The following is a 55736-nucleotide window of genomic DNA, read 5'->3' as shown; positions in this document are numbered from 1 at the left end:
TGGTCGGCGCGGCCGGACGATCCGGTGGACGGGCCGATCGTGCAGGACTCATCGCAACTGCTGGAGGTCGTCGCTTTCGGGCAGGCGGTCGCGCTCGTGCCGCAATCGATGGCCGAGCGCAACATCCGGCCGGATGTCGTCTACCGGCCGGTGGCCGACGTCGAGCCGTACCAGATGCTCGTGGTCTGGCCGGCCGGCAGTCGTTCCGCCGATCTCGCCAAGTTCGTCGAGGTGGCGGTCAGGCGGTCAGGCGGTCCCTAGTGCTGGGGGACTTCCGTGGTGGCGGCCCAGCTGGCGAGGAGTTTGAGGCTGTCGGCGGTCGGGCTGCCGGCGGGAGCGACGTACACCAAGAGAGTGAGCCCTGGGTGGGCAGGGAATTCCATCGCCTCGAAGGTGAGCTCGAGGTCACCGACGACCGGGTGGTGGAACTTCTTCAGGCCGGTGCGGTGGAAGCGGACGTTGTGAGCAGCCCAGCGGGTACGGAAGTCCTCGCTGCGAGTGGACAGCTCACCGATGAGTTCGATCAGCAACTTGTCGTGCGGATTGCGCCCGGCTTCGGAGCGCAGCATCGCGGCTATGTCGTCCGCCGCGCGTTCCCAGTCCTGGAAGAAGTCGTGTGAGGCCGGGTCGAGGTAGACGAAGCGAGCACTGTTCGCGGGGCGGCGCGGGTCCGCGAGCAGCGGAGCGTGGAGCGCGCGGGCCATCCGGTTCGCCGCGAGCATGTCGTGGCGGGCGTTGCGGACCCAGGCCGGTGCGTCGTTCACGGCGTCGAGCACGAGCTGGACACTGGCCGGCACGGTCGCGGGCGCGGTCTTGCGGCTGCGCGCGGGGGTCGGTTCGGCGGCGCGGGCGAGATCGAACAGGTGCGCACGCTCGGCGTCGTCCAGCTGCAGCGCCCGGGCAAGCCCCTCCAGGACGGTGTCGGAGGCCCCGGCCAGGTTCCCGCGCTCCAGCCGCACGTAGTAGTCGATGCTCATCCCCGCCAGCATGGCGACCTCTTCGCGGCGCAACCCCTTGACTCGGCGGTTGCCGCCGTACGCCGGAAGTCCCGCCTGCTCAGGGGTGATCCGCGCCCGCCTCGAGGCGAGGAACTCGCGGATCGCAGCTCGGTTGTCCATGCCTCCACCGTAGACGGGTACCCGGAACTGAAGGAGGTACTGACGTTACCTGGAACGACAGTGACTCCCGCGGGCACGCGGCAGCCCGTTCACTGGCACACATGGAGAAACTGACGAAACCCGCGACCGGGAAAGGACCGGGCGACTGGTTCGTGGGCGAGGTCTGGTTCGACCAGATCTACCGCGGTGAGGAGCCGTCTCGCGCGCGGGTGAACGCGGTGCACTTCCCACCCGGCGCTCACACCGCCTGGCATGTGCACGCCATGGGCCAGACCCTGCACGTCACCGAGGGCGTCGGCCTGGTCGGTACCCGGGACGGTCAGGTGATCGTGATGCGGCCCGGCGACACCGTGCACACCCCACCGGGGGAGTGGCACTGGCACGGCGCGACCGTCGATTGCTTCATGACCCACTTGGCCATCTGGGACGGCACCGGCGACCCCGACGTACCGGAGACGACCTGGGGCGAACACGTCACCGACACCGACTACGAGAAGGCACAGTCATGACCGAGCAAACCCCCGCCCAGCGGGCGATCGGGGACTTCGCGCCGAAGCTGGTCGAGCTCACCGACGAGGTGCTGTTCGGCGACATCTGGGCGCGCACCGAACTCAGCCCCCGGGACCGGAGCCTGATCACCTGCGCCGCGCTGATCACCAACGGCAGCACCGAACAACTGCGCAGCCACCTCGCCCGGGCCAAGACCAACGGCCTCACCGAGACCGAACTCAAAGAGGCGATCATCCACCTGGCCTTCTACGCCGGCTGGCCGCGCGCCATGTCGGCGATCACCGTCGCCAAGGACGTCTTCGGCGCCGCGGAGCCGGCGAAGTGAGCGGCTGGAGCGAGCAGGACCTGCAGCGGGTCGGACAGGCGACCGAGTTGCAGGTCAGCTCCCGGCGCACAGACGGGTCCCTTCGGCCGTTCGTGACCATCTGGGTGGTGCGTGCCGATGACGATCTCTACGTCCGGTCCGCCCACGGCACCGACAACCCGTGGTTCCGGCGCGCCACGATCAGAGGCCGCGGCCGGATCCGTGCCGGAGGCATCGAACGCGACGTCGTCTTCGAGGTCCCGGACAGCAAGGTCCACAGCGCGGTCGACAAGGCCTACCACACGAAGTACGACCGGTACGGCCCACGGATCGTCGGCAGCGTCGTCGGCCAGCTCGCCGCCGCCGGCACCCTCCGCCTCCTCCCTGACGACACCGAGAAGCAGTAACTACCGAAGGAAACTCATGCGAGCCACCTATATGTACGGCGCCGGCGACGTTCGCGTCGTCGATGCGCCCGACCCGATCATCAAGGAACCGACCGACGCGATCGTCCGTGTTGTGCGGGCTTGTGTCTGCGGGTCCGATCTGCACCCATACCACTCCCTGGCGGCGACGCCGGACGGCAAATCGATGGGCCACGAGTTCGTCGGTGTTGTCGAAGAGACCGGCAGCGACGTGACCACGGTCAAGGCCGGCGACTTCGTGATCGCGCCGTTCGCGTGGTCCGACGGCACCTGCGACTTCTGCCGCGAGGGCCTGCAGACCTCCTGCCGGCACGGCGGTTTCTGGAACGCCGGCGACGTCGCCGGCGGCCAGGCCGAGGCCGTCCGGGTCCCGCTCGCGGACGGCACCCTTGTCGCCGTACCGGTCGAAGAGACCTCACCGCTGATCCCGTCGCTGCTCACGCTGTCCGACGTGTACGGAACCGGCTACCACGCGGCGATCAAGGCGAACGTCAACCCGCGTACGAGCGTGACGGTGATCGGTGACGGAGCCGTCGGTCTGATGGCCGTCCTGTCGGCGAAGCGCCTCGGCGCCGAGCAGATCATCCTCATGGGCCGCCACACCGCGCGCACCGACCTCGGTCGCGAGTACGGCGCGACAGACGTCGTAGCCGAGCGCGGCGACGAGGGGATCGCCCGCGTACGGGACCTCACCGGCGGCGACGGTACGCACGTCGTACTCGAAGCTGTCGGTCATCGGCCCGCGTACGACCAGGCGATCGGAGTCGTCCGGGCCGGCGGCGTCATCAGCCGTGTCGGCGTACCGCAGTACACCGACGCCCCGATCGGGTTCGCCAGCCTCTTCTTGCCCAACATCACCCTCACCGGCGGTCCGGCGCCGGCCCGCGCCTACATCGAAACCCTGCTTCCCGACGTCCTCGCGGGCAACGTCGACCCAGGCAAGGTCTTCGACAGCGAGGTCGCCCTCGCCGACGTGGCCGACGGCTACCGCACGATGGACGACCGCACCGCCCTCAAGGTACTCGTCAGGCCTTAGGCACTCGCGCGGATGACCAGCGGCGCCGTGACGAGTCTGCCCGGCTCGTCCGGGTCGCCGCTGATCTCTCGCAGGGCGCGGTCGAACAGGAAGGCGGCGATGTCCCGCAGCGGGATCCGGGCGGTCGTGAGCGGTGTGTCGAGCATGCTCGCGAACGGGAAGTCGTTGAACCCGGTGACCGCAACGTCCTGACCGACGGCGATCCCGCGCCGCTGCAGCGTCCGCATCGCCACCACCGCGAACGCGTCGTTGTCCGCAACGAAAACGTCTGGCGGATCCAGCTCCTCGACGTACGCCGCGACTGCCTCGAGCGAACCGAACGATCGGTCTACCGTCGACGGGAACTCCCGGATGAACCCGTCCCGCCGCTGATGCACCCACGGCAGCGGGCTGTCCGTCGCCAGGTACACCGCCCGCTCCCGGCCGGTCGACCGCAGATGCGCGGCGACACCGGCCATCGACGACTCGTTGTCCACGTCGACCCAGCACTGCCGATGCTCCGGCCCCGTCCGCCCGAACGCCACGAACGGGAACCGCCGGCGGCTGAGGAACTCGATCCGCTCGTCGTGCGGCATCGTCTCCAGGACGACGATCGCGTCGACCTGCCGCGCCGCGATCAGCTTCTCGTACAGCACGATCTCGGCCGCGCTGTCGGCCGGGGTCTCGACAACATGGACGCCGTACCCCGAGACCGCGGCCGCCTTGACCAGACCGCCGAGCAGGCTGTGCAGGAACCCGCCCAGGCCCGGGTTCTCGTCGTCCACGAGGTCGTCCTCGAAGGACATCGGCAGGCCGATCACCTGGCTGCGTCCGGACGACAACGCGCGGGCAGCGTGGTTCGGGATGTACCCGAGTTCCTGGATCGCGGCGCGCACGGTCCGGACTGTCGGTGCCGCTACGCGGTGTGGCGCGTTGAGCACGTTCGACACCGTCATCGCCGACACCCCGGCCAATCGGGCGACGTCCGCGACAGTCGTACGCCGCGGTTTCTCGTCAGCCAACCGTTCCCCCTTAGTCGCACACGATCCGGGCTGATCCACCGACCGGAACGTCGATCGTCCACACCTCAGGCGGAGTCGTCGTCTCTCGGTGCACCTCGTGGCCCGAACAGTCAGACACTACGAGGTCGACAAGCCGGTCGCACGCACCTTCGACGTACAGTCGCCGCTCGGCGCCACCGTTCACCACGACGGTGCACGACTCCTGCACCCGCACGACAGGATTCGCGTACACGGCAACCACGGTTTCCGTCGCACCGACCGCGCGAACCTGCGTGTACCGCGCATCCGTTCGCGACGGCAGCAGTACGCCGTGCAGCAGCGCGTCGGCGTGATCGCGCAGGAATCCGAGCCAGTACCGGACCACCTGCTCATGCTCGGGCGGCAGCGCGTCCAACTCCATCGACACCTGCGCCGTACTGAACAAGGCACCGATGAAGTGCTGCGCGACGTTCTCCGCCGACGCCGACGGGTGCCACATCAGCATGTCGGAGTGCACCGCGCGGTCACCGGCCAGCAGTCGGCAGTCGATCGTGCGGACACGGTTCTCCACCGGGTCGAGCGCACAGTCGCCGGCCCGCAGGAACGTGCCGAACTGCCAGAGCCTCGGGTGCACGTAGTCCTGACGGAACTCGATCAGCACGTCGGGCCGCAGCTTCCGTAGCTCGTCGGTGACGGCCTGCAAGAACCGCTCCACGCCTTCGTCGACGGAGGAGCAGTCACCGCCCGGTCCTGGAGGGACGCTGCTCCGCGCCCAGGAATCGATGAAGTCGATCTTCAGGCCGTCGACGCCCCAGTCACGCACCGGACGAACGCAGCATTCCAGGAGGTGTTCGCGGACCTCGGGATAGCGGGGGTCGAGGACGGCGGTCACCTCGCCGTCGGCAAAGCCGAGTGTGAGGTCCTTCAGCTTGTCCCAGGCCTTCGAGTGCACACCGATCAGCGGCGGCGCGAGCCACAGTACGTACCGCTGGCCGAGCGCGTGCACGCGACGTACATGCTCGGCCATGTCGGGGAACTTGTGGCTGGTCGGCTCCCAATCGCCGCAGTACGCGTACCCGCGCCGCGTGTCGTCGGTCTGCCAGCCGTCGTCGACGATGACCGCCTCGGTGCCGTACGCCGCTCCCGCGCGGGCGTGCCGCTCGACGGACTCGGCCGAGACGTGCTGGTGGTCGCTGTACCAGGTCGAGTACATCGCCTGTCGCGCGACCGGCGGTACGTCGGCGATCCGGTCACCCAGCTCGGCCGCCCACTCCGCCGTCACGGCACGCAACGCCTCGGCGAAGTGCTGCGCCCGCAGATCGATCCGCAGAGCGAAGCCTTCGCCCTCGAGATCCGTCACGGTCAGCTCGATCAGCTGTTCCGCGGTCTCCTCGCTCACCCCGACGGCGAAGTCGCAGCCCCGGACGTTCGACGACAACGAGATGGTCACCAGGCTGCGGTCCTGCGGATCGACGAGCGTGGCGACGGGTGCGGAGCGGACGGAACGGAGGTCGCGGTGCGAGCCCCAGTCGGTCGGGAGGTTACGGCGTGATCCCTGGGCCGCCTTCCAGAGCGTCACCGCGTCCTCGGCCGGCCAGGTCCAGCGCAGCGTCACCGGACCGTCGGCAGCGACGTCGGCAACCACGTCGTACCGCAGGACACCGGGCTCGGCAGCCGCGCGCTCGGTCAGCGTGCCGGGGCCGGTCAGGCTTGCGCTGCGGACGGTACGACCATCGGCGGAGCGGATCTCAAATGTCGTCACGGGCTGGACTATAGCGGTAAAACTGAATGCTCCGAAGTGTTGACGGAATTGCCTGACGTCCCTAAGTTTTACCGCTAATATCCGCCTTCTTCGAGGAGCCGCCGGGCCGGCTCTCAGCTCCGACCTCGCCGGTGTGGCCGTCTGCCGAAAACCGAACCAAGAGAAGGAGAACTGTGATGCCGATTAATGAATTGCCCTTGGGGCGACCGATCACACGTCGTGGTTTCCTGGCCAGTGCGGCCATCGCCGGAGTGGGCTCGAGCGCGTTGCTCACGGCCTGCGCCGGCGGTAGCGCGGGGGGCACCTCGAGTGCCGCCGGCAAGGGCGGCGCCGGCGGTGCGGGCGGCGCGGGCGGCACCGTGACCTGGGCCTCGTGGGCGAACCCGGGCGAGGCCGAGCGGTTCCGGCAGATCTCGAAGGACTACGAGGCCGCGCACGGGACCAAGGTCACCTTCCAGGTGGTCGTCGGCGACTACGGCGCCAAGCTGCTCACCCAGCTCGCCGGCAGCAGCGCTCCGGACGTCTTCTACGTGCAGGACTCCGGCATGCAGCGGCTCATCCAGTCCAAGAAGGTCGCCGATTTCACCGAGTTCACGTCGAAGGCGGACGCGCCCGTCAAGATCGACGACCTGTATCCGAACCTGATGGGCTGGTGCAAACCTGCCGACGGCAGCCCGGGCACCTACGGACTGGTCGTCGACTGCAACCCGATCGTGTTCTGGTTCAACAAGGACATGTGCGCGGCCGCCGGCATCACCCAGAACCCCGCGCAACTGCACGAATCCGGCGGCTGGAACCGAGACGCCCTCGACGACTTCCTGACCAAGATCAAGGCCACCGGCAAGCGGGGCATGGTGCTGGAAGGCGGCTTCGGCCCCATGCTCAGCTGGATGACGGCGTTCGGAGGCAAGGTCGTCGACGGCGACAAGATGATCTTCAACGAGGACGCGAAGTCGATGGAGACCCTCGAGTGGCTCTGGGAGGGAATGGCCAACGGCAACATCACCTACGGCGGGTCGCTGCCGAAGGGGCAGGCCATCGACGCCTTGTTCTACAGTCAGCAGCTCGCCAGCTGCCAGGTGGGACGCTGGATCCTCCCGAACCTCAAGAAGCTGAAGTTCGGCTACGACATCGCGCCGTTCGCGTCCGCCGACGGGAAGACCGTACCGCCGGTGATCGTCTACACAGCGGCCATGGCCGTGAACGCCAAGGCCAAGGACCCCGAAGCCGCGATGTACTTCGCCACCCGGTTCGTCAGCAAGGACGGTCAGAAGGCCCGGCTCTCCGGCGGAGGCAACGCCGTGCCGGCCGTCGCGGGACTGGACGAGGTCGTGATGGAGAACAAGCTGCCCGAGCACTGTGCCTGGTTCACGGACACCGCCAAGTCGGGCTACGCCATCCCGTCGGCCATCGCGTCCAAGGCGGAGGTCGGAGCCAACCTCGGCACCGAGATGGACAAGTCGATCAAGGCCGGCGACAACGCGAAGGTGTGGGCCGACAAGATCTGCAAGTTCATCAACAACGGGAAGTGAGACATGGCGCTCGCATCCGATGTGAAGCGCAGACGGCGGACCGAAGCGCTGTGGGGGTACGCCTTTCTCACCCCGCAGCTCATCGGCCTGATCGCCTTCATGGTGGGTCCCCTGGTCTTCGCCATCGTGCTGTCGTTCTCGAGCTGGGACGGTTTGGGTTCGCGCACGTTCGTCGGGCTGCAGAACTTCATCGGTGTCTGGCAGAACGACCAGCTGCGGCAGTCCTGGCTGAACACCGCGTGGTTCACCGCCCTCCAGGTCCCCGGACTGCTGATCACCGGCTTCTTCTTCGCGTTCTTCATTCAGAAGGCGGGTCGATTGACGCCGTTCTACCGGATCTTCTTCTTCGCGCCGCAGGTCACGTCGACCGTCGCGGTGGGCGCGATCTGGCTCTGGCTGCTGAACCCCGAGATCAGTCCCATCAGCTCCCTGCTGAAGTCGCTCGGGGTGCCCAACCCACCTGACTGGCTGCAGGATCCGGGGACGGCGATCCCTGCGATCGTCCTGGTGTCGATCTGGCAGGGCCTCGGCTACATGATCGTGATGTTCGTCGCCGGTCTGCAGAGCATCTCGCCCACCCTGATGGAGGCCGCCGACATCGACGGCGCCTCGGAATGGCAGAAGCTGCGCAAGATCACCGTGCCGCTGCTCTCGCCGACCATCCTGTTCCTGTCGATCACCTCGATCATCGGGTCCTTCCAGGTGTTCGACTACATCTACTTCTTCTTCGACACCACAGCGCCGGCGAACGCCCACACGATCGTGTACGACATCGTGAACATCGCCTTCCGTGAGTTCAAGTTCGGGTTCGCCGCGGCCATCGCGGTGTACCTGTTCCTCGTCCTGCTGGCCCTGACCGGCCTCCAGTTTCTTGCTCAGAAGAGATGGGTGCATTACACCGAATGACTTCCTCATCAGGCGAGATCGACGCGCGGGGCCTCGAGTCGGCGCGTCGAAAGAATGCTTCTCATGGGCTGAGCGGGGGGCGGTTCAAGCCGTCCTGGATCCCGCTGCACCTGCTTCTGGTCGCGGGCTCGCTGGTGATGTTCGTGCCGTTCCTGTGGATGCTGTTCTCGGCGCTGAAGCCGCTGGACGAGATCTTCGCCCAGCCGCCGAAGCTGCTGCCGAAGGTCTGGCAGCCGCAGAACTTCGTCACCGCTTGGCAGGGCGCCGACTTCGCGCGCGCGTACCTCAACAGTGTCTATATCGCCGGCCTGGTCACGGTCCTCACCCTGATCACCTGCTCGATGGCCGCCTACGCCTTCGCGCGGATCCGTTTTCCGGGGCGGAAAGTGATCTTCGGCATCTTCCTGGCCACCATGATGGTTCCGTTCCAGCTGACCGTGATCCCGCTGTACGTCATCATGGGGCAGCTCCGCTGGATCGACACCCACCTGGCGCTGATCGTCCCGCCTGCGTTGTTCAACGCCTTCGGCGTCTTCCTCCTCCGCCAATATGTCCGCGGCATTCCGCTGGAGCTGGAGGAAGCTGCCTCGATCGACGGCGCGGGGCGGGTCCGGATCTTCACCACCATCATCCTGCCGCTGCTGCGTACCCCACTCGTGGCCCTCGGCATCTTTGTGTTCCTCGGACAGTGGAACTCGTTCTTCTCTCCGCTGATCTTCCTGAACAGCGATCGGAACTTCACGATTCCGCTCGTGGTCAACCAGTTCAAGGGCGCCTACTCCTCCGATTGGACGAGCCTGATGGCGGCCACGACCATGGCGGCGCTGCCGATGCTGCTGATATTCATCATCGCCCAGCGCCAGATCGTGCAAGGTATCGCTCTGTCCGGCTCGAAGACCTGACAGGTACCGCACGTCCGGCATCAGCCCAATCGGGTGATGCCGGACGTGCTGCGACCGGGTCAGGGCCCCGAGGCGATGCCCGGCCGGTACGACGGCAGCGCGTCGGCGAGGTTCGGGTAGTGGTCGAGCGGCCGGACGGTCCGGGTGGCCCGGAGCAGATCGCCCAGCCACTGGCCGGCGCCGGACGCACGGAGCCAGCCGCCGTGCTCGACGGCGAGGTCGTGCGCGTCGGCGAGAACGTCGAGCCCCGCCGCCTCCATCCGGGTGACCCGGCGAAGGTCGACGACCAGGCGCGGAAGTTTGGTGGTGATCACATGCTGGAGCTCATTGGCGAAGGTGGGCAGGGTGCCGACGTCGATCGCTCCGGCGACCCGGACCACGGCGCACGCACCGACCGCGCTCCAGCTGCACACGAACGGCCCGCTCACGTCCGCCGGCCGGCGGACGGAGCTGGCCACTTGAGGTTTTGGGGAGGGCTTCATCCCTCTCCCGTACCCCGCCGCTAACCGGTGACGCGGAGCTGGCCGGCCGGACCCCGCGGGACCCGGCCCGGCCAGCCGACGCGCTAGTTGACGATGATCTTGTCGACCTCGATCGTCACGCCCTTGACGAGTGGCGTCGAGGTCCCGGTCGTCACCGACCCGGTGCCCTTCTGCACACCCTTGATGTTCATCGAGTACGTCATCGAGCCACCCGGCGCTCCCGGCGTACTCGTGATCCGGTAGTCAGTCACCGGCGGACCGACGATCTGGCTCCCGGCCGTACCCTCGAAGTTCTCCGCACCCACCGTCAGGCCGTACCCCGCCGGCGGACTGCCGGGCAGGTTGCCCGGGTCGTAGGCGTAGGTGATGTCCTCGGCACCGTTGAGGCCGATCCACTGCTGGAACACCTTCATGCTGTTCGTGCCGAACAGGTTCACCCGCCACTCGAGGACGAGCCAATCGGACACCCCGTCGGTGAGCGTGCCGGCGAAGATGCCTGGCGTTCCGGTGCCGTCGAGATCGGTCCAGTACGACGCGAGCACGTTGTTCGGACGCGCCGGGTCCGGCAGGTTCTGCGGCAGGAACTGGACGTCGTCACTCGAGCTGGTGCCGCCGACGACCGTGTAGCCGTTGGACGTCACCCCGACCCGGGTGTACGTCTGCCCGGCGTACTGGAACGCCGGAACGTTGAAGTTCAGTGCCTGTTCGTCCCCGACCGGGATCGGGGCGATGCCGAACGCGTCGAGCGGGAGGTACCCGGCCAGCGATCCCGGCGAGATGACCGGGCTGTCGGGCTGGCGCCCGGCGAGCGTGGCCGTCTTGGTTGCGATCTGCGGGCCGACCTGGGTCGCGCCGGTGACGCTGTTCAGCCGCAGTTGCGAGCTCAGCGTGCTGACCGCCGTCACGTTCGTGGTCCGCAGGCTGTTGTTCTGCACGGTCACCGTGCAGGTCGACTGACCGGTGTTCCGCGCGATGGTGGACGGCGTACAGGTCTGGTCGATCGGGACGATGCCCTCCTGGCGGAAGAACGCCACCGGCAGGTGCAGGGCCCGGCTGCCGCCGACCTGCGTGAGGTTGACCTGGCCGAAGTACTGGCCGTCGGGTACGTCGGGTGCCGTGATCGCGATCGTCAGCTTCTGCGACTTACCCGGCTTCACCTGGAACGCGGGCGGGAGCACGGTGATGTTCGCGCCGTTGACCGTCGTACCGGTGGCCTTGAAGGTGAGTGTCTGGTTGGTGACGTTGGTGACCGTCCGCTTGGCGGTGATCAGGCCCGGCATGGTCGGTGCGTTCACCGACGGCAGGTTCAGATCGATCCGGTTCAGCGCGTCGGTGGCCGCGGACGCGTAGTTCGCCGCGGTCTCGTCCATGGTCAGACCGGGGTCGCCGGCCTTGGTGAGGTCGATCCGCCCGCCGCCGTAGTCGAACGGGTCGGCCTGGGTGGTGCGATCCGGCTTCTTGACGGTCGTCTTCGCGGTCGTCTCGAGCGCCGACTTGATCTGGCCGGGCGTCCAGGACGGGTGCAGGGCGAGGACCAGCGCGGCGGAGCCGGCCACGTGCGGCGACGACATCGATGTACCGGCGATCACCTGGTACAGGTTCCCGGGCGGGCCTTCGGCCGGGGACTCGGGTGTCGGCGTCTGTCCGGCCAGGATGTGCAGGCCGGGTGCGGTGACATCGGGTTTGAGGAAGTCGCCACCGGGGCCGCGTGACGAGAACGACGTCATCACGTCGCCCTGCCAGGTGGTCTTGGTGCCTTGTGTGAACGTTGCGGTGGTGGTCCCTGGGTGCGCTGTGAGGAAGGCCAGCAGCGCGTCGGCGTCGGGCTTCTCGAGCTGTACGGCCGGCAGCCAGTGGTTGTCGGTGAAGACGTCGGACGGAGCCGTTGAGTTGTACATCAGCATGCCGGCCGCGCCGCCCTGCTTGATGTTGAAGCCCTTCATCACCCGGCCGGGGGTGAATTGACAGGCGACGATCTTGCCGGTGAACACTCCTGCTGATGCCGGTGTGTTGCAGGTCGCGTCGGTGTACCCGGGGGTGGTCCCTGCGAGTACGACGGGCAGCGGCGAGCCGATGCCCGCGGTGATCGACGCGCCGGAGACCGTGGCGGTCGCACTACCAGCGGCCAGCGTGACCGTCGAGCGGAAGGTGCGGCTCTGGGTGGACGCCGCAACCGTGGTGACCCACGGGCTGCGGTGGTCGGTGGTGTTCGCACCCGGGCCGGAGTTGCCGGCCGAGGCGGAGACGAACACGCCCGCGGCGTACGCGTCCAGGAAGGCGAGTTCGACCGGGTCGCTGTACGGGTCGCTGCCGCCGGAGATCGAGAAGTTGATCACCCGGACGCCGTCGAGGATGGCCCGTGCGACGGCCGCGGCCGAGTCGCTCGGGAAGCAGCCCTCGGCGCCGCAGACCTTGTAGACCGACACGGCCGCCGCCGGTGCCATCCCGGCGATCGCGCCGCGGTCGATGCCCAGCGGGTTCGCGTGCGCGACCGCGGCACCGGCCGATGTCGAGGCGGTGTGCGTGCCGTGACCGTTGGAGTCACGCGCGCTGTCCGGGTAGGTGTCGCCGCCGATCACCGCGTTGTAGGTGTCGAGGAACGGCCGGCCGCCGATCAGCTTGTTGGTGCAGTTGAACACGTCGACCGCAGGTGTCAGCGGGTTGTCGCCGAAGTCGCACACGCGCGGTGTCGCATCGGCGGTCGGCGGTGGTGCGGGCAGACCGCCCGGGTCGGCGAAGGACGGGTGCTCCGGCCACGCGCCGGTGTCGAGGACGCCGACGATGACGCCCTTACCGGAGTTGGCCGAGCCACCGAGCTGGTTGTAGATCGTCGGAGCACCGATGAAGGCGCCGCTGGAATCGGTGAGCAACTGCTGCGGGTTGTCCTGCTGGACCGCGGCCACACCGGGCAGCTTCAGCAGGTCGCGGGCCTGGTTCGCCGGCACGCTGAGCGCGATTCCGCCGTACACGGTGCGAAGCCGCTGGCCGGCCCTCGCGCTCGGGACCTTCGACTGCATCGCGGTGAGGAAGTTGTTCTCCAGCGTGGCCACGTGCTTCAGGTACTTCGTGGCGTTCGCGCCCTTCACGTCGAGGCGCTTGCCGGTGACGGACGGGCTGGTGCCGGGCAGGCCTTTGATCCCGCCGCGGTACGCCGCCAGCGAGTCGTAGTCGAGCTTGACGACCACGCGGACCTGCTTGGGGGACGTGCTGTTCACCAGCGCAGGGTCGCTCTGCGCGAGCTGCCCGCTGGGTGACTTGGCGCCGTTGACCGTACTGGCGACGGTCAGGGGCGTAGCGGTCCAGGGCCGGCCGTTCGGCGCGGTGGGGGACGGATCTGCGGCTGACGCGGTCATCGCGGGCAGCAGCGCAGCGACCAGCAGACCGGCGGACACACCGGCCGTGACCCTTCGAGTGGTGGTACGACGATGACCTCGTCGGTGATGCGGTGACCTCATGCGCGGGCCTCCAGAGAGACGGAACGCCGTCGCGGAAGGAGGCAGCACGGAACGTCAGGAGACCCCCAGGTCGAAACGCAGTGAATCCCTCAGTCCTGTGACCGAATCCCCCCGGATACCGGCGTCGCGGCCGGCACCCCCGCGGCGCCTGCCTGAGCCGAGATTATGCCGAGAACCCGCGCCCGGCCAGACCTCGGAGTTCGTCAGTCGCGACCGAGAATTCCCTGCTCGTAGCCTTTGGCAACGGCTGCGGCACGGTCGGTGACGCCGAGTTTGGTGAAGACGTGGCTGAGATGCGTCTTCACCGTGGCCTCGCTGATGAACAGCTCGCGGGCGATGTCGCGGTTCGACGTACCCTTCGCGACCAGCTCCAGGACCTGCCGTTCGCGCGCGGCCAACGGACTCGGCGCCGGTGAGCGGACCGCCGACACCAGCCGCGAGGCGACCGCGGGGGAGAGCACCGTGCGGCCGGCCGCAGCCTGGCGGACGGCGTTGAACAACTCGTCCTGCGGCGCGTCCTTGAGCAGGTAGCCGGTGGCGCCCGCCTCGATCGCCGGCAGCGTGTCGGTGTCGGTGTCCCAGGTCGTCAGGACCAGCACCTTCGAACCGATGCCGCGGCGAGCCAGCTCGGTGATCGCGTCGAGCCCGCCGCCACCTGGCATCCGGAGGTCCATCAGGATCACGTCCGGGCTCAGGTCCGCGGCCAGCTCGACCGCCTCGACGCCGTTCGACGCCTCCGCGAGCACGGTGAACCCGGGCGTGGACTCGAACATGCCACGCAGCCCGTTGCGGACCACCGGGTGATCGTCGACGAGGAGCAATGAGATCTCAGCCATGGAGCACCAACGGTATGCGAGCCGACACCGCCGTACCGAGGCCAGGCTCGGACTCGACTGTCAGGGAACCGGCGATGCGTTCGGCGCGGGCCCGCATGCCGTCGAGGCCGAAGCCGCCGGTGCCGGTGCGGGCAGACAGAGCCAGCGGATCGAAGCCCTTGCCGTCGTCGCGAATATCCACCGTCACCTCGTCGTCCATGAAGCTGAGGGTCACGCCGACGCGGGTCGCGGCGGCGTGCTTCGACACGTTCGCCAGCGCCTCCTGCGTGATCCGCAGGACGGTCGCCGAGAACTCGCCGTGCAGGTGCTGCGCCGTCCCGGTCAGGGTGAACTCGGCGGGTACGCCGGTCCGCTCGGACCACTGGTTGACGGTCTTGCGGAGCGCCTCCGGGAGACCGTCGTACGACAGGCCCGCCGGAGCCAGGTTCTGCACCGAGCGGCGCGCCTCGCCGAGGCTGTGCCGGGCCAGATCGGTCGCGCGGCCGACGTGCTCCTTGACGGTTGCCGGGTCGGACGCGTTGGCAGCGTTGGCGGCGACCTGGAGCTGCGCGATGATGCCGGTCAGCCCCTGCGCGATGGTGTCGTGGATCTCCGCGGCCAGCCGGCGCCGCTCGTCCGCGATGCCCGCTTCCCTTGCCTGCACAAGGAGTTGGGCCTGCAGCGCGGCGTTCTCCTCGTGCGCCTGCTCGAGCTCGGTGATGGTGGCGGCCCGGGCCTGCGACCGCGCCTCCTGCTGCTCCGCGAAGTGCTTCACCACGGTCAGCAGCACGTTGTTCGCGATCAGGAGGCCGCCGAACACCAGCCAGCCGGCCCGGTCGCGGAACGGCATGCCGCCGGTCTGCGCACCGGCGATCGGGATCGAGCAGGCGAACAGCGCGAGCCGTTGCCGTTTCCGGCCGGGAATCAGTTCGTCGGCGTCGTAGTAGCCGGCCACCACGAAGAACGCGAAGAACCCGTTCAGGACCGTCAGCACGAACGCGATCGCCCAGCGCACCACGTAGTACGTCACCGACACGGCGTTCGGACCGCGGTGCAGGCGGCCGCTCCAGTCCCACCACACCAGCATCACCAGCGCGGTCGGCACCAGCACCAGTGCCACGAGCCGCTCGCCGGTGAACGGCATCAGCGTCCCTGAGGTGATCGACGCCAGGAAAGTGCCGAGGCCGAGCAGGAAGTACGGCGCCCAGCGCTGGAAGGCCGCCTGGCGCCGTTCGAGCTCGCTGTCGGCCGTCGTCACCTGCCCAGTCTGCACGAACGTCCTACTCCCACCGGAACCATCGTGCGGCCGCGGCCGTCAGGACCACCGCCCACGCGGTCAGCACGCCGAGATGGGACCAGGCCGGCCAGTGCCCGGCCGCGGCCTGCTCGAGTGCCTGGGAGGCGGCACCGAACGGCAGGAGTACGACGATCTCCCGCAGTGTGTGCGGCATCGACTGAACCGGAGCCCACAGACCGGCGGAGAACAGGCATGGGAAGAACACCACCATGCCGATGCCGGTCGCGAGCCGTGCGGTCGGAGCGAGCGCCGAGATCAGCGCGCCGAGTGCCAGCGCGGCGGTGACCGTGAGCAGGAACGCCAGCGCGTAGCCGACGGCCTGCTTCGGCAGCTGGACGTCGAACGCGAGGCGCCCGATCGTCAGGCAGACCAGCGCCGACAGCACGCCCGCGGCGCCGTTCAGCCCCATCTGGGCGGTGAGCAGCGCGGACGGCCGGACCGGCGTCAAGGACATCCGGCGCAGGATGCCGCGTTCGCGGTAGCCGGTGATCACCGGCGGCATCGCCTGCAGACCGGTGACGATCAGCGCGACCAGAACCAGGGTCGGCACGTACACGTCGATGACCCGCATCCCGAGCCCCGCGTCGAACTTCCGGAAACTCCGGATCGACCCGAGGATCACCAGCAGCAGCGGCGGGAAGCCGAGCATCCAGAACAGGGTGCCCGCCTCCCGGCGGAACAGTCGCGCCTCGGCCCGCAGTACGGCGGTCCGTGGCGAGGTACGGCGTACCGCCGCGATCGTGCTCATTGGGTGGCTCCCGTGAGGTCGAGGAAGGCGTCGTCGAGGGTGGCGTCGGTGACGCGGAGCTGGTGGGCGGTGATGCGGTGCCGGGCGAGCAGCGACAGCAGCGCCGTCACGGTCTCGTCGGATCCGCCGAGGGTGATCCGGCCGTCCTTGTTCTCGACGGACGCGAGCGCCGGCAGCGCGGCCACGTCCGCGTCGTCGAGCGGTGCCGACGGGGTGAACGAGATGATCGTCGAGCCCGCGGTCCGGCTGATCAGTCCCTGCGGAGTGTCGAGCGCGGTGATCCGGCCCTTGTCGATCAAGGCGATCCGGTCGCACAGGCGCTGCGCTTCCTCCATGAAGTGCGTGACCAGCAGGACGGTGACGCCGCGGTCGCGAACGTCCTCGACGATCTCCCAGGTGTCCCGGCGGGCGCGCGGGTCGAGACCGGTGGTCAGCTCGTCCAGTACGACGACGCGCGGGTTGCCGATCAGCGCGAGCGCGATGAACAGTCGTTGCTTCTGGCCACCACTGAGGACGCCGAACCGGGTGTTCAGGCGACCGGTCAGGCCGAGTCGCTCGGCGAGCGGCCGCCAGTCCGCCGGGTTCGGGTACAGGGCGGCGTACAGCTCGAGGGCTTCGCGGACCGTGAGCTTGGCCTGCAGTTCGCTCTCCTGCAGTTGCGCGCCGAGCACCTGCGTGACGGCGGCATGATCGGCGACCGGGTCGAGCCCGGCGACCCGGACCCGTCCGCCGTCGGGGACGCGCAGGCCCTCGACGCACTCGACGGTGGTGGTCTTACCGGCGCCGTTCGGCCCGAGGATCCCGAAGATCTCGCCCTCGTCGACACTGAACGACACCTCGTCGACAACGGTCCGCACGCCGTACGCCTTGCGCAGGTTGCTGACTTCGACGATGGGAGAAGTACTGGTCATACCCAAAGCCTCGCGGACGGCGTACGGCGCCCACATCGCCCGACGGGACAGTCCCGGCATCAGCCATTCGGGTGATGCCGGGCTACGACCTACCTACTTCGCGTACAGCGCCTCGACGTCGGTGCCGTGCTTCTCCATCACGATGTGCCGGCGCAGCGAGAGCTTCAGCGACAGCTCGCCGGTCTCCTGGGTCCAGTCGATCGGGAGGATCGAGAACTTCTTGATCGCCTCGGCGTGCGAGACCGAGGTGTTCGCGTCGTCGATCGCCTTCTGCACCTCGGCGATCAGGTCGGCGTCCCGGGTCAGCGCCGCCGGGTCGGTCGGCTTCCCGCGCTCGGTCGCCCACGGAACGATGTTCTCCGCGTCGATCGTGATCAGCGCCGCGATGAACGGCTTGCCGTCGCCGACGACCATGCACTGGCTGACCAGCGGGTGCAGCCGGATCTGGTCCTCGAGCATCGTCGGCGCGACGTTCTTCCCGCCTGCCGTCACCAGGATCTCCTTCTTCCGGCCGGTGATCTTGATGAACCCGTCGACGTCGAACTCGCCCAGGTCGCCGGTGTGGAACCAGCCGTCCGCGTCGATCGCGTTCGCGGTCGCCTCGTCGCTCTTCCAGTAGCCCTGCATCACCTGGCCGCCCTTGAACAGCAGCTCACGGTCGTCCGCGACACCGACCGTCACACCAGGAAGCGGCCGGCCCACGGTGCCGATGCGGATGTCGTCGGGCAGGTTCACCGACACCGCGGCGGTGGTCTCGGTCAGGCCGTAGCCCTCCAGGACCGGTACGCCGATCCCGCGGAAGAAGTGACCGAGCTTGTCGCCGAGGGGAGCGCCACCGGAGACGGCGTACTGCACCTGCCCGCCGAGCACCGCCCGCAGCTTGCCGAAGACGAGACGGTCGAAGAGCAGGTGCTTGGCCTTCAGCCCGAACGACGCGCCGCCCTTGTCCTGCGCCTGCGAGTACGCGATCGCGGTCTCCGCGGCGGCGTCGAAGATCTTGCCCTTGCCGTCGGCGTGCGCCTTCTGGCTGGCCGAGTTGAACACCTTCTCGAACACCCGCGGCACGCTCAGGATGAACGTCGGCCGGAACGCGCCGAGGTCCTCGACCAGGTTCTTCACGTCGGCGCTGTGCCCGACCTTGACCCGCTTCATCACGCAGCCGACCTGGATGATCCGGGCGAACACGTGCGCCAGCGGCAGGAACAGCAAGGTGCTCGCACCGGTGGTGTCGAAGAGGTCGTCGAGGATCTTCACCGCCGGACCGAGCTCGTCGAGGAAGTTCGAGTGGCTGATCTTGCAGCCCTTCGGGCGTCCCGTCGTGCCGGAGGTGTAGATGAGGGTCGCGAGGTCGGAAGGCGTGACCGCGGAGCGGCGTTTGTCGAACTCGGCGTCGGTGACGTCCTGGCCGAGTGCGGTCAGCTGGTCGACGGCGCCGGCCTCGATCTGCCAGATCTCCTGCAGCGCGGGCGCCTCGGCCCGGGAGGACTCGACGACCGCGCCGTGGGTCGCGTTCTCGACGACGGCGACGATCGCCTCGGAGTCGGTCAGGATCCACTGGATCTGCGAGGTCGAGGAGGTCTCGTAGATCGGCACGGTGACCGCGCCGATGCTCCAGATCGCGTAGTCGATCAGGGTCCACTCGTACCGTGTCGGGCTGAGCAAGGCGACCCGCTCACCGTGCTTCACACCGGCCGCGATCAGGCCCTTCGCGACGCCTGTCACCTGCTGCGCGAACTCCGCCGCGGTGACATCGGTCCATGCCGACCCCGTACGGCGGCTGAACACCGCGGTGTCAGGATGAGAGGACGCGTTCGCCCACACCGCGTCGCTCAGGCTCCCGGTGGGCGGTTCTGTCACAGCAGGAACGGTGTACTCACGCATCCGCGTCTCCTCAGTCGGTCCCGAATTGTCGACTTCCGGCGCACGCTACAGTCACCTACCCACAAGTAGCCAGGTTTATGTGACCGAAGGAACTAGGTTCTCGGCATGCCATTGCTCGACATCAGTTGCGACGACCTGGTCGTTGCTGATCCAGCCTACGTCGCCGAGCGACTCGGTTCGGACACCCTGTGGCGTGAGTGGTGGCCGGACCTCACGCTGACGCCGTCCGAGCGGCGCGGTCGCGAGGGGGTCCGGTGGGCGGTCACCGGCGCTGCGATCGGTACGGCGGAATGGTGGCTGGAGGCCGTCCGGGACGGGGTCGTCGTGCACTGGTACCTCCGGGTCGACCCTGCGAAGCCCGTCCGCGGCCGCGCGGTCGAGCGCCTGAAGGAGCGGTACGTCGCGGCGTACCGGGAGCGGCTGTGGGCGTTCAAGGACGAGGTCGAGGACGGACGCGCGGCGGGCGAACGCCGTACCGGATCCGATCCCGCGATAGTCTCCGGTGAGGACACGGATCCATCGGGGGGTCCGGTCGTCCCGCAGACCCCGGGCAAAGCGAAGAGGTGAATCGATGGCGGAACAGACCACCTCGACCATCCAGGTGAACGCGACCCCCAAAGAGATCATGGCGGTGATCGCGGACTTCGCGGCGTACCCGGAATGGGCCGACTCGATGCGGGAGACCGAGGTGCTGTCCACCGACGAGGCCGGCCGGCCGAACAAGGTGCGGTTCAAGGTGGACGCCGGGGCGATCTCCGACGAGTACACGCTGGCCTACGTCTGGTCCCGCAACGAGGTGACCTGGACGCTGGTCGAGGCGAAGATGGTGAAGGGGATGGACGGCGCGTACGTCCTGAAGGATCTGGGAGCTGAGGGGACCGAGGTGACGTACCGGCTGGCTGTGGATGTGGCGATCCCGATGATCGGCATGCTCAAGCGGAAGGCCGAGAAGGTCATCATCGACACGGCTCTCAAGGGCCTCAAGAAGCGCGTCGAGTCCTGATCCAGTGACCCGGGTACTGCTCTACACAGGTAAGGGCGGCGTAGGCAAGACGACCTCCGCTGCGGGGACGGCCACGCTCGCCGCACTGCGCGGGCTGCGGACGCTGGTGCTGTCGACGGACGCCGCGCACTCGCTGTCGGACGCGTTCGACTCCGAGGTCGGGCCGGAGCCGACCGAGATCGACGACCTGCTGTTCGTCCAGCAGATCGACGTCCAGCGCAAGTTCGAGCAGTCCTGGGGCGACATCCAGAACTATCTGCGGTCGGTGCTGCACATGGTCGGCGTCGACCCGATCGAGGCCGAGGAGCTGACCGTGCTGCCCGGGGCCGCGGAGGTGCTCGCCCTGCTCCAGGTGCGCGACCACGTCCGGTCCGGTCGCTGGGACGTGATCGTCGTCGACTGCGCCCCGACCGCGGAGACACTCCGGCTGCTGGGGCTGCCCGAGGCGCTGAACTGGTACCTCGATCGGATCTTCAACGCCGAACGCAAGATGATGCGGACGTTCCGGCCGTTCCTGAACCGCGGGTCGAGCATCCCGATGCCCGACGACACCGTCTTCGACGCGCTGCGGCGGCTGCAGGCCGATCTGTCCGACATCCGCACGTTGCTGGCCGGCCCGGACGCCTCGGTGCGGCTGGTGCTGACGCCGGAGGCGGTCGTGGTCGCCGAGGCCCGACGGTCGCTGACCCGGCTGTCGCTGTACGGGTACCGCGTGGACGGCGTCGTGGCGAACCGGGTGTTCCCGGCGGCCGGGGCCGACACGTGGCGCCGGCAATGGGTCGCCGCGCAGCGGGGGATTCTCGAGGAGGTCGCGGACTCGTTCCGGCCGTTGCCGATCTGGGAGTCGCCGTACCGCGTCTGTGAGCCGGTCGGCGTCGAGGAACTGGCCGCGTTCGCGGTGGAGATGTACGGCGGGGACGACCCGTTCGCACGCGCCACCGACGACACGTCGCTGTGGGTCGATCGGCACATCGACACCGACGGGCGGACGTACACGCTGACGATGCCGTTGCCGTTGGCATCCGCCGACGAGCTCGAGCTCGCGCGGCACGGGGACGAACTGATCATCACCGTCGGGTCGTACCGTCGGGTGCTGCCGCTGCCGGCCGCCCTGGCGCGTGGCGTGGTCGCGGGCGCGCGGCTGGACGAAGGCCGGTTGCAGGTGCGGTTCTCGCCGCGGGAGGCCGCCCGACCGGTGGCGCCTGAGGTGCCGAGCGGAGCGGGTCCGTTGGAGTCGGCGCAGGAGCTGGCGCAGGGCTTGACGGCGGAGTACCACGAGGCGCGGACTCGTCGCGAGGCGGCGCGGTGACGAAAGATCCGGTCGGCTCGGTCGCTGAGGAAGCCGCGAAGCTGTTCGCCGTACTGCAGAACGCTGCGCATGACGCGCCGCCTGCAGCTGAGGACACCGCTCAGGACGCTGGGGACCACGAGCACAAGCTGGGGCCCGACTGTGTATGGTGCCCGGTCTGTCAGCTGATCCACCGGGTGCGGAACACCAGCCCGGAGACGATCGAGCAGCTGTCGACGGCGGCCGCGCACGTGCTCGGCTCAGTGAGATCTCTGCTGGAGGCCGCCGCGGACGCGGCCCGGCAGACGCGGGAGGACGCAGCGTCGCGGTCCTCGCCACCAGAGGAGGAACCGGCCCGGTCCCGGGTGGACCGGATCGACGTGAGTGAGGACCCCGAACCATGGGACTGACGATCGGCATCGACGTCGGCGGTACGAAGATCGCGGCCGGCGTGGTCGACGAGCACGGCGCGATCATCGCGCGCACGCAACGCGACACCCCGGCCGACTCGGTCGACGCCACCGCGGCGGCGATCTGCGACGCGGCCGCCGAGCTGATCGCGAACCACGACGTGGAAGCGGTCGGCATCGGCGCGGCCGGGTTCGTCTCCTCGGACCGGTCGACGGTGCTGTTCGCGCCGAACCTGGCCTGGCGCGACGAGCCGCTCGGCGCGCGCCTCGCGGAGCAGCTGAAGATCCCGGTCGTGGTCGAGAACGACGCGAACTCGGCGGCCTGGGGCGAGTTCGCGTTCGGCGCGGCCAAGGACGTCGAGCACATGGTCTGCATTACGGTCGGCACCGGGATCGGCGGCGGCGTCGTGATCGACGGCGAGCTGCTGCGCGGCGCCCATGGTGTGGCGGCCGAGCTCGGCCACATGCGCGTCGTACCCGGTGGGCACCGGTGTGGATGCGGGGCGCGGGGCTGCCTCGAGCAGTACGCGTCCGGGCGGGCGCTGGTGCGCGAGGGCAAGGCGCAGGCCGAATCGGGTTCGCTGGCGGCGGCGCAGATGCTGAGCGTGTGCGGGATCACGGACCCCGCAGAGCTGACCGGGCCGATGATCACCGAGGCGGCGATGAAGGGCGACCCGTGCGCCGTCGAGCTGCTCGAGGACCTTGGGCGCTGGCTCGGCGAGGGACTGGCCAGTCTCGCGACCATGTTCGACCCCACGCTGATCGTGATCGGCGGCGGTGTCAGCGCGGCCAAGGACCTGCTGATGAAGTCCGCGCTGCAGGCGTTCGAGAGGAACCTCCCGGCCAAGTCGAACCGGCCGCACGCCGCCTTCAGCCTCGCTGAGCTGGGCAACGACGCAGGCCTGATCGGCGCCGCCGACCTGGCCCGCCGGCCGGCACCGGCACCGGTACAGTCCCGATGATTGTCCTGACCTGGGATACTGGAGCCGAGACACACCCTGGCCCGGCGGGGGTCGCGAGGAAGGTCGAACCTTGGCTTTGACGCAGGCTTTGACGATCGGGATCGACATCGGCGGGACGAAGGTGGCCGCCGGGGTCGTCGACCCCGAGGGCAACATCCTGGACCGGTTGCGCCGGGACACGCCGACCAAGGACCCCAAGGAGACCGAGGACGCGATCGCGGAGATCGTCCACGACCTGGAGTCGCGGCACGACGTGATCGCGGTCGGCATCGGTGCCGCCGGGTTCGTCGACGGCACCCGGTCCTCGGTGCTGTTCGCGCCGCACCTCGCCTGGCGGCACGAGCCGCTGCGGGACGCGGTCGAGCGCCGGCTCGGCCTGCCGGTCGTGGTCGAGAACGACGCGAACGCGGCCGCCTGGTCCGAGTGGCGGTTCGGCGGCGGCCAGGGTGAGAGCCACCTGGTGTGCGTCACCCTCGGCACCGGCATCGGCGGCGCCATCCTGAACGACGGTGCGTTGCAGCGCGGGAAGTTCGGGATCGCGGGCGAGTTCGGGCACATGCAGGTCGTGCCGGGCGGTCACCGCTGCGAGTGCGGGAACCGCGGCTGCTGGGAGCAGTACGCCTCCGGCAACGCGCTCACCCGGGAGGCCCGTGAGCTGGCGCTGTCCGGATCGCCGGTCGCGCACAACCTGCTGCGGGCGGCCGAAGGCGACCCGCGGAAGATCAACGGCCCGATGGTGACCGAGCTCGCCAAGGACGGCGACCCGGTTGCGGTCGAGCTGCTCGAGGACGTCGGTCGCTGGCTCGGCATCGGCCTCGCGAACCTGGCCGCCGCGCTGGACCCGGGCACGTTCGTGATCGGCGGCGGCGTGTCCGACGCGGGCGAGCTGCTGCTGGCGCCGGCGCGGGAGGCGTTCAAGCGGACGCTGACCGGTCGCGGGTTCCGCCCGGAGGCGCGGATCGTCCGTGCGGTGCTCGGTCCGGAGGCCGGCCTGGTCGGTGCGGCCGACCTCGCGCGTGAAGAGGCGACCTGGCTGCGCCGGGTCCGGGTGAAGACCACCGCCGTGACCGCGAAGACGGCTGCGGCGCGTGGACGGTCGACCCGTCTCGAGCGGGCGGCCCGCAAGTCTGCGGGACGGCGTACCGGAATGCGCGCCGATCCTGACCTGCACCACGCGGACCTGAACGGCGACCCTGAGGCATGAGTGATGGCGCCCTGCGGGTGCTGTCGTACAACGTGCACCGATGGGGAGACGACCGTACGGCGCTCGCTCGGGTGGTGCGGGCGTGCGCGCCGGACGTGATGCTCGTGCAGGAGGCGCCGACCTGGTTCGGGACCCGGCGCAAGCGACGGGCCATGGCGGCGACGTTCGGGATGCGGTACGTCGCGGCGTCCGCCCGGAACGCCATCCTCGTTGCTGACGGCATCGAGCTGACCGAACCGCTGCACTGGCGGATCCGGCGCCCCTTCGTCCGCCGGCGCCTGAACTTCGTCGCCACCCAGTTGCCCGGCGGAGCCGTCGGCGGTCAGGTACTCGTCGGCACGCTGCGGGTCGCGGTCGTCTGCTGCCATCTCGGTCTGCACATCCTCGGCCGTCGGCATGAGCTCGAGCAGGTCCTGAAGCGCTGCCGCGCCTTCGGCACGCCGTACCTGCTGGTCGGCGACCTGAACGAGGAACCCGACGGCCCGGTGTGGAAACGACTGGCCGAGGAAGGCCTGACCGACCTCGGCGCCGACGCGGGCCCGACCTTCAGCTCCACCGATCCCCACAAACGCATCGACGGCGCACACCTGTCGCCAACGCTGCAGGGACGCATCCTCCCGACACCCGCCTCCGCAGAGGACCTCGCCGCCGCCTCCGACCACCTGCCGATGCTGATCGAACTCAGGCCCTGAACTCGACCAACGGATCTGTGACGACGTCGCGCCAGCGGTTGCGGTGCCCGTGAGCTTGCAGCCGGTAGTAGATCGTCTCCCGGCGCTCCGGGCCGGTGTTGCCGCCGATGTTGTGCCCCAGCAGGTAATGCGCGAACAGCACGCTCCCGCGGGGCCCGGTGGCCTGGACCTGCTCACCGAGCTCGATCTTCGGGTACGGCGCCCCGCTCGTGTCCTCGGCCAGCTCCGCAAGGGCGTCGGCGCCGCGCTCAGCCAGGTGCGCCCCGAATCGCAGATGCGTCCCTGGCCAGACATGCAGGTTGCCGTGGTAGAGCTCTTCCTGGTCAGTTAGCCAGACCCCGGCGAGCATCGAGAACGTGTACGGCGTGCCGTCCGGCCCGAGCGGGCTCACTCCGTCGACATGCGGTCCCCCCGGCCGGTGCGACCACGGTGGAATCGTCGTGGCGATCTGCGCGAAGTCGGGCTCGTCGACGCCGAGCTCCGGCCGGATCAGCTCCGCCGCCAGTGCGGCGACGGTGTCCCGGTAGAAGTCGAGCAGCGGATGCGGCCCGTCCTCGAACCTGGGCCAGGCGAAGTGGTGTCCCACGTGCCCGTCCTCGGGCGGTTCCTTGTCCAGCGCCGCTGCGACCAACTCTCGCCCTGCCGCGACCTGCTCGTCGGTCAGTACGTCGGGTATGACGACGTACCCCTGCGTCCGGAACTCCGTCAGTTGTGTGTCGGTGATCTGCCGCATGCCGCCAGTCCAGCAGCGGGATCGGTGAGCGGCAAACGAATTAGTTCTTCTTCTTGCGGTTGAGGAAGGCGAGCATGGCTTCCTGGGCGGCGGGGGAGCCGAACAGGGAGGCGGAGAGTTCGGCGAGGTCCTTGCCGCGGGCATCGATGTCGGCGAGGAGTTCGCGGTTGAGGAGTTTCTTGGTTTCGCGGAGGCCCTGCGGTGCACCCTTCAGCAAGCCGGCGAGCACCGTGTCGACGGCGGCGTCCAGGTCGCTGTCCGGGACCGTCAGCGTGAGCAGCCCGAGGCGCGCTGCCTCGAGTGCGTCGAAGCCGTTGCCGGTCAGGAACGTGTACGCCGCCGCGCGGTCCGTGAGCCGGGGGAGGACCGTGAGCGAGATCGTCGCCGCCGCGAGCCCCAGCCGGACCTCGGTCAACGCAAACGTCGCGCTCTCCCCGGCGACGCTGATGTCGGCCGCCGCCACGATCCCGATCCCGCCGGCCCGCGCCGGGCCTGCCACCCGGGCGACGACCGGCTTCGGGTTCGCCACGATCGCCCGCTGTACGTCGACCATCCGCTGCGCGCCGACGCCCATCCCGACGGTCGTGGCCTCGGACAGATCGGCCCCCGAGCAGAACACGTCCAGCGCCGACCGAACCACGATCACCCGCACCGCGTCGTCCGCGCCCGCCGCCTCGAGCCGCGCCAGCAACTCACCGGTCAACTGCTGCGACAACGCGTTCTTGTTGTGCGGCGAGTCGAGCGTGATCGTGGCAACGCCGCCATCGGTGTCCAGGTGCACGAGTTCCGTCATACCGCCATCCAACACGCTTGCGGCCCAGGCGTCATGCCCAGGCAGACGTGACAGAGCAGACAGGTCGGCCCGGTGACGTGAAAGGGTGCCGGGATGACGATTGACATCAGCGGCTCTCACGTCCGGCAGACGGTCCGGTTCGATCGGCCGATCAAAGGCAAGGATCTGATCGACGCGGTGCGGGCGACCTGCGAGGCGAACAGGTCCGAGTTCTCCGAGACCAAGCGGTACGACGACGGCTGGCTGCACGCCGTCGGCCAGAGTTCGCATGCGGAGTACGAGAACCTGCTGGTGACGCCGGATCGTGAGAATGCCTTCATCGAGCCGGACAAGACGTACACCGAGGCGGTGGTCCTGCGGCACGACGGCGAGCACCGAGGTATGCGGACGCTCGCGCGGTTCGACGTCGAGGACGAGGTCAAGGCGGCGGTCGAGTTCGCGGAGACGTTGCAGCGGACGGTTCAGCACGGTCCCGACGCAGGCACGTCGATCTCGCGTGCCCTGAACGCAGACGGTCCGGAAGTCCGGGCCGACAACAGCCCGGAGTGGGGTCGCGGGGAGAACAGGGGCTATCGCCCCGGCGGCCACCGCGACTTGAGCAGATGAGTGGAGAGTGCCCTGATGGACCTCAGCGATTCGCCCGCCAGGAAGACCGTCGAGTTCGGCCGCGCGATCACGGGTCAGGAACTGATCGACGCGGTGGAAAAGACCTGTGAGCAAGCCGGCGGCGCCCTGTACAAGGAGAAGATCCTTGATGAGGACATCATGTACCTCGTCGGCCGGCAGGGCTGGAACGATGCCGACAACTTGCTGGTGACGCCGGACAGGACGACTGCCCCGATCGCGCCGGAGAAGACGTACACGTCGGCGGTGGTTGTTCGGCACGACCAGCCGGTCGCCGGGAGAGAGTACGACGAAAGTGGTCCCTACACTCGCGACCAGGAGATCCAGTCCGTCGTCACGTTCAGCGAGAAACTGGCGCAAGCTGTCCGTCAGCAGCAGGAGCCCGGGCTGGAGAAGGGGCTCAACCCGAACGCGCTGACTGTGGTGTCGCGGCCCGCTCCGGGGAGTGCCGCCGAAGCGGCTGACTGGCACCGCCGAGATACCGGTACGGCCCACGGCCGTACCGACGGACCACACACTCGCTGAGGACGCCTCACGGCCCTGACGGGGACGACGTCGGGTTGAGTGGGTCGGCGTGGCGGTGCGTGATCTTCCACGCGCCGTCCTCGGCCCGGAACACCATCGTCGTCCGCAGCAGGTGCGGCACCGGATCCGGCTGGGTGACGTGCCGGACGGTGCCGCGCTCGATCGCCACCGTGTACGCCGTGTCCGCGCCGACGTGCTTCACGACGTACTCGAACTCGATCTTCGCGCCGCTGGCCCGGAACTGCGAGGACGCCCACTCGTACCGCGGCCCGATCTCGGACCAGCCGACCTCCTGGCCGCCGAACCCGCCGAAGATCGAGGTCTGTTCGCTGCGCGACACCAACGGCAACCACAACGACGGATCGCCGTTGACGAACGCGGTGTTGGCCTCCTCGAAGCGTCGCAGAAACGATTCGAAGTCCTGGTTCATGAGACCAGCCTCTATGCCGACAGGGTCACTTCATGTCGGCGTACGTGGGCGACAGTTCCCGCGCCAGGTGCTCGACGAACAGACCGACGTCCGTGACGATCCCGCGCGCCTGCGACGAGCCGCGGTCCGCGAGCTTCGTCACCGTCGCCGGGTTGATGTCCACACAGGTCAACGGGATCGACGCCGGCAGAATGTTGCCAGTAGCAACCGAGTGCAGCATGGTCGCGGCCATCAGGCAGTACCCGACGCCGTCCAGTTCGGCCCGCATCGCCCGCTGGCCCTCGAGGACGTCGGTGTAGACGTCCGGCAGCGGTCCGTCGTCGCGTACCGAACCGACCAGCACGAACTGCTTCCCGTGCTTGACCAGCGCGTGCATCACCCCGGACGTCAGCACGCCCTGCTCGACCGCCGCCGCGATCGACCCGGCCTTGCGGATCGTGTTGATCGCCCGGATGTGGTGCTCGTGCCCGTGCTCGACGCCCCGCCCGCGGGCGAGGTCGACGCCGAGTGACGTCCCGTACAGCGACGACTCGATGTCGTGTGTCGCGAGCGCATTGCCGGCGAACAGTACGTCGACGTACCCGGCCTCCACGATCGCGACCATCGCGGGCGCGGCGCCGGTGTGCACGATGCCGGGCCCGCCGACCCAGAGCACCTTCTGCCCGTTCGCCTTCGCCTCGCGCATCCCGTCAGCGACCTGCTTGACCAGCACCCGCTGCGGCTTCTCCGACGACACGTCCGACTCCATGAAGCCGAACCCGTCCTCGGTGCTCGTCACGATCGGGGGCGTGACCCGCACGCCCTGCGCACTCGAGATGATCCTCATCCCGGCGCGTACCTCGGACATCGGAATCGTCCGTACGGCGTCACCTTCGACGAGCAGACCGCAGTCCATCTCCGGGTTCTGGACGGTGACCCAGTGGCCGCCGAGCCGGACGCTCGTCGGCAGGTTCGTGGTCGAGTAGAACCCGTCCGGGAACACCCCGTCCTGGCTGACCTCGGTGATCTCCGGCGTACCGGGGTCGACCAGGTTCGCGCCCTTGGTCTGGATCCGCATCAGCAGCCGCTGCAGCGACTCCTCGTCCTCCGCGCCGACCGTCATCCGGACCGTGGACGGGTCGTCCTTGTCGTAGCCGAGGTCGAACTTGTCCAGCGTGTACTCGCCGCCGTACCCGCGAATGTCGTCGAGCACCCGGGACAGCAGCCCGGAGTCCATCAGGTGGCCGGTGATCTCGACGGTCTCGGTGACCTGCACGGGTGCCCTCCCAAACGAGTGATGTCGTCAGATTGTCCGACGATCCGCACTCTAACTCAGACGACGGCTCCGTCGTCACCGCCGTCACCCGGAGGGAGTCGGTCCTTCATCCGGAAGACCAGCGTGAGGAAGCCGCCGATGAAGCCGGTCACGGCGATCGTGGTGATCCGGCCGGTGCCGAAGTCGAGCAGCGCGGCCAGGATCAGCAGCAGCGGGCCGCCGAGCAGCCCGAGCCAGGCGAGCCGGCTGATCCAGTCCAGCCGTGGACCGCGCGGCGGCTCCGGCGGGACATAGTGGTCGTGCGGGTCGTCGGCCTTCTTGCCGGGCGGTTCCGGCTCCTCGGCCTTCTTCTCCTCGACCGTGAGCCCGGCCGGTACGTCGATCAGCGGCTCGTACTTGTCGTCCACATCCTCGCTGGCCGGCCAGCGTGCGACCGGCTCCTCGCCGCTGTCGTGCCCCGGTGCGGACGGTTTGTTGAACTGTTCCACCAGCGACTGCCACTCGGCGTCCTCGGTGCTGCGGTCGATCACCGGGCGGGCCCGCTCCACCGCCTCGGCGTCGACGAAGATCTCGTCGTACCCGACCGGGATCCGGACCGGTTCCTCGGCCTCCTCCGGCGTCCGGGCCTCGCTCTGGTTCTCGCAGTACGCCGCGATGCCGGCCGCCTTGAGCGCGTCCAGTACCGGCTCGGCGACCAGCGGATCGATGCCCCCGAGCGACGTGTACGACGTCGCGGTCAGTCCGTTGTCACGCATCGCTGTGCTCACTCTTGGGCTCACTCTCGGGCTCGTTCAGCCGGCTGATGAAGGCTGTCGAGTCCGCGAAGATCCGCGGCGCGTCGTTGTCCAAAGTTGCCACGTGGTAGCTGTCCTCGAGCAGGGTCTCGGTCACGTCGCGGGACGAGATCGAGGAAAGTACCGTCCGCCCCGAGCTCGGCTCCACCACATGATCGACAGTACTGCGGAACAACAGCACCGGCTGCGTGATCTTCGCCAGATCGTCCCGGGTGAGCTTCCACAGTTGCGACAGCGACTGCAGTGCGCGCAGCGGCATCCGGTCGTAGGCGCCTTCCTCGACGCCCGGCTTCTTGATGTCGTTCGAGATGCCCGGGAACGACGGCACCAGCTTGGACAGCACCGGCAGCAGCACCAGCCGCTTGTCGTCGGTGCGCACCGACGGGTTGATCAGGACCAGACCGGATACGTCTTCACCGTGCTCCTCGGCGAGCCGCAGTACCAGGCAGCCGCCCATCGACAGCCCCACCAGGAACACCCGGTCGTGCTCCTTGCGCAGCCGCTCGAACTCGTTGTCGAGTACGGCGTACCAGTCCGGCCAGGCGGTCTTGTTCATCTCCTGCCAGCTGGTCCCGTGACCGGGCAGCCGCGGCACGGCGACGCCGTACCCCTCGGCGGCCAGGTGCTCGGCGAACGGCCGCATCGACCGCGGCGAGCCGGTGAACCCGTGGCTCAGCAGCACGCCGACGGCGGCGTTCTCCCCGGTGCCGGGACTGCGAAACTCCTCCGCGTGGGCTTGCACTGGCACGCTCGACTCCTCGCCGTTCACGGTCCTCACAGACGCGCCTTGAGGCGCGTGACAATCGTCGCATCTGGGCTGCATCCAGTCTGCATCCAGGTGACAACACGGTGAGCAACACCGGCATTCCTGGCGGTGACATTGCCTGAGGGGGAAGCTGGAACGTAGTGTCCGGAGCGGAAGGTGGCGCGCCGGAGTTGTCGCGTGACCGCCACCGGCGTGCACTGGTGCCGGAAGTGGGTACGGGCAGACCATGTAGGTGGGCCCTGGTGAGTGCTGTCGTGTGAGTGTGTCGGGCGAGTGACGGAGGTCGAGGCGGATGCTGTACCTGTTCCTCAGACGGTTCTTGGTCGCACCACTGGTCAAGCTGCTCTTCCGCCCCAAGGTGACCGGGGTCGAGCACGTGCCGACCGACGGTCCGGCGCTGCTGGTCAGCAACCACCTGGCGTTCTCCGACTCGATCTTCCTGCCGGTCTCGATTCCGCGGCAGATCGTCTTCCCGGCCAAATCGGAGTACTTCACCGGTCCCGGCCTCAAGGGGAAGCTGGTCGCCACGTTCTTCCGGTCCGTGGGCCAGATCCCGATCGACCGCTCCGGCGGACGCGCCTCGCTGGCCGCGCTGAACACCGGCCTGGGGATCCTCGAGAAGGGCGGCCTGTTCGGGATCTACCCCGAGGGCACCCGCTCGCCCGACGGCCGGCTGTACAAGGGCAAGACCGGCGTCGCCCGGATGGCGATCGTGGCCGGCGTCCCGGTGATCCCGGTCGCGATGATCGACACCGAGAAGCTGCAGCCGCCCGGCCGGATCTGGCCGGTGTGGTTCTACCGCGAGAAGGGCCGGCTGCTGCCGCGGCTGGTGCGCCCGGGCGTGGCGTTCGGCAAGCCGCTGGACTTCTCCCGCTACGAGGGCATGGAGCGCGACCGCTTCGTCCTGCGCTCGGTCACCGACGAGATCATGTACGCCCTGATGGACCTGTCCGGCCAGGAGTACGTCGACATGTACGCCGACAAGGCCAAGGAGCTGCTCAAGGCCGGCGAGTCGATCGACGCGCACGTCCGCCTCGGCGACACCAAGGCCAGCTGACCGCTTTCCGCTCGTCGTACGGCGAGGATTGCCGTCATGGACAACGACCTGAACGTGCTCGGTGAGCCGCTCGAGGAGTGCGGCACCGACCCGGTGACCGGGTTCTACCGCGACGGATGCTGCACGAGCGGGCCCGAGGACCTCGGCAACCACACCGTCTGCGCGGTGATGACGTCCGAGTTCCTGGCCCACCAGGCCTCGATCGGGAACGACCTGATCACCCCACGCCCCGAGTGGCAGTTCCCCGGCCTGAACCCGGGCGACCGCTGGTGCGTCGTAGCCGCCCGCTGGCTCCAGTCGTACCACGCCGGTGCCCCGGCCCCCGTCGTACTCGCATCAACCCACGTCCGCGCCCTGGACACCATCCCCCTGACCGCCCTCCGCACCCACGCCGTAGACGTCCCCGCAGACCCCAGCTCACTCACCTGACCGGTGCCCCGCGAGCGATTGTGGCGGTGCTAGGAGGTTTTTGCTGGGATAGCGCCAGAATCCCTCCTCGTATGTGCTGAAAACCCTCCTTTGAGCGAGCAGGTGGGGGAGCAGGGGGTGAGAGTTCCGATCCAGCCGTGGAGGGCGAGCGCCGCCCCGACCTGGCCCGCGGTGGCGCAGGGATCGGTCACCAGTTGGTACCCGAAGCGCAGCGTGGTCTTGCCTTGCAACGTCGCTGCGTTGTCCCGGCGCATGTCTCGCCAGGTGGAGATCGCGTCGACATGTCCGGCGCGACCGTCGAGCTCGACGATCAGCTCGTACGGAACGTACTCGACATCGCGGTACTCCACCGTCAAGCCGCTCGTCGAGCTGCCGGCCGCGCGGACCTGCCGAGTGCCGGTGGGTAGACCGTGGGCACGTTCGACCCGGGTCAGATACACCTGCTCAAGGAACGACTGCACGCCGTACGCGGCATCCGCCAGGACTGGTATCAGCAGCTTGCGTCCACGGAGTCGTGGTAGCCGATCAAGTTCGGTCAGCAACCGGTCAGGTGTCGTCCGGCGCTGACGGCAAGCGTCGAGAACGATGGCCGCCCGACGATCCGGGTCGAGTCTTCGGGCCGCCGCGGTCAGCACGGCGATCTCCAGGCGGACGACGTACGGCTCACGTCCCTCCACCAGCCACGAGGAGAGGTCCTGATGGCGGGTGAGCCGGATGCCGGACCGCCGCTCGATCCGACGGTTCTGCGGTACGGCGAGATGGATCGGCGAGTCGTGCCAGTCGCCGCTCAGCCCATGCCAGCGCAGCGCCGTGTCGGCGGTCAACGCGGCGTCGGGACCGCACGCGAGCCAGGCGGCCCATACGCGGGCTGACCACGGCAACGGGCCGGTGAAGTCGGCGTACACGCCTTGGTGGATCCGCTGGATCTGCCGGTTCCGGCACCGCCGCGCCAGCGTCTTGTCGTCGATCCCGTGCGTCACCGCCTGGGCCCGAGTGAACATGCCCTGCTGCCGGCCCCGCAGCTCGACGAATCCGCTGATCATCTGCCTCCACCTCCGATTGCCGAAGTCCCTCCACACCGACAACATGCCGTCGATCACCCTCCTCGCTCGCGACGAGTTGGGCCCTGTGGACAATCTCCCGCTGGATCCTGGCGGGTTTTCACCCGCTGAGGAGGCATTTCACTCCTAGGAGAGATTTGAGCGAGCGGAGACGGGAGGTGGTGAGACGTGTGGGTGGGGGGCGAAGGGGGTCAACTAGGCTGAGGGCATGCAATTTGCGACGTTGACGGCGGGGCAGGTTCCCGGGGTTCCTACGCTGGACGAGTTGCGGGGGCTGAAGCCGCTGCAGCAGCCGGAGTGGCCGGATCAGGGTGTGCTGGAGCAGGTGATCACGGAGCTACGGACGCTGCCGCCGCTGGTGTTCGCCGGCGAGTGCGACGACCTGACCACGAAGATCGGTGCGGTCGCCCGCGGTGAGGCGTTCATCCTCCAGGGCGGCGACTGCGCGGAGACGTTCGCGGGCGTGACCGCGGAGAACATCCGGGCCAAGCTGCGGGTGCTCCTGCAGATGTCCGTCGTCCTGCAGTACGCCGCCAGCGTGCCGGTCGTGAAGATCGGCCGGATCGCGGGGCAGTACGCCAAGCCGCGCTCGTCCGGCGAGGAGACCCGCGAGGGCGTGACGCTCCCGTCGTACCGCGGTGACGCCGTGAACGGCTTCGACTTCACCCCCGAGTCGCGGATCCCGGACCCGCAGCGCCTGCGCGGCGTCTACAACGCGGCGGCCGCGACGCTGAACCTGACCCGCGCGTTCACCACCGGCGGGTACGCCGACCTGCACCAGGTGCACGCCTGGAACACGGACTTCGTGAAGTCGTCCCCGGTCGGCCGCCGCTATGAGCAGCTGGCCTCGGAGATCGAGCGCGCGCTCGCCTTCATGCGGGCCTGCGGCGCGACCTCGGACGAGTTCCGGACCGTCGACTTCTACGCGTCGCACGAGGCGCTCATCCTCGAGTACGAGCACGCGCTGACCCGGATCGACTCGCGGACCGAGCAGCCGTACGACGTGTCCGGCCACCTGCTCTGGGTGGGGGAGCGGACCCGGCAGCTGGACGGCGCGCACGTCGAGTTCCTCGCCTCGCTGTCGAACCCGCTCGGCGTGAAGATCGGTCCGACCACGACACCGGAGTACATCCGGGCCCTGATCGACAAGCTGAACCCGAAGGGCATCGAGGGCCGGCTGACGTTCATCACCCGGATGGGCGCGGGCAAGATCCGCTCGGCGCTGCCGCCGCTGCTGGAGGCGGTCCGCGACCACGGCTCGCCGATCGCGTGGGTGTGCGACCCGATGCACGGGAACACGTTCGAGACGCCGAACGGGTACAAGACCCGCAACTTCGACGACGTGATGGACGAGGTGCAGGGCTTCTTCGACGCCCACGAGCAGGTCGGGACCTGGCCGGGCGGCGTCCACATGGAGCTGACCGGCGACGACGTGACCGAGTGCCTCGGCGGCGGTGAGGAACTGGTCGCGGAGGACCTCGTGAACCGGTACGAGACCGCCTGCGACCCGCGGCTGAACCGGCACCAGTCGCTCGAGCTGGCCTTCCTGGTCGCGGAACGCCTGCGCGGCGCCCAGGCATGATCGATCTCCGCTCGGACACCGTCACCCGCCCGTCCGCGGAGATGCTGGCCGCGATGACGTCGGCCCCGGTCGGCGACGACGTGTACGGCGAGGACCCGACCGTCAACGCGCTGGAGGAGCGGGTCGCCGGTCTGCTCGGGCACGAGGCCGGCCTCTTCACCGTCACGGGCTCGCTCGCGAACATGCTCGGCGTACGGGCGCTGGTCCCGCGCGGCGGCGAGGTGCTGTGCGAGGCGAGCGCCCACATCGTCCGCGCCGAGCTCGGCTCGCACGCGGCCGCGAGCGGCGTCACGACGCGGACGTGGAGCGCGCCGTCCGGGCAGATCGACCTCGAGCAGATCCGCGCGCTGATCGCGCCCGACCTCGGCCCGTACTTCGTCGTCACGTCGGCCGTCTCGGTCGAGAACACGCACAACTTCGGCGGCGGGTCGATCCAGCACGGGTACGACGTATTCGCGGACGAACTCGCCGCGCGCGGGCTCCCGCTGCACCTCGACGGGGCGCGGCTGTGGAACGCGGCCGTCGCCACCGGGCGAACCGTCGCGTCGTTCGGCGAGCGGGCGGCCGCGGCGAGCGTGTGCCTGTCGAAGGGGCTCGGCGCACCCGTCGGCTCGGTGCTGGTCGGGTCGGCCGAGCTGATCCGTGAGGCACGGATCTGGCGGAAGCGTCTCGGCGCCGGCTGGCGGCAGGCCGGCGTCCTGGCCGCGGCCGGGCTGTACGCCGTTGAACACAACCTCGAGCGACTGGCCGAGGACCACGCGAACGCCCGCGCGATCGCCGAGGTGCTCGCCGACGCCGCGCCCGGCTCGGTGAAGCCCGACCAGGTCGAGACCAACATCGTCGTCGCCGACCTGGCCGCCACGGGGCGCACGGTCGCCGACGTGGTGGCCGGCGCTCGCGACGCCGGCGTACTGGTCGGTGGTGTGGGAGCGACGCAGCTGCGGATCGTCACGCATCTCGACGCCTCGGCAGCCGACTGCCGTACGGCCGCGGAAATTCTGGCGCGGCTGATCAGCTAGGGTTCAGCTGTCGGGGTCGCAGCGTTCGGGGAGAGCCGTGCGAGAGATCGTCGTGTTCAGCGGAAGTGCCCACACCGGGTTGGCGGAGCAGATCTGTAAGGATCTCGGCGTACCGCTTTCTCCGGTCGAGATCCATCGTTTCAGCAACGATTGCCTGCAGGTCCAACTGCAGGCGAACTGCCGGCAACGAGACGTGTACATCGTGCAACCGCTGGTGCCGCCGACGCAGGATCATCTGATGGAGCTGCTGCTGATGATCGACGCCGCGCGCGGCGCGTCGGCGCAGCAGATCACCGCGGTCATCCCGCACTACGCGTACGCGCGGTCCGACAAGAAGGACGCCTCCCGGATCTCGATCGGCGGCCGGCTCGTCGCCGACATGCTGACCACGGCCGGGGCCAACCGGGTGCTGACCATGTCACTGCACGCGCCACAGGTGCACGGCTTTTTCTCGGTCCCCGTCGACCACCTGACCGCGATCGGCATCCTCGCCGACCACTTCCGCGGACGCGACCTGTCCGACACCGTCGTGGTCAGCCCCGACCTCGGCAACGCGAAGACCGCGACGCAGTTCGCCCGGCTGCTCGGCCTCCCGGTCGCGGCCGGCAGCAAGCAGCGGCTCGCCGACGACCGCGTGGTCATCGACACGATCGTCGGCGACGTCTCAGGCAAGCGCGCGATCGTCCTCGACGACGAGATCGCCACCGGCGGCTCCATCATCGAACTCCTGGACCGCCTGAAGGACCGCGGCTGCACGTCGGCCGCCGTCGCCTGCACCCACGGCCTGTTCGCCGGCCCCGCGGTAGAGCGCCTCCGCTCCCACCCCTCCATCACCGAAGTCATCAGCACCGACACCGTCCCCCGCCCCGCCGGCTTCCCGGACCTCCAGGTCACGTCAGTCGCAGGCCTCTTCGCCGAAGCCATCAAACGAATCCACGACGGCGAATCCGTCAGCAGCCTCTTCGACGGCGTAGACCCCACCCACGCCCCACCCCAACCCAAACTCCCGTTCTAGTACGCCGGGAGATGGGCGCCAGGATCGTCGATGGTCACCCCGTGACATCGGTGACTAGGTTGGGCAGACATCTCGCCTGTCGTGAGGCGCTTTCCTATTTCAGCGGCGCGTGCGCGGCACAGGTCTTGCGGTCCAATATGTTGAGGTCAGCCATCTAGCCCCGTAGATCGTTTCAGGGCTTCGATCGCCAAAGGGACGCCGATGGCCGTCGCACTCGTGAGAACCCACGTGCGAGCGCGGCCCAGAGCGTGTTTGACCTTGCCCGCATCGCCAACTCGGGCTGCCTCTTCGGCCTCCGCGACCGCGCCAAGATCAGCCGCTTCAGCAGCCGTCGATACCTGTGGCGTCAGATGCTTCCGAAGGATCTCCAGCTCACCTGCCAGCTTGGACAGGTCAATGCCGGTTTGTAACTCCTGCTGGTTGACCGTTCCGATCTTTGCCTTCGCGTTGGGGCCAACGTTGATTGCCTGCCCAACCTCGTACTTATCGCGCATGACTAAGTCCCCCTCAATGTTGGTGATGCTGAAGCCACCCATGTAGGCGAGGTCTTGGAGTAACCTTGACCCCTCGCGTCGAACCCATTCGTGCTGGCTCGAGTCGCTATCGACCATCGTCATCTTGGCAGTGCTCTGCAAGGATTCCAGAGTGATTTCGCCAGCCATCACTTTGGATAAGGCCAGCATGGCCGAATCGCACGGTATCTGCTCATCGAAGTCGGTGACCACGATTCCGCCGTAGCGCCCGATGTAATCAAGCAGAAGCCATGACCGCGCCTCATGCATTGCGTCGTATCGTTGTGGATCGAATGTGGCGAAGGCGCAGTGGAGCCCCTGCCTTCTGTCCACGTCCCCATAAAATGTCGAGGCGATCGTCACAAGCGGTCGTCTGCGCTTGTTCGTCTGGCGAATCATCTGGAGGTCGGTTGCGTGTAGGTAGACCCTCGGAACCCCGCTAACCCTGAGATGAACGCCGCCGTAGAGGCTTCTCTCCTGGCCCGATCCCACGAAACGAGCTGGGAGCCATCGTAGTTGTCCTGAGATGCGACAATCTATTGAGCCGGCCGATCGAATGCTCGCAATTACATGCCTGTACATCTCATTTGTCAGTGCTACTGGAAATCCATCGTGCGCGAAAGACGTGCTTGTGATTGACATCATCCATCGCTCTTCGTCGTCCGTCCCAAATCTGTGAGGGCCGAAGCGGATGCAGCCGTATCCGGCGGCGATAAAGTGCGCCTTGTGGTCAGGCGAATGGACGGCGGTCAGCCAATCCTGTGTTACCGACTCCATGCGCAGAGGGCTTAATGAAAGCTCCGGGCCGTGGTAGTTGTTCGTCGATGCCAAGCCTGGCGCGATGGGTACCCACTCCGTCAGCCTGACCTCAGGTAGGGTTACCTCGGATAGATACGGAAGAGCGGAGCCATTGACTCCGTTCCACAACTCGGGGACAGACCAGATCGATATAGGCGCCGGCAGAGTTGGCCCCGGATCTCCGCCAGTCAGAAAACGAGGAAGTGCCAGATGGCGTCTCAGCCAGTTAGCCGCAGAATCAGGGCCTAGCGGCGACAACCCAAGCCGCCTGTTCACGCTTGTCATATACCCCTCACTTTGAGCGCAGACTCTAACCTTCCGGACGACAGCTCGCCTAGTGCCAGATAACTGCTGGCATCCGGCATGGAGCGGCACGCGGTTCAGGCCGGCCACCGTCGCACGGTGGCATCGGCGGCCCCACGACGCCCGGCCGGCCCTTCACCTCGTAGGCGTTCTGTACAACTGCGGTCCGAGGAGCGCGTCAGAAGAGCCGGGATAACCCGTCGTCTGCTCGCCGCGAGGGCGGGACGACGGTAGGCGGGGCGACGGTCGGGAGTGGGGACAGGCACCGGTGACTGGGCACAGGCAATACCAGGTGCCGACCCACTACTGGCCGTCGCACGACCCGGATCGGGCTGATCATCACCCACACATCGGACAGAAGAGCCGAATAAGCGGTTGCCTGGTCCGGGGCGCTCCCGCAGACTCCGGTCGCGTGGATGATGCTGAGCTTGAAGCGCAGTTGAGGAACGAGCGCTATCCGCGGTCTGCGGCGTACTCGGCCAGGTGGATGGTAGACGGGGCGATGGGGCCGAACCCGGTCTGGCAGGCGGAGGCTCTCACCGAACTGATGCCGCTCGAGGCGGGGATGCGGGTGCTGGATATGGGGTGTGGCAGTGCGGTGAGTTCGGTCTTTCTGGCTAAGGAGTTTGGGGTTGAGGTGTGGGCTGCCGATCTGTGGGTGCAGCCTGCTGAGAACCTGCGGCGGGTGTCTGAGGCGGGGCTGGAGGGGCGGGTGCATCCGGTGCATGCCGAGGCTCATGCGTTGCCGTTCGGCGAGGGGTTCTTCGATGCGCTTGTCAGCATCGGCGCTTATCACTACTTCGGCACTGACGACCTCTACCTTGGCTACTACTCACGCTTTGTGAAGCCCGGCGGTCGGATCGGCATTGTCCAGCCCGGTCTCGCCGAGGAGTACGAGATGCTTCCACCGCCGCACCTCGCGCCGTACTGGCAGTGGGACTTCTGCGCTTGGCACAGCCCAGCCTGGTGGCGGCGGCACTGGGAGAAGACCGGCCTGGTCACCGTCGAGGTCGCCGATCGCGTACCCAGCGGGTGGCAAGACTGGTTGCAGTGGAACGAGGCCTGCGATCGCGACAGCGGTACGCCGGGACGCGAAGAAGCACAGATGCTCCACGCCGACGCCGGCAGAGCCCTCGGTCTCACCCGAGTCATCGCCCACCGCAACACCTAGGCTGACGCGCAATCCGTCCTAGGTGCACGCACGAAACCGCGGCGCGGCTTTGGCGGGCGTTGTCGGCACATGCGGCGGGGACTGGGAATAGGCAATTGCTAGTTCCCAGTCCCCGGCGAGTGTGATCAGTGGGGGAGGCCGCCGCTGGGTGGTAGCTTCAGCGGCGTGGGGGATGGGGTGGATGGGGTCGCGGAGCGCGCCAGGTTCTCTGGTGTGGTTCGGGTCGATCGGGCGGGTGTGACTGAGTTCTGCACGGCTTATGGGTACGCCGACCGCGCCCACGAGATCCTCAACACGGTCGAGACCCAGTTCGCGACTGCGAGTGGGACGAAGAGCCTGACGGCACTGGCTGTGATGAGCCTGGTGGAGCAGGGGACGTTCGAGCTCGGCACGACTGCGCGTTCGCTGCTTGGCAAAGACCTGCCTCTGATCGCCGACGACGTGACGATCGAGCAACTGCTGGCGCACCGGTCCGGGATCGGCGACTACTTCCCTGAGGACGGCGACATCACCGACTACGTGATGCCGGTGTCAGTGCACGAGCTCGCGACGACCGAGCAGTTCTTGCCGGTGCTGGACGGCCACGAGACCGTGTCCCCGGCCGGTGAGCGGTTCGCGTACAACAACGGCGGCTATGTCGTCCTCGCCCTGCTGGCCGAACGAGCGAGCGGCATCAACTTCCAGCAGTTGGCTCGCACGCTGGTCTGCGAGCCGGCGGGCATGGTCGACACCGCGTTCCTGCGCTCCGACGAACTCCCCGGGCGCGCCGCGCTGGGCTACCTGGCCGTCGACGGCCTGCGAACGAACGTGTTCCATCTCCCCGTGCTCGGCAGCGGCGACGGCGGCATCTACACGACCGCTGCCGACCTCAGCGCCTTCTGGGATGCACTCTTCGCCGGACGGATCGTCTCCCAGGAGCACGTCGCCGAGATGGTTCGACCGCGCAGCGACTGGCCGGAGGAGTCCAGGCGCTACGGCCTCGGGTTCCACCTCCGCGCGACGGGCGACGGCGTCTGGCTGGAGGGGTACGACGCAGGCGTGTCGTTCGCCAGCCTGCACAAGCCCTCGTCGTCGATCACCTACACCGTCATCTCGAACTGGTCCGACGGCGCCTGGCCGATCATCAAGGTCCTCAACGACCAGCTCGGCATCTGAAGCAGAAACGCGCATGGCCGCAGGGGTTGGCGATCGCCAATAGCATTGCCGGTATGGCGGATTCGGTGCGGATCGGTGTTGTCGGCGCGGGGAGCATTTCTGTTCGGGGGCTCCTTCCGCATCTGGGGCAGCCGGATCTGGTCGAGCGGGTGACATTGGCCGCGGTCTGTGACCCGGTGCCAGGTCGGGCGGAGGCTGCGGCCGAGAAGTTCGGGGTCGAGCGGGCGTTCGTCGAGTACGAGGAATTGCTGGCGCGCGGCGACGTCGATGCCGTGACGATCGCTTCTCCGATCGGGTTGCACTACGAGCAGGGCAAGCTCGCGTTGCAGGCCGGGAAGCACGTGCACTTCAACAAGACGATGACTCTGACCGTCGCCGAGGCGACCGAGCTGATCGAGCTCGCGGCGGACAACGATCTGCGCATCGTCGCGTCGCCGGGGGAGATGCTGCGGCCGCATCATGTGCGGACGCGGGAGCTGATTGCCGAGGGCGCGATCGGGACGTTGTCGTGGGTGAGCTGCGGTGCGGCGTTCGGCACCTACCACGAGAACGAGTCCGTGCGCGGCGGGAACGACGTACTGACGAACATCGATCCGTCGTGGTACTTCCGTAAGCCCGGCGGCGGACCGCTGTACGACATGACGGTCTACGCGCTGCATTCCGTGACCGGGATCCTCGGGCCGGCGCAGCGGGTCACGGCGATGTCCGGCGTACGGGTTCCTGTTCGGACGAGCGGAGGCGCCGACGTACAGACAGATGCCGACGACAACACCGTCATCCTGATCGACTTCGGCGACAACCTGTTCTGCGTTGCGACCGGAACCGCGGCGGGTGGGATGCGGGGAGGTTTCGGCGGCGCCTATTACGGTACGGCGGGAACGATCGACGGGCTGCTGCTCAACGGGGAGCCGTTCGACTTCCCCCACCGCAACCCCGCCGAGCTCTCGCCCCGCGGGCCGGGGAACCAGGCACTGCTTCCACACGTGACCGGCGTACACCGGGAGATCGAGGAGCAGCACGTGTACGAGGACGTCATGCAGCTCGTCGACTGGGTCCGCGACGGCAAGCCCTCGATCGTCACCGCCGAACACGCGCGCCATGTCATCGACATCATCGAGTCCGCGTACCGCGCGTCGGCGACCGGTCAGGCCCAGGACCTCACCACGACGTTCTGAGCGTCACTTGTACTCGGCGAGGCCGATGATGATGCCCGCGGGACCGCGGAAGTAGCAGATCCGGGTGTGCTCGTCGAACCGCGACACCTCGCCGATGAGTTCGCCGCCGTGGCGGCGCAGGCGGGCGATGGTGTCGTCGAGGTCGTCGACGGTGTACATGACGCGGTGCGTACCCAGGATGTTGTGCGGCTGATTCCTCGGGCTGGGGAGCAGCGCGGGGCTGTGGTACTGCGACAGTTCCAGCCGGCCGTGGCCGTCGGGGGTCACCATCATCGCGATGTCGCACCGGATGCCGTCGAGTCCGACGGCACGGTCCGCCCAGGAGCCCTCGATCGCCGCCTGGCCCTCGAGCTCCATGCCGAGTTCGGCGAAGAACGCGATCGCGGCCGCCAGGTCGTCGACGACGATGCCGACGTTGTTCATCTGCTGAATCGTCACGCTGGTACTCCTTGTTGGTCACGCGGCCCGTCCTGGCCGCTTCTGTACCTAGGACGGACCCGGCGCGACTCTCTCGACATCCAAAGCGCAGCGATTTTCTTCTAGCTTTCGCAGCAGGCTCGGTGCAGCCATTCGGGTTCGTGCCACCAATAGGAGGTGTCGTGAGCGTGGGCTTGGGAGCGGGTCAACGGTTGTGGGGCGTTGGCGGTGTGGACGGTCGGCTGCAGATTGTTCGTCGACGCGTACGGCGTCAGTAGGTCGTCGACGGTGTAGTGGTTGCCGGCGATCATCACCTGTTGTACGGCGGCGACCGCGCGGATGTCTGCCAGTGGGTCGCCGGTGATGAAGGACAGGTCGGCTTGGGCTCCGGGTTTCACGACGCCGAGCTTGTCCTCCAGGTTGAGCCACTTCGCGGGGTTGCGCGTCGCCGTCGTGAGGGCCTCGTACGGCGTGAAGCCGCCCGCGACCATCGAGCGGAGGTTGGCGTGCAGCGACACCGCCATGTTGTCGAGGGGAGTGTCGGTACCGGAGATGACCAGTCCACCGCCGCGGTGGATGCGGAGGACCATGTCGACGTTGCCGCGCAGCAGTTCGCGCGTGGTGACGCCGGCCGGACCCTTCGCGGTGTTCACTTCGGCGATCAACGCGTCGTACTCCCAGGACGGGTACAGCGTCGTCGTACGGCGGTCCGTGAGCAAGGACGGATCGTCGACGTGCGCCATCGTCGAGTTGAAGAGCGTCGGCGTCACGGACAGGCCGGCCCGCGTGAACAGCGTCACCACGTCGGAGTACGCACGTCCCAGCCGGCTGACCGTGTGCGAGTACCCGAGCCGGTTCGTCGCACCGGTGTGCTCCATGCCGTCCATCCCGAGATGCTCGGCGGGATAGAGGTAATGCGACGACAGCTGTAGCCCGAGGTGGTGCACATAGGCGATCGCCCGCCGCTGGTACTCGATCGGCAACCGCACGTACGTTTTCACCAGGTCGTACGCGAGCCCCTCGACCCGATCGAGTTCCAGACCGAGCTGCCGCAGCGACAACGTCGGCCGCATGAAGTTGTAGTACACCCGCGACCCGTCGATCGCCTCACCGGTCGCGAAGTACCGCGGTCCGCGCAGGGACCCGTTGACGAGCGCCTCCCGGGTCTCCTGCATCTGGTACGCCGGATCGCCCGGAGAGCGCGTACTCGTGATCCCGTACGCGAGCCACAGGTTCCCCTGCCGCGCACCCCACGCCCGTCCACGCAGATGCCAGTGGTTGTGGGCGTCGATCAACCCGGGCATCACGGTCAACGCCGACGCATCGATGTCGGCGCGGCCGCTGTGCGGTCGTACGGCAGCGATGCGCGCGCCGTCGACGACCACGTCGACGTCCCGGCGCAGCGTGGTCGCCCGTCCGTCCCACAACGCACCCGCGTGGATCGTGACGTGCTGCTTGACGGTCGCCCGCCGGTACTGCAGATCCAGCTTGATCGTCTCGACCCGTCCACCAGTTGCCCTGCGCAACCGTCCGTTGTTGAGGTAGAGCAGCGTGTCGTTGTTCAGCCACACGGGGGAGTCCGTCACCTCGTTGGTGACTGCGCGCGGCTCCCCGGTGAAGCGGCCGCGTGCATCGACCGGTACGACGTACAGCAGGCTCTCGACGACGAAGGCCAGTTGCTTGCCGTCGGGTGAGAACACCGGGCCGTCGTCGCCGCGGGTGGCGAGCGAGCGGAACGGCATCGGCGCGACGTACTCGAGCGCGGTCGAGGCGACATCGACGTACAGCAGCTGGCTGGTGCCTTCGCGGAAGCGTTTGGAGAACGGCTTCACCGCGGCGAGGACGAGCGTCTTGCCGTCGCGCGACCAGCTGACCCGGCCCGGCTGGAACAGCGTCGGGGTTAGTTGGCGGACCTCTCCCGAGGCGAGGTCGAGGACCCAGGCGATGCCGTCCTGGTCCTGGTAAGCGATCCGCAGCCCGTCGGGTGCGAAACGCGGCGCGGTCTGGGCACCCGGGAGACCCGACAGCTTGGTATCCGTGCCCGTTGCCAGATCGTGCAGCCACAGGTCAGCCGTACCGTCGCGGTCGCTTGCGTAGAGCAACTTCTTGCCGTCCGGCGAGAAGTCCGGGTCCGAGTTGAAGTAGCCGTCGGCAACTACCTTGCGGGGATGTGTTCTGCCGTCGGTCGGCGTCAGCCAGAGTGCGTTCAACGCCCGGAACGCGAGCCACTTCCCGTCCGGCGACGCCGTCGGGCTCGCGATGCCACGGACTGCTCGCTTGCCCGTCGACTCGAGATCAGGAGCCTTCGGCCGCGGCCGCCGCGACGTCACGGGCACGGTTGCAGCGAACGGTACGACGCTGTGCTCGCCGCCGGCGTTCGCGTCGGCGTCGTACCGGTGGACTGTGCCGTCGGCCGTGTAGAAGAGGTCCGTCGACGCCCAGGACGGCGGGACCGCGAAGACGTCCTGTCCATTGGTGACTTGATGATTGTCGACAATCAAATCGCAGGATGGTCCGGTCAGGCGGACGTACGCGAGACGGCCATCGGGCGCGTACGACGGCCCGAACAGAGTGATCCCGGTCTGATTGTTGACAATCGTCGTGCGTACACCGGAGTCGAGGTCGAGCTCGACGATCGAACTGGTGTCGACGGTGAAGGCGATCTTCCGGCCGTCGGCGGAGACGGTCGGCTCGGCCTCCTCGCTGGTGGTGTCGGTCAGCGCAACAATCGCGCCGCTCGCGAGGTCGAGCCGGTGGATGCCGTAGCTGCCGGCGGTGTTGCCCCCGTCGCCGAAGCCGCCGAGGTCGGACGAGAAGACGATCGATCGGCCGTCGGGCGTGAAGTGCGGCTCGCGGTGGTCGTACCGCCCGCTGGTCAACTGCCGCAGGCCGCTGCCGTCGGGCCGGATCGACCAGAGGTGGAAGTTCCCGTCGCGGTACGACTGGAACACGATCGACCGCCCGTCCGGCGACCAGCGCGGCCGGGACGCATCCTGCAGATCGTCGGTGAGCCGGCGCGACGTACCGCCCGCGGCCGGTGTCACCCAGATCGCCGTCACCAGGTCGAACGCCAGCCACTTCCCGTCCGGCGACACCGACACCATCAGGTTCGTGCCCTCGGTGAGCACAGCCTGCCTGCCAGTGGACGCCTCCGTGGACGCCTCGGTGACTGCCTCGGTGGGCAGCGCCGGAAGTTGTACGGCGCCGACGGCGGCGGCACCTCCGCCGAGTTGCAGCGCGCGCCGCCGCGAAATACTCCAGGAACCAGGGTTCTCGGTCACGTCATCGGATCCAATCCCTCGAGGGCGGTGGGACCCCTGCAAATCTGCCAGTACCGTCCGAGTCACACGATCCTGACCGGCGCGTCCCGCGCCCAACGGCCGCTACCGTGCGCCGAACGGTGGGGTCCGTCGCCCAACCCGAAGCCGACTACTGCGCGGCGGGCGTGGATCGGGAGACACGCCCCAGCGTCTATCGTCTGCGGCATGCAATCTCTGTCTCCACGGGCTCGGGCGCTGGGTGCGGCCGGGCTCTGTTTGTTGATCGCAGTCGTGGCTGGGCTCGCCGTCGACAGCCGTCTCGATCGGCACTGGATCCTGCGCGGCCTCACCGTCCTGCTTGCGGTGGCCTGCGCCGCGCTGCTGCTCACCGACCAGACCCGGCGGCTGCGGCAGATCGTGACGGGTGTCGGGCTGGGGATGTTCGGGCTGATCATCCCGGTGTCGCAGACGACCTGGTCGAAGCCGCCGGAGATCGAGTTCGCGCTCCAGGTCGCTACTGACGCGAAGAACGCGGCGCAGAAGAACGCCCAGAGCGCGGTGTCCGTCGCGGACGTGCAGGCTGCGGCCGAAGCACGCGGGGGAGCGGTCGGCTCATTCCCGACTGAGAAGACCCCGCAGGTACGCGGCGCAGACGCCTACCCACTCATCATCCGCGCCAAGCGCGACCAGGGCCGCCCCTGGGCCTGCCTCTCCTTCACCCACGGCCTGGACGCCAAGGTCCGCCCCTGCTGAACCGCCCGGCCTCAAATCACCCGGCTACTCGTAGGCGGCAGCCAACTCCTCGGCTCTGTTCAACGGGTCCCACGTGATGGGTCTGCCATCGAGCTGAGCCTCCACGACCTCCAGGCCTGCCTCCCAGCCTGCGGCCGCAGGTCCAGCTGCCTCGGGATCGGACAGAACGTTGGTGAACACCAATCGGCTACCCGTCGGAGTGCGAGCGATCTCCCAGCTGAGAGTTTCGCCGGCCCACTCGTACTCCAGCACAGTCGGCGGTTCGCTCCGCAGCAGGCGACCGTTCGGCTTGCGGTCCGGGTCGTCCGCCATCCCGTACCTCCGCTGCTGTTCCTCCGTCACCGCGAAGAACAGCTCACTCCCGACCGGACGATCCAGGTCCACCACGGCAGGGAACCACGAGGACAGCCGCGCAGGATCGGTGATCGCCCGCCACACGTCTTCAGGCGGATGCGGCAGCAGTCGCTCGAACCTGATCGCCGTCCGTCCGTCGCCCGTCGTGAAGACCGTCCCGCGCCGACTCTCCATGCCAGCAATATAACCAACGATGAATATAAGCATCCATGGAATCGTGCGGTCGCGTCGCACCCGGCCGAGTCCCACTTGCTGGGCAATCGATTTCTTGACGAACCGGGTGCGGCCTAAGGTCGCGGGTATGACTCTTGGGAACCTCACCGGCATCAGTGCGCTCGCCGACGTCGAGTCGCGCTCCATCAGTGCGGAGAACCCCACCGGCGAGCCCGGTCAGGGTGGACGGCGGACCGAGGGGACCGGCGCGCGGGCGGCGCGGGACCTCGGCCAGGGCTGGAAGGTCTCGCCGTCGATCGAGATCGGGCCGGGGGAGACCGTGACGCTGGCGGACATCGCCGGGTCCGGCTGCATCACGCACATCTGGCTGACCACGCACGTCGACCACTGGCGCCGGCTGGTACTGCGGACGTTCTGGGACGGTGACGCCGCACCCGCGATCGAGACACCGGTCGGCGACTTCTTCTGCTCCGGCTGGGGCAAGTTCGCCCAAGTGAGCTCGCTGCCGATCGCTGTGAACCCCAACGGCGGGTTCAACTGCTACTGGGAGATGCCGTTCCAGTCGCAGGCGCAGCTGACCCTGGAGAACACGCACGACGAGGCAGTGGTCGTGTACTTCCAGGTGGACTACTGGCTGGGCGCTGTGCCGGACAAGTCGGCGTACCTGCACGCGCAGTGGCGCCGGAGCAACCCGCTGCCCTCCAAGACGGTCCACACGTTGCTGGACGGTGTGGAAGGGCCGGGGCACTACGTCGGCACCTACCTGGCCTGGGGCGTCAATAGCACCGGCTGGTGGGGTGAGGGCGAGGTGAAGTTCTACCTGGACGGTGACGACGAGTTCCCGACCATCTGCGGCACAGGTACCGAGGACTACTTCGGTGGCGCGTGGAACTTCGACGTACCCGACCTGGGCGGCTACACCGAGTTCAGTACGCCGTACCTCGGTATGCCGCAGGTGATCCGGCCGGACGGGCAGTACCAGAGCCAGCAGCGGTTCGGCATGTACCGCTTCCACCTGCCAGACCCGGTCCGCTTCAAGGAGCGGCTGCGCGTCGACGTACAGGCGCTCGGCTGGCGCTCCGGCGGACGCTACCTGCCGCTGCAGGACGACATCTCGTCCACGGCGTTCTTCTACTCGGGCAAGACGAGTACGGCGCGACCGGACGCGCCGACCCACGACGTGATGGAGATCTGCTGACACGACGTCAGGCCTATACTCCACCGCTGTGACGTTCACGGGGGGACGTACGAGGGAGTGCTGGGATGCGCCGCGTTCTGTTCATCGTCGGCTGGGCGATCGCCGGTGCGCTCGTGTGGGCGATCATCTTCGGGCTCGCCCTGTTGCTGGGATCCGACGATCCCGACGACTTCTTCGAGCAGGCGACGTTCCGCACCGAGAAGGTGGTCGGTGTTGCCGGTGCCTCCGTGGACGATGGCCCGTGCGCCGAGAGCAAGGACGACAAGGGGACGCAGCGCACCCACGGCACGTCGTACGAGGTCGACCTGACCTGGACGGACGCACAGGGAGCCACGCACCACGGCGTGATGACGACCTGCAACCGTCCGGACGAGGGCGAGCAGGTGACGGTCTGGGTCAGTTCGCACGACGAGGTCTTCAACAGGTCGCCGTTGGCGATGTACAGCTCCGTCCCCATCGCCGCTGTGGTGTTCGCGCTCGGCGCGTGGGGATGGACCTGGCTGAAGAAGGACGAGCGGCGCGGGTCCGAGACCCTGCGTCAGCGGCTCCGTCGGCACAGGCTCCGTCGGCTGAGGCTCCGCGAGCTGAGGCGAGCGAAGAGGCACACCTAGCCAGGGATCGGCAGGGAGCCTTCTAGCGCTGTGCTGGTGAGGACGACCAACGCCGCGGTCCAGGCAAGGGGAGCTTCACCGGCCGGCTCCAGGTCCCGGTTGACCTTCTCCGGCAGCGCGCCGGTGCTGGTCCGGTGCTGGTCGAGCCAGGAGAGCATCGCCTCGGCTTCGGAGCGATTCCCGCGCGCCGCGGCGCTCAACGAGAACAACGCGGTCTGAGGCGTCCAGGACACGCCGTCAGCACGCCACGACTCGCCAGGCGTCACGCCACCGTTGGGCTGCGTGAGTACGGCGCGCGCCCGGTCGATCGCCGTGGATACGACGGGCCGGGCCGGGGCGAACGGCGGCCCCAGCACAGCAACGAACGCGTCGGCACCGCCGCCGATGCTGATCGGTTCGACACCTGGTTCGACGAAGCTCGTGGCTCGAGCCGGTGTCCGTGGGTAGTCCGGCCCGAACACCCGGTCGGTTGCCGCCGACAACTTGTCCAGGGCCTCCCGCCAACGGGTCGCCTCGGCCGGACGGTTCTGCTCGGTGGCGATCAGCACGGCCGACCGAAGGCCAGTCAGCAACGGGGCGACCGTTCCGATCGTCAGCTCCTTCTCGGAGCGCTCCCAGTAGTCAGAGGAAGGCGCAGGCAGCCCGTCGGCTCCCAGTTCACTGACGATCTGGTCGGCCGACTCCTCGACGAGGTCCCAGTACCGCTTGCCTGAGCGGCAGAACCAGGTGGCCCACAGCACCCACCCGGACGCATCCAGCTGCGGTTCGCGGCCGTCGTCGACGTGACCGCCGGCGTCGGTGTAGCGGGCCTGCCAGCGACCGGTCGACGGCCGGACAAGGTCCAGGAACGACAGTACGTCGAACGCCTGGTCGTACTGCCCGACGGAGCACCGCGCGGCTGCGACGAACGACGCGTCCCGCGGCCAGACGTACCGCCACGGGCCGTCCCAGCCGGCCAGGGTCGCGCCGTTCGGGAGGGTGAGCGCGTCGAGGTCAGCCAGCGCGTGGCGGACCAGGTCGTCGTCGTACTGCTCACTGCGGAGCGACGAACCGGCGTGTACGGGCGCAGCGTCACCGGGGACGCCGTCGGCGACCAGACGTGGTTGCGGGTTGCGGACCAGGTTGGTGGCGGTCCCAGCGGTGAGCGTCGCGAGCAGGAGGGTGATCACGACGCGCGGGAACCACCGCTCCCGTCGCCGGTTCCCCTCCCGCATAAACCCTCCCCCTGCTGTTCCGAACCCATGGGCCCAACTATTGGGCCAGGTGCTGCACTTCCGCCTCGAACTTACGCCGTGGCGCCAGCTCGACCAGGTACATGGCCGACACCACCAGTGCGCCGCCGACCAGCATCCGCCAGGTGAGGCTGTCCGAGCCGAACAGCACAGCGAACGTCGAGGCGAACACTGGCTCCATTGTCATCGCAATCGCCGCGCGCGTGGGAGTCAGGTGCGCCTGGGCCCAGGTTTGGACGATCAGCGCGAGGGCTCCGGCGACCAGGGCCATGTAGATCACGCTCACCCAGTCGCCGCCGGTGCTCGGCACCGAGAACCCGCCGGGCAGGGCGCCGATCGCGCAGACGCACGTGATCACGATCATCTGCAGTGACGACAGGCCGAACGCGTTCCTCGACGTCGACCAGGCGCCGAGGCCGATGATGTGCAGCGCGTAGAGACCGGCGGACGCGAGGGTCAGCAGCTCGCCGTGGCCGAGGCTGAGGCCGCGCAGGGACAGTACGCCGAGACCGGTCGTGGCGAGGATCACGGCGACCCAGGCCCAGCGGCCGATCTTGTGCCGCAGGATCACGGCGCCGAGCAGCGGGGTGAAGACGACGTACATGCCGGTGACGAAGCCGGAAACGCTCGCCGAGGTGTGCCGCAGGCCCTCGGTCTGGAGGAGCTGGGCGATGCCGTACGTGATGCCGAGGGCAACGGCGCGGCCGCGGTCCAGGCGGCTCAGCCGCGCGATCGCGGGCGGATGGACCAGCATCAGCGCGACCGACGCGATCAGGAACCGCAACGCCAAGTAGTCGGCGACGTCCATCCTGGTGAGCAGGTCCTTGGTCAGGAAGAACGTCGACCCCCAGGCGGCCGCAACCGACAGCAGGGCCAGTACGGCGAGACGCGGGTGGTTCACGCCGGACATCAGATCAGACGCCTTGCGTGCAAGGCAAAACCGGCCCTAAAGGACGGTGATCACGATGGTGCTGCCGGGTTTGACCTTCCGGCCGCCGGCGGGACTCTGGGCGGCGACGATGTTGAGGCCGAGGTTGAAGGGCGCCTTCTGCACCGTGACCTTGAAGCCGGCGTCGCCGAGGATCTTCTGCGCGTCGGCGGTGGTCTTCCGCTTCACGTCCGGGACCGCGACCAGCGGTGGGCCGAGTGACACGACCAGCGAGACCTTGTCCTTGGCGAACAGCGTGCCGTTGTTGGGGCTCTGGCTGATCACGTTGCCTTCGGCGACCTTCTCGTCGTACTGCGTGCTGCGCCCGACGACGAACCCGAGCTTGGTCAGCGTCCTCTTCGCGTCCTTGTACGACTTGCCGGTCAGGTCCGGGACGGTGATCGGCCGTTTGCCCTTGCTGACCGCGAAGTTCACCGCGGTCCCCGGCTTCACGACCGTGTTGAACCTCGGGCTGATCGCGATCACCTTGCCCTGCGGCACGGTCTCGTTGTACTGCTCGATGATCTGCCCGGTGATCAGCTTGATCGGCGACAGCGCCTGCTGCGCGGCGTCCAGTTGCAGACCGACGAGCTGCGGCACGCGGTACCGCTCCGGCCCCTTGGAGACGGTGAGACCGATGTCACCGTTCTTCCGGATCCGGTCACCGGCCTTGGGGTCGGTCCGGATGACATGGCCCTGCTTCACGTCCTCCGAGTAGTCCTGGTTGTCGAGGCTCGTCCGCAGGCCCCACTGCTCCGCCTTGGCAGTCGCGGCGGCGGGCTCCAGGTTCACCAGGTCGGGCGTGGTGGTGTACCGGTGGATGCCGTAGTACCAGGCCGACGTACCGATGCCGATCGCGACCGCCAGGATCAGGATCAGCGCGATCGGTCCCCGGGACCTGCGCCGTGGCGGCGCCGGTGCAGGTGGCGGTGTCTTGGCGGGAGCGCCCGTCGGTCGTCCGTGGTCCACCGGTACGACGATCGTGTCGTGGCGGATCGGCTGGCTGTCCGGGGGCGATTCGCCGCGCGTGTAGCCGTCGTCGTACCCGCTGTCCTGCCGGATCTGGTGAATCGGCACCGTCAGGTCACCGGTCAGCTCGGGATCGTCCGGCAGCCCCTCGTCGAGCGCGCTGCGCACCCGGTGCACCTGCCGGCTGAACACCCTCGCGTCGGTCGGCCGCAGGTCGCGATCCCGCGCGGTCGCGCGCTGTACGAGCGCATCGACGTACGGCGGGATGCTCGGCTGCTCGAGCGACGGTGGGGGTACGTCGGCATGCACGTGGGCGTAGGCGACCTGGATGGGGGTGTCACCGGAGTGCGGCTTGTTGCCGGTGAGCATCTCGTACAGGAGGATGCCGGCCGAGTACACGTCCGAGCGGGCGTCCGCGCTGCCGTCGGTGACCAGCTCCGGCGCCAGGTACGACACCGTGCCCATCAGGAGCCCTTGGGTGGCGGTGTTGCCGCTGGCGCTCACCGCGCGGGCCAGACCGAAGTCGGCGACCTTGACCGCGCCTTTGTCGGAGATCAGGACGTTCTCGGGCTTGATGTCGCGGTGCACGATGCCGGCGTCGTGTGCGGCCGACAGCGCGGACAGGATCGGTGTCAGCAGGTCCAGCGCGCGGGCGGGGGAGAGCGGTGCCTCCTCGCGGATCACGTCGCGCAATGTGCGGCCGCGCACGTACTCCATCGCCAGGAACAGCGTGCCGTCGTCGTCGCCCTGGTCGAAGACGGCGACCACGTTCGGGTTCGAGAGGCGGGCGGCGGCGCGGGCCTCGGCCACGAACCGGCGGGTGAACTGGGCGTCGTCACCGAGCCCGTCGTGCATCACCTTGAGCGCGACGGTGCGGTCCAGCCGCATGTCCAGCGCCTCGTAGACGGTGGCCATGCCGCCCTTGGCGACGCGCGCGCCGACGCGGTACCGACCGTCGAGCACTCGCCCGACGAGGCGGTCGCTGACCTGCGTGTCCACGTCGTCCGTCACTTGCGGTGAGCCGCCTCTCCCCAAACCGTTCTGCAGAGAGTGTAGATAACGCCTCAGCGTGACAGGCTCAGGCTCACCGCAGGGGATCCCACCCGCGTTCCAGCTGCGCCTTGATCCGGAGCACGTTCTTCACGTACAGCTTCGTGTCGGCGTACATGCCGTTCTTCTTCACGCCGCCGAGCCCCTGGTAGTAGCCGGCCACCGCGATGTCGAGCTTGGCGGCGCCGGTCAGCCGGCTCAGCAGGACGACGCCGGCAGTGACGTTGTCGCGTGGCTTCAGCAGGTCCAGTTCGCGGCCGACGAGCCGGGAGGCGAACCGGCCGGTCGACGGGATGACCTGCATCGCGCCGATCGCGTTCGCCGGGGAGACGACGCGCTGCTTCCAGCCGGACTCCTGCCAGCTGACCGCGAGCGCGAGCTCCGGGTCGACGCCGTACCGTTTCGCGGTGCTCACGATCAGTGAGCGCATCTGGGTCCGGGTCGGCAGCTTGCGCTTCTTCAGGGTGGCCCGATTGCGGTTGGCCGCGGCGACGATGTGGTCGGCGTACGTGCGCCCGGCGAACGTGTTGTCGGTCCGGGCCTTCGGGCGCACCTTCACCGGCACCTGCAGCGGCTTGCCGGCGTAGATGCGGGCGCCCGCCTTCAGCCCGTTCGCGGCGAGCAGGTTGGCCTGCGAGCACTTGAAGCGCTTCGCGATCCCGGAGACGGTGTCGCCGGGCTTCACGACGTACGTCACCCGGCCGAGCTGGGAGCGCTTCGCCGGTGTCTTGGCGGTGGTCGTCGTCGACCCCTTGCCGGGAACCTTGAGCACCTCGCCCGCGTAGATCGCGTTACCGTTGCCGGGCAGCTTGTTCAGCGCGACCAGCGTCGAGACCGTCGTGCCGTAGCGGCCGGCGATGTGGCTGAGGGTGTCACCCTCCTTGACCTTGTACGCACCGAAACCGGGTGAACCGGCGGTGATCACCGCCGCGGTCAGCACCGGTACTGCCAGGCCGCTCAATATCCGTACGACGTTGCGCATCGCAACCAACTCCCCGTGTGAACGTCACCTGACCGTATGTGCTGGTACGGATGTGACAACAGGGGCGGATGGGGTTGGTGTTACGCCTGTAACGCAAAGGTTACAATTCAAGGCTGAACTACATTGTTGTCGTTCACAATCTTTCCGGTTGCTGCGGGCAACGGTGAGTCAGTGCCCGAACCGGCTGGCGAGGAAGGGCTTTCCGAGGTCCGGCAGCGTTCCGGTGCGCACGGTCTCGGCCAGGATCTGCGCGGTCACGGGAGTCAGCAGTACGCCGTTGCGGTAGTGGCCGGTTGCCCACAGCAACCGATCCAGGCCGGACGGGCCGAGGATCGGCGCGTTGTCCGGTGTCGCGGGGCGGAGGCCGGCGATCGACTCCACGAATTCGAGCTCGTCGATGATGGGCAGCACGGTCCGCGCGTCGCGGAGCAGCGCGAACACGCCGCCGGCCAGCACCCGGGTGTCGTAACCGAGCTCGGTGGTGGTCGCACCGATCACCAACTCGCCACCTGGTCGTGGAACGAGGTAGACCGAGAAGCCGCGGGCTGTAGCGCGCACGGTGTGCTGGAGCGCCGGGCGGTACGCCTCCGGGACCCGCAACCGCAGTACCTCACCCTTCACCGGACGCACCGGCGGACGAAGCTCCTCGGGTACGCCGTCCAACTGCGACGACCACGGTCCCGCTGCCGCGATGACGTGGCCTGCGTGCACCGTGTCGCCGTTCTCGAGCTGTACGCCGAGTGCCGTCGTACCGGACGTGATGACTCGGGTCACGCGCTGGCGGATGAGCTGTACGCCGGAGAGTTCGACCGCGCGGAGCAGAGTCGCCACGGCCTGCCTGTTGTCGACGGAATGATCACCTGGGACCCAGACGCCACCAGAGACTCCTGTGGCGAGCATTGGCTCACGGCGGCGGGCGTCGCGACCCGACAGCTCCTCCACCTCGAGGCCGAGGCGTCGCTGGTAGTCGGCGAGCCTGCGGAGCGCTGCTGCGTCGTCCACGTCGTACGCGACGGACAGCGTGCCGGTCTGGTGGAGGCCCGCGGGCTGTCCGGTCAGCTCCTCGAGCTCGGCGGCGAAGGTGGGCCAGGCGTTCACCGAAGCCAGGTTGAGCGCCAGCAGATCGTCCTCGCCGTACTCCACCTCGGTGACCGGGGCGAGCATGCCGGCGGCGACGTTCGAGGTCTGTGCGCCGGGCGTGGGGTCACATACCGTCACCTGGATACCGTCTGCGGCCAGTCGCCACGCGGTCGCCAGACCGATCAGCCCGGCACCGATCACGACTACCTCGGAGGTGTGCTCAGGCATGCCGCAAGCCTACTTCTGCGGGGACATGGCAGGCTTTGGGGTGTGACTGACCACACCGACCGTCTCGCGGATGCCCGGCTCTACCTGTGCACGGATGCGCGCGAGAAGCAGGGCGATCTCGAACAGTTCCTCGACGCCGCGCTGGCCGGCGGCGTGGACATCGTGCAGCTCCGGCAGAAGGAGATGGAGGCTGCCGACGAGCTGGCCGCGCTGGAGGTGTTCGCGGACGCGTGCCGGCGACACGGCAAGCTGCTGGCCGTCAACGACCGCGCTGATATCGCGTTCGCCGCGGGCGCCGACGTACTGCACCTGGGACAGCGTGACCTGCCGGTGCACGCCGCTCGCGCGATCGTCGGGCCCGGTCCGGTCGTCGGGCGTTCGACGCACACGTTCAGCCAGGTGAACGCCGCGGTCGACGAGGTGGGTTCGGACTACTTCTGCGTCGGGCCGACGTGGGCGACGCCGACCAAGCCGGGGCGTCAGGCCGCCGGTCTGGACCTGGTGTCGTACGCGGCCGGTCGCAAGCAGTCGAAGCCGTGGTTCGCGATCGGCGGCATCGACCTCGAGCGGCTGGACGAGGTAGTGGAAGCGGGGGCCACGCGCGTGGTCGTCGTACGGGCGATCACCGAGGCGGACGACCCAGGGGAGGCGGCCGCCGAGTTCACCCGGAGGCTTCGGTG

Annotated in this window: 56 protein-coding genes and 1 pseudogene (3 of these 57 cut by a window edge); 30 read left to right on the top strand and 27 right to left on the bottom strand. The window is 68.3% G+C overall.

Annotated features, from left to right (window positions below; translation table 11 throughout):
* Nucleotides 1-261: the 3' portion of a LysR family transcriptional regulator gene (locus E0H45_RS26150; RefSeq protein WP_131342129.1), read on the top strand. 612 nt of this gene lie to the left of the window's left edge; only the last 261 of its 873 coding nucleotides appear in the window; the start codon falls outside the window, past its left edge; it ends in the stop codon at nt 259-261.
* On the opposite strand, the gene E0H45_RS26145 is transcribed toward E0H45_RS26150, so the two are convergent.
* The gene (locus tag E0H45_RS26145; RefSeq protein ID WP_131342127.1) at nt 258-1118 is read right to left on the bottom strand and encodes a helix-turn-helix transcriptional regulator; all 861 of its coding nucleotides are present in this window, start codon (nt 1116-1118) and stop codon (nt 258-260) included. The two genes, E0H45_RS26150 and E0H45_RS26145, sit on opposite strands and share 4 nt — an antisense overlap.
* Nucleotides 1119-1219: 101 nt before the next feature.
* Here E0H45_RS26145 and E0H45_RS26140 point away from each other — a divergent pair, with 101 nt between their 5' ends.
* The 4 genes from E0H45_RS26140 to E0H45_RS26125 are packed head-to-tail and all read left to right on the top strand — an operon-like array spanning nt 1220 to nt 3393.
* Complete coding sequence (locus E0H45_RS26140) at nt 1220-1627, top strand: (R)-mandelonitrile lyase (protein ID WP_131342125.1); 408 nt, start codon at nt 1220-1222, stop codon at nt 1625-1627.
* Nucleotides 1624-1953, top strand: a complete 330-nt coding sequence (locus E0H45_RS26135) for a carboxymuconolactone decarboxylase family protein (RefSeq protein ID WP_131342123.1) — start codon at nt 1624-1626, stop codon at nt 1951-1953. The genes E0H45_RS26140 and E0H45_RS26135 overlap by 4 nt, the downstream gene beginning before the upstream one ends.
* Complete coding sequence (locus E0H45_RS26130) at nt 1950-2339, top strand: DUF2255 family protein (RefSeq protein WP_131342121.1); 390 nt, start codon at nt 1950-1952, stop codon at nt 2337-2339. Before E0H45_RS26135 ends, E0H45_RS26130 begins: the two co-directional genes overlap by 4 nt.
* A 16-nt stretch (nt 2340-2355) precedes the next feature.
* Nucleotides 2356-3393 (top strand): zinc-binding dehydrogenase, encoded by a 1038-nt coding sequence (locus tag E0H45_RS26125; RefSeq protein WP_131342119.1) that lies wholly within the window; start codon nt 2356-2358, stop codon nt 3391-3393.
* Here the strand turns inward: E0H45_RS26125 and E0H45_RS26120 are convergent.
* Together E0H45_RS26120 and E0H45_RS26115 are read right to left on the bottom strand one after the other, a co-directional pair.
* The gene (locus E0H45_RS26120; RefSeq protein WP_131342117.1) at nt 3390-4394 is read right to left on the bottom strand and encodes a LacI family DNA-binding transcriptional regulator; all 1005 of its coding nucleotides are present in this window, start codon (nt 4392-4394) and stop codon (nt 3390-3392) included. The two genes, E0H45_RS26125 and E0H45_RS26120, sit on opposite strands and share 4 nt — an antisense overlap.
* A gap of 10 nt (nt 4395-4404) precedes the next feature.
* Nucleotides 4405-6135, bottom strand: a complete 1731-nt coding sequence (locus E0H45_RS26115) for a glycoside hydrolase family 36 protein (RefSeq protein ID WP_131342115.1) — start codon at nt 6133-6135, stop codon at nt 4405-4407.
* Between the two features lie 176 nt (nt 6136-6311).
* Between E0H45_RS26115 and E0H45_RS26110 the strand changes: the two genes are divergently transcribed.
* Genes E0H45_RS26110 through E0H45_RS26100 form a run of 3 tightly spaced genes read left to right on the top strand, consistent with a single transcriptional unit; the run spans nt 6312 to nt 9475 of the window.
* The gene (locus tag E0H45_RS26110; protein WP_131342113.1) at nt 6312-7667 is read left to right on the top strand and encodes an extracellular solute-binding protein; all 1356 of its coding nucleotides are present in this window, start codon (nt 6312-6314) and stop codon (nt 7665-7667) included.
* A 3-nt stretch (nt 7668-7670) separates the two neighbouring features.
* Nucleotides 7671-8573, top strand: a complete 903-nt coding sequence (locus E0H45_RS26105) for a carbohydrate ABC transporter permease (protein ID WP_131342111.1) — start codon at nt 7671-7673, stop codon at nt 8571-8573.
* Nucleotides 8570-9475 carry a carbohydrate ABC transporter permease gene (locus E0H45_RS26100; RefSeq protein ID WP_131342109.1) on the top strand — a complete coding sequence of 302 codons (906 nt, stop codon included), beginning with the start codon at nt 8570-8572 and terminating at the stop codon, nt 9473-9475. The genes E0H45_RS26105 and E0H45_RS26100 overlap by 4 nt, the downstream gene beginning before the upstream one ends.
* A 59-nt stretch (nt 9476-9534) precedes the next feature.
* Here the strand turns inward: E0H45_RS26100 and E0H45_RS26095 are convergent, their stop codons facing one another.
* From E0H45_RS26095 to E0H45_RS26065, 7 genes are all read right to left on the bottom strand, one after another.
* Nucleotides 9535-9957: an STAS domain-containing protein gene (locus tag E0H45_RS26095; protein WP_131342107.1), complete on the bottom strand. Its 423-nt coding sequence runs from the start codon at nt 9955-9957 to the stop codon at nt 9535-9537.
* 83 nt (nt 9958-10040) lie between these two features.
* Nucleotides 10041-13349, bottom strand: a complete 3309-nt coding sequence (locus tag E0H45_RS43685; protein ID WP_272949004.1) for a S8 family serine peptidase — start codon at nt 13347-13349, stop codon at nt 10041-10043.
* 266 nt (nt 13350-13615) lie between these two features.
* Nucleotides 13616-14248 (bottom strand): response regulator, encoded by a 633-nt coding sequence (locus E0H45_RS26085; protein WP_131342103.1) that lies wholly within the window; start codon nt 14246-14248, stop codon nt 13616-13618.
* Nucleotides 14241-15485: a sensor histidine kinase gene (locus tag E0H45_RS26080; RefSeq protein WP_131342101.1), complete on the bottom strand. Its 1245-nt coding sequence runs from the start codon at nt 15483-15485 to the stop codon at nt 14241-14243. Before E0H45_RS26080 ends, E0H45_RS26085 begins: the two co-directional genes overlap by 8 nt.
* A gap of 22 nt (nt 15486-15507) precedes the next feature.
* Nucleotides 15508-16272 (bottom strand): ABC transporter permease, encoded by a 765-nt coding sequence (locus tag E0H45_RS26075; RefSeq protein WP_131342099.1) that lies wholly within the window; start codon nt 16270-16272, stop codon nt 15508-15510.
* Nucleotides 16269-17183: an ABC transporter ATP-binding protein gene (locus E0H45_RS26070; RefSeq protein ID WP_131342097.1), complete on the bottom strand. Its 915-nt coding sequence runs from the start codon at nt 17181-17183 to the stop codon at nt 16269-16271. The genes E0H45_RS26075 and E0H45_RS26070 overlap by 4 nt, the downstream gene beginning before the upstream one ends.
* A gap of 93 nt (nt 17184-17276) precedes the next feature.
* Nucleotides 17277-19064: an AMP-dependent synthetase/ligase gene (locus E0H45_RS26065; RefSeq protein ID WP_131342095.1), complete on the bottom strand. Its 1788-nt coding sequence runs from the start codon at nt 19062-19064 to the stop codon at nt 17277-17279.
* A gap of 105 nt (nt 19065-19169) precedes the next feature.
* Between E0H45_RS26065 and E0H45_RS26060 the strand changes: the two genes are divergently transcribed.
* From E0H45_RS26060 to E0H45_RS26030, 7 genes are all read left to right on the top strand, one after another.
* The gene (locus E0H45_RS26060) at nt 19170-19631 is read left to right on the top strand and encodes a polyketide cyclase / dehydrase and lipid transport (protein ID WP_131342093.1); all 462 of its coding nucleotides are present in this window, start codon (nt 19170-19172) and stop codon (nt 19629-19631) included.
* A gap of 4 nt (nt 19632-19635) precedes the next feature.
* On the top strand, nt 19636-20067 hold the full coding sequence (locus E0H45_RS26055) for an SRPBCC family protein (RefSeq protein ID WP_131342091.1): 432 nt from the start codon (nt 19636-19638) through the stop codon (nt 20065-20067).
* Nucleotides 20068-20071: 4 nt separating this feature from the next.
* Nucleotides 20072-21376 (top strand): ArsA family ATPase, encoded by a 1305-nt coding sequence (locus E0H45_RS26050; RefSeq protein WP_131342089.1) that lies wholly within the window; start codon nt 20072-20074, stop codon nt 21374-21376.
* Nucleotides 21373-21765 (top strand): hypothetical protein, encoded by a 393-nt coding sequence (locus tag E0H45_RS26045; protein ID WP_131342087.1) that lies wholly within the window; start codon nt 21373-21375, stop codon nt 21763-21765. Before E0H45_RS26050 ends, E0H45_RS26045 begins: the two co-directional genes overlap by 4 nt.
* Nucleotides 21756-22727 carry an ROK family glucokinase gene (locus E0H45_RS26040; RefSeq protein WP_131342085.1) on the top strand — a complete coding sequence of 324 codons (972 nt, stop codon included), beginning with the start codon at nt 21756-21758 and terminating at the stop codon, nt 22725-22727. Before E0H45_RS26045 ends, E0H45_RS26040 begins: the two co-directional genes overlap by 10 nt.
* A 70-nt stretch (nt 22728-22797) precedes the next feature.
* A complete protein-coding gene (locus E0H45_RS26035; protein WP_131342083.1) occupies nt 22798-23931 on the top strand; it encodes an ROK family glucokinase in 1134 nt (377 codons plus the stop codon).
* Nucleotides 23928-24623, top strand: coding sequence for an endonuclease/exonuclease/phosphatase family protein (locus E0H45_RS26030; protein ID WP_131342081.1), 696 nt, complete (start codon nt 23928-23930; stop codon nt 24621-24623). The genes E0H45_RS26035 and E0H45_RS26030 overlap by 4 nt, the downstream gene beginning before the upstream one ends.
* Here the strand turns inward: E0H45_RS26030 and E0H45_RS26025 are convergent.
* A complete protein-coding gene (locus E0H45_RS26025; protein ID WP_165546597.1) occupies nt 24613-25356 on the bottom strand; it encodes a phytanoyl-CoA dioxygenase family protein in 744 nt (247 codons plus the stop codon). The two genes, E0H45_RS26030 and E0H45_RS26025, sit on opposite strands and share 11 nt — an antisense overlap.
* Before the next feature lie 40 nt (nt 25357-25396).
* Nucleotides 25397-26149, bottom strand: coding sequence for an enoyl-CoA hydratase-related protein (locus E0H45_RS26020; protein WP_131342078.1), 753 nt, complete (start codon nt 26147-26149; stop codon nt 25397-25399).
* A 93-nt stretch (nt 26150-26242) separates the two neighbouring features.
* On the opposite strand from E0H45_RS26020, the gene E0H45_RS26015 reads away from it, so the two are divergent.
* Both E0H45_RS26015 and E0H45_RS26010 read left to right on the top strand, forming a co-directional pair.
* Complete coding sequence (locus tag E0H45_RS26015; protein ID WP_131342076.1) at nt 26243-26755, top strand: hypothetical protein; 513 nt, start codon at nt 26243-26245, stop codon at nt 26753-26755.
* 15 nt (nt 26756-26770) lie between these two features.
* On the top strand, nt 26771-27298 hold the full coding sequence (locus tag E0H45_RS26010) for a hypothetical protein (RefSeq protein ID WP_131342074.1): 528 nt from the start codon (nt 26771-26773) through the stop codon (nt 27296-27298).
* A 7-nt stretch (nt 27299-27305) separates the two neighbouring features.
* Here the strand turns inward: E0H45_RS26010 and E0H45_RS26005 are convergent, their stop codons facing one another.
* Genes E0H45_RS26005 through E0H45_RS25990 form a run of 4 tightly spaced genes read right to left on the bottom strand, consistent with a single transcriptional unit; the run spans nt 27306 to nt 30525 of the window.
* Complete coding sequence (locus E0H45_RS26005; RefSeq protein WP_131342072.1) at nt 27306-27728, bottom strand: YybH family protein; 423 nt, start codon at nt 27726-27728, stop codon at nt 27306-27308.
* Nucleotides 27729-27753: 25 nt separating this feature from the next.
* Nucleotides 27754-28983 carry an ornithine cyclodeaminase, nickel-pincer nucleotide-dependent gene (locus E0H45_RS26000; RefSeq protein ID WP_131342070.1) on the bottom strand — a complete coding sequence of 410 codons (1230 nt, stop codon included), beginning with the start codon at nt 28981-28983 and terminating at the stop codon, nt 27754-27756.
* Between the two features lie 56 nt (nt 28984-29039).
* Nucleotides 29040-29738 (bottom strand): hypothetical protein, encoded by a 699-nt coding sequence (locus E0H45_RS25995; RefSeq protein WP_131342068.1) that lies wholly within the window; start codon nt 29736-29738, stop codon nt 29040-29042.
* Complete coding sequence (locus E0H45_RS25990) at nt 29731-30525, bottom strand: alpha/beta hydrolase (RefSeq protein WP_238155280.1); 795 nt, start codon at nt 30523-30525, stop codon at nt 29731-29733. The genes E0H45_RS25995 and E0H45_RS25990 overlap by 8 nt, the downstream gene beginning before the upstream one ends.
* Nucleotides 30526-30835: 310 nt before the next feature.
* Here E0H45_RS25990 and E0H45_RS25985 point away from each other — a divergent pair, with 310 nt between their 5' ends.
* Complete coding sequence (locus E0H45_RS25985) at nt 30836-31600, top strand: lysophospholipid acyltransferase family protein (protein ID WP_131342064.1); 765 nt, start codon at nt 30836-30838, stop codon at nt 31598-31600.
* A 36-nt stretch (nt 31601-31636) separates the two neighbouring features.
* Nucleotides 31637-32029 carry a DUF2237 family protein gene (locus tag E0H45_RS25980; protein WP_131342063.1) on the top strand — a complete coding sequence of 131 codons (393 nt, stop codon included), beginning with the start codon at nt 31637-31639 and terminating at the stop codon, nt 32027-32029.
* 29 nt (nt 32030-32058) lie between these two features.
* Here E0H45_RS25980 and E0H45_RS25975 read toward each other — a convergent pair whose 3' ends face one another.
* Entirely contained in the window at nt 32059-33072 is a 1014-nt protein-coding gene (locus tag E0H45_RS25975; protein WP_165546596.1) for a type IV toxin-antitoxin system AbiEi family antitoxin domain-containing protein, read from the bottom strand.
* Between the two features lie 226 nt (nt 33073-33298).
* On the opposite strand from E0H45_RS25975, the gene E0H45_RS25970 reads away from it, so the two are divergent.
* Genes E0H45_RS25970 through E0H45_RS25960 form a run of 3 tightly spaced genes read left to right on the top strand, consistent with a single transcriptional unit; the run spans nt 33299 to nt 36706 of the window.
* On the top strand, nt 33299-34672 hold the full coding sequence (locus E0H45_RS25970; RefSeq protein ID WP_238155279.1) for a class II 3-deoxy-7-phosphoheptulonate synthase: 1374 nt from the start codon (nt 33299-33301) through the stop codon (nt 34670-34672).
* Nucleotides 34669-35691 (top strand): threonine aldolase family protein, encoded by a 1023-nt coding sequence (locus tag E0H45_RS25965; RefSeq protein ID WP_131342059.1) that lies wholly within the window; start codon nt 34669-34671, stop codon nt 35689-35691. Before E0H45_RS25970 ends, E0H45_RS25965 begins: the two co-directional genes overlap by 4 nt.
* A 37-nt stretch (nt 35692-35728) precedes the next feature.
* On the top strand, nt 35729-36706 hold the full coding sequence (locus E0H45_RS25960; protein WP_131342057.1) for a ribose-phosphate diphosphokinase: 978 nt from the start codon (nt 35729-35731) through the stop codon (nt 36704-36706).
* A 146-nt stretch (nt 36707-36852) separates the two neighbouring features.
* On the opposite strand, the gene E0H45_RS25955 is transcribed toward E0H45_RS25960, so the two are convergent.
* On the bottom strand, nt 36853-37617 hold the full coding sequence (locus E0H45_RS25955; protein ID WP_165546595.1) for a hypothetical protein: 765 nt from the start codon (nt 37615-37617) through the stop codon (nt 36853-36855).
* A 1114-nt stretch (nt 37618-38731) separates the two neighbouring features.
* Between E0H45_RS25955 and E0H45_RS25950 the strand changes: the two genes are divergently transcribed.
* The 3 genes from E0H45_RS25950 to E0H45_RS25940 all read left to right on the top strand — a co-directional run bounded on the left by E0H45_RS25950 (nt 38732) and on the right by E0H45_RS25940 (nt 41820).
* Nucleotides 38732-39490, top strand: coding sequence for an SAM-dependent methyltransferase (locus E0H45_RS25950; RefSeq protein WP_202872518.1), 759 nt, complete (start codon nt 38732-38734; stop codon nt 39488-39490).
* A gap of 165 nt (nt 39491-39655) precedes the next feature.
* A complete protein-coding gene (locus E0H45_RS25945; protein WP_131342053.1) occupies nt 39656-40645 on the top strand; it encodes a serine hydrolase domain-containing protein in 990 nt (329 codons plus the stop codon).
* A 53-nt stretch (nt 40646-40698) separates the two neighbouring features.
* Nucleotides 40699-41820 (top strand): Gfo/Idh/MocA family protein, encoded by a 1122-nt coding sequence (locus E0H45_RS25940; RefSeq protein WP_131342051.1) that lies wholly within the window; start codon nt 40699-40701, stop codon nt 41818-41820.
* Between the two features lie 3 nt (nt 41821-41823).
* Here the strand turns inward: E0H45_RS25940 and E0H45_RS25935 are convergent, their stop codons facing one another.
* Together E0H45_RS25935 and E0H45_RS25930 are read right to left on the bottom strand one after the other, a co-directional pair.
* Nucleotides 41824-42258 (bottom strand): VOC family protein, encoded by a 435-nt coding sequence (locus tag E0H45_RS25935; RefSeq protein WP_131342049.1) that lies wholly within the window; start codon nt 42256-42258, stop codon nt 41824-41826.
* Between the two features lie 101 nt (nt 42259-42359).
* Nucleotides 42360-45518: an amidohydrolase family protein gene (locus E0H45_RS25930; protein WP_238155275.1), complete on the bottom strand. Its 3159-nt coding sequence runs from the start codon at nt 45516-45518 to the stop codon at nt 42360-42362.
* Between the two features lie 204 nt (nt 45519-45722).
* On the opposite strand from E0H45_RS25930, the gene E0H45_RS25925 reads away from it, so the two are divergent.
* On the top strand, nt 45723-46250 hold the full coding sequence (locus E0H45_RS25925; RefSeq protein WP_131342047.1) for a hypothetical protein: 528 nt from the start codon (nt 45723-45725) through the stop codon (nt 46248-46250).
* Nucleotides 46251-46274: 24 nt separating this feature from the next.
* Here the strand turns inward: E0H45_RS25925 and E0H45_RS25920 are convergent, their stop codons facing one another.
* A complete protein-coding gene (locus tag E0H45_RS25920; protein WP_131342045.1) occupies nt 46275-46778 on the bottom strand; it encodes an SRPBCC domain-containing protein in 504 nt (167 codons plus the stop codon).
* Nucleotides 46779-46905: 127 nt separating this feature from the next.
* Here E0H45_RS25920 and E0H45_RS25915 point away from each other — a divergent pair, with 127 nt between their 5' ends.
* Complete coding sequence (locus E0H45_RS25915; RefSeq protein WP_131342043.1) at nt 46906-47976, top strand: glycoside hydrolase family 172 protein; 1071 nt, start codon at nt 46906-46908, stop codon at nt 47974-47976.
* 65 nt (nt 47977-48041) lie between these two features.
* Complete coding sequence (locus E0H45_RS25910) at nt 48042-48587, top strand: hypothetical protein (protein ID WP_131342041.1); 546 nt, start codon at nt 48042-48044, stop codon at nt 48585-48587.
* On the opposite strand, the gene E0H45_RS25905 is transcribed toward E0H45_RS25910, so the two are convergent.
* The 6 genes and pseudogenes from E0H45_RS25905 to thiO all read right to left on the bottom strand — a co-directional run bounded on the left by E0H45_RS25905 (nt 48584) and on the right by thiO (nt 55056).
* Nucleotides 48584-49801, bottom strand: coding sequence for a glycoside hydrolase family 15 protein (locus E0H45_RS25905; protein WP_131342039.1), 1218 nt, complete (start codon nt 49799-49801; stop codon nt 48584-48586). The genes E0H45_RS25910 and E0H45_RS25905 overlap by 4 nt on opposite strands.
* 37 nt (nt 49802-49838) lie before the next feature.
* Nucleotides 49839-50729, bottom strand: a complete 891-nt coding sequence (locus E0H45_RS25900; RefSeq protein WP_131342037.1) for a DMT family transporter — start codon at nt 50727-50729, stop codon at nt 49839-49841.
* A gap of 36 nt (nt 50730-50765) precedes the next feature.
* Entirely contained in the window at nt 50766-50972 is a 207-nt protein-coding gene (locus tag E0H45_RS43980) for a PASTA domain-containing protein (RefSeq protein WP_475009184.1), read from the bottom strand.
* Nucleotides 50973-50978: 6 nt separating this feature from the next.
* Nucleotides 50979-52715: pseudogene (gene pknB / locus E0H45_RS25895) on the bottom strand (Stk1 family PASTA domain-containing Ser/Thr kinase); the annotation flags it as partial.
* An 85-nt stretch (nt 52716-52800) separates the two neighbouring features.
* Complete coding sequence (locus tag E0H45_RS25890; protein ID WP_131342033.1) at nt 52801-53748, bottom strand: lytic transglycosylase; 948 nt, start codon at nt 53746-53748, stop codon at nt 52801-52803.
* A 168-nt stretch (nt 53749-53916) separates the two neighbouring features.
* Entirely contained in the window at nt 53917-55056 is a 1140-nt protein-coding gene (gene thiO, locus E0H45_RS25885; RefSeq protein WP_131342031.1) for a glycine oxidase ThiO, read from the bottom strand.
* A 42-nt stretch (nt 55057-55098) separates the two neighbouring features.
* On the opposite strand from thiO, the gene thiE reads away from it, so the two are divergent.
* Nucleotides 55099-55736 carry the 5' portion of a thiamine phosphate synthase gene (gene thiE, locus E0H45_RS25880; protein ID WP_131342029.1) on the top strand. Its footprint extends 1 nt past the window's final position, so the window shows 638 of its 639 coding nt (coding positions 1-638); it begins with the start codon at nt 55099-55101; the stop codon is cut by the window's right edge — 2 of its three bases fall inside, at nt 55735-55736.
* On the top strand, nt 55734-55736 hold the 5' portion of the coding sequence (locus tag E0H45_RS25875; protein ID WP_202872517.1) for a guanyl-specific ribonuclease. Its footprint extends 423 nt past the window's final position; only the first 3 of its 426 coding nucleotides appear in the window; its start codon is at nt 55734-55736; its stop codon lies beyond the right edge, outside the window. The genes thiE and E0H45_RS25875 overlap by 4 nt, the downstream gene beginning before the upstream one ends.

Origin of the sequence: Kribbella soli, from assembly GCF_004331345.1 — a bacterium.
Lineage (GTDB): Bacteria > Actinomycetota > Actinomycetes > Propionibacteriales > Kribbellaceae > Kribbella > Kribbella soli.
This window is presented reverse-complemented; position numbering and strand designations above follow the sequence as displayed.

Excerpts from the sequence above, each read along its gene's own strand:
- E0H45_RS25915 (WP_131342043.1), top strand. The coding sequence starts at position 46,906 with ATGACTCTTGGGAACCTCACCGGCATCAGTGCGCTCGCCGACGTCGAG.
- E0H45_RS26075 (WP_131342099.1), bottom strand. The coding sequence starts at position 16,272 with ATGAGCACGATCGCGGCGGTACGCCGTACCTCGCCACGGACCGCCGTA.
- E0H45_RS25940 (WP_131342051.1), top strand. The coding sequence starts at position 40,699 with ATGGCGGATTCGGTGCGGATCGGTGTTGTCGGCGCGGGGAGCATTTCT.
- E0H45_RS25920 (WP_131342045.1), bottom strand. The coding sequence starts at position 46,778 with ATGGAGAGTCGGCGCGGGACGGTCTTCACGACGGGCGACGGACGGACG.
- E0H45_RS26140 (WP_131342125.1), top strand. The coding sequence starts at position 1,220 with ATGGAGAAACTGACGAAACCCGCGACCGGGAAAGGACCGGGCGACTGG.
- thiO (WP_131342031.1), bottom strand. The coding sequence starts at position 55,056 with ATGCCTGAGCACACCTCCGAGGTAGTCGTGATCGGTGCCGGGCTGATC.
- E0H45_RS26110 (WP_131342113.1), top strand. The coding sequence starts at position 6,312 with ATGCCGATTAATGAATTGCCCTTGGGGCGACCGATCACACGTCGTGGT.
- E0H45_RS26125 (WP_131342119.1), top strand. The coding sequence starts at position 2,356 with ATGCGAGCCACCTATATGTACGGCGCCGGCGACGTTCGCGTCGTCGAT.
- E0H45_RS26030 (WP_131342081.1), top strand. The coding sequence starts at position 23,928 with ATGAGTGATGGCGCCCTGCGGGTGCTGTCGTACAACGTGCACCGATGG.
- E0H45_RS25970 (WP_238155279.1), top strand. The coding sequence starts at position 33,299 with ATGCAATTTGCGACGTTGACGGCGGGGCAGGTTCCCGGGGTTCCTACG.
- E0H45_RS25900 (WP_131342037.1), bottom strand. The coding sequence starts at position 50,729 with ATGTCCGGCGTGAACCACCCGCGTCTCGCCGTACTGGCCCTGCTGTCG.
- E0H45_RS25925 (WP_131342047.1), top strand. The coding sequence starts at position 45,723 with ATGCAATCTCTGTCTCCACGGGCTCGGGCGCTGGGTGCGGCCGGGCTC.
- E0H45_RS25980 (WP_131342063.1), top strand. The coding sequence starts at position 31,637 with ATGGACAACGACCTGAACGTGCTCGGTGAGCCGCTCGAGGAGTGCGGC.
- E0H45_RS26020 (WP_131342078.1), bottom strand. The coding sequence starts at position 26,149 with ATGACGGAACTCGTGCACCTGGACACCGATGGCGGCGTTGCCACGATC.
- E0H45_RS26135 (WP_131342123.1), top strand. The coding sequence starts at position 1,624 with ATGACCGAGCAAACCCCCGCCCAGCGGGCGATCGGGGACTTCGCGCCG.
- E0H45_RS25910 (WP_131342041.1), top strand. The coding sequence starts at position 48,042 with ATGCGCCGCGTTCTGTTCATCGTCGGCTGGGCGATCGCCGGTGCGCTC.
- E0H45_RS26010 (WP_131342074.1), top strand. The coding sequence starts at position 26,771 with ATGGACCTCAGCGATTCGCCCGCCAGGAAGACCGTCGAGTTCGGCCGC.
- E0H45_RS26005 (WP_131342072.1), bottom strand. The coding sequence starts at position 27,728 with ATGAACCAGGACTTCGAATCGTTTCTGCGACGCTTCGAGGAGGCCAAC.
- E0H45_RS26025 (WP_165546597.1), bottom strand. The coding sequence starts at position 25,356 with ATGCGGCAGATCACCGACACACAACTGACGGAGTTCCGGACGCAGGGG.
- E0H45_RS26060 (WP_131342093.1), top strand. The coding sequence starts at position 19,170 with ATGCCATTGCTCGACATCAGTTGCGACGACCTGGTCGTTGCTGATCCA.
- E0H45_RS26105 (WP_131342111.1), top strand. The coding sequence starts at position 7,671 with ATGGCGCTCGCATCCGATGTGAAGCGCAGACGGCGGACCGAAGCGCTG.
- E0H45_RS25905 (WP_131342039.1), bottom strand. The coding sequence starts at position 49,801 with ATGCGGGAGGGGAACCGGCGACGGGAGCGGTGGTTCCCGCGCGTCGTG.
- E0H45_RS26055 (WP_131342091.1), top strand. The coding sequence starts at position 19,636 with ATGGCGGAACAGACCACCTCGACCATCCAGGTGAACGCGACCCCCAAA.
- E0H45_RS26145 (WP_131342127.1), bottom strand. The coding sequence starts at position 1,118 with ATGGACAACCGAGCTGCGATCCGCGAGTTCCTCGCCTCGAGGCGGGCG.
- E0H45_RS25975 (WP_165546596.1), bottom strand. The coding sequence starts at position 33,072 with ATGATCAGCGGATTCGTCGAGCTGCGGGGCCGGCAGCAGGGCATGTTC.
- E0H45_RS26100 (WP_131342109.1), top strand. The coding sequence starts at position 8,570 with ATGACTTCCTCATCAGGCGAGATCGACGCGCGGGGCCTCGAGTCGGCG.
- E0H45_RS26065 (WP_131342095.1), bottom strand. The coding sequence starts at position 19,064 with ATGCGTGAGTACACCGTTCCTGCTGTGACAGAACCGCCCACCGGGAGC.
- E0H45_RS25965 (WP_131342059.1), top strand. The coding sequence starts at position 34,669 with ATGATCGATCTCCGCTCGGACACCGTCACCCGCCCGTCCGCGGAGATG.
- E0H45_RS25955 (WP_165546595.1), bottom strand. The coding sequence starts at position 37,617 with ATGATTCGCCAGACGAACAAGCGCAGACGACCGCTTGTGACGATCGCC.
- E0H45_RS25985 (WP_131342064.1), top strand. The coding sequence starts at position 30,836 with ATGCTGTACCTGTTCCTCAGACGGTTCTTGGTCGCACCACTGGTCAAG.
- E0H45_RS26070 (WP_131342097.1), bottom strand. The coding sequence starts at position 17,183 with ATGACCAGTACTTCTCCCATCGTCGAAGTCAGCAACCTGCGCAAGGCG.
- E0H45_RS26095 (WP_131342107.1), bottom strand. The coding sequence starts at position 9,957 with ATGAAGCCCTCCCCAAAACCTCAAGTGGCCAGCTCCGTCCGCCGGCCG.
- E0H45_RS25890 (WP_131342033.1), bottom strand. The coding sequence starts at position 53,748 with ATGCGCAACGTCGTACGGATATTGAGCGGCCTGGCAGTACCGGTGCTG.
- E0H45_RS26085 (WP_131342103.1), bottom strand. The coding sequence starts at position 14,248 with ATGGCTGAGATCTCATTGCTCCTCGTCGACGATCACCCGGTGGTCCGC.
- E0H45_RS26015 (WP_131342076.1), top strand. The coding sequence starts at position 26,243 with ATGACGATTGACATCAGCGGCTCTCACGTCCGGCAGACGGTCCGGTTC.
- E0H45_RS25995 (WP_131342068.1), bottom strand. The coding sequence starts at position 29,738 with ATGCGTGACAACGGACTGACCGCGACGTCGTACACGTCGCTCGGGGGC.
- E0H45_RS26040 (WP_131342085.1), top strand. The coding sequence starts at position 21,756 with ATGGGACTGACGATCGGCATCGACGTCGGCGGTACGAAGATCGCGGCC.